Source organism: Blautia aquisgranensis, from assembly GCF_040096615.1.
In the GTDB taxonomy this organism is placed as follows: Bacteria; Bacillota; Clostridia; order Lachnospirales; family Lachnospiraceae; genus Blautia_A; species Blautia_A aquisgranensis.
In genome coordinates, this window is the sequence record NZ_JBBMEJ010000001.1 from 115,343 (window position 1) to 173,013 (window position 57,671).

Consider the following 57,671-nt stretch of genomic DNA (forward strand, 5'->3'; position numbering starts at 1 on the left):
AATTCAAACCAGTTCTGCTGTACTCCAAATACTACAGAACCATCATATTTTTCTACAGCTTTACGAATACTCTTCAATCCAAAACCATGGTTTTTACTATCCTTCTTTGTTGTTGTAATCAGATCCTCTTCATTTTGGGAAATTTCTGCTTCACAATAATTCTCTATCTTGATAAACACAAATCCTTTTTGAGCGGATACTGTCAGATGGATCAGTCTTTTTTCCGGATCTGGAATCAAAATTACATGTTCAATCGCATTATCCAAAGCATTTCCAAATATAGAACATATATCTGTTACATGCATATGATCCAGTAATTTTCCATCTGCCACACAGGTAATCTGTATATGATTTTTCCGGCAATGGAAAATCTTAGCTGCCAAAATCGTATCAAGTACCTGATTCTCCGTTCTGCTTATATTTTCAAAAGCAGCGATTTCCTTTTCCATGGAATCAATCCATTTTTTTCGTTTCTCTTCATCTGATTCCGCACGAAGTCCCGTTATCTGGTGTTTCAGATCATGGTATTTCATTTGTATGAGATCCAGACTGTCCTGATAATTTCGGTATTGATCATACTGGCTTTTCAGCATCACATTCATTACTGAAAGTTCTTTCTCGGCAACATACTCACTGATCCTGCTCTGATAAGCATGCAGAATTGCAATTCCTCCAAAATCGATCAGTGTTCTGATAGAAAAAATATCTGCACGTTCTCTGCTCGCAAATGGTACATTTTCATTTAAAAAGCTCAGATTACTAAAAGCAAAGGTTGCAACAGCCATGATTGTCGCCGCTGCTACTTCCTTTACTGTCATCTGTTCAAGATAATTCTGCTTCAGAAGATCTTTTTCTAAATAAATATCAATAGTAAAGCAGCCTCCAAAAACAACCATCGTAATCAGAATTTCAACCCAGAGGCTCTGATTCCCCCATGCCTGTACAATAGATACCATCTGCCACTGCAGCGAAGCTGCAAACTCAGCAAGAACAAATGCACGGGCACAGCAATAAGCCGCTCCCAGAAGCTTCATATTTCCTCCGACCATAAGAAATCCATACATCATACCTACAGCAATCATCATACAGGGAATCCACAAAATTTCAGTTACGCTGCCTGTCAAAGTCAGAAAGATACTCTGCATTGCCAACATGAAAAGACTGCCTATAAGAAAATGTACAGATTTCATGTTTTCTTTTTTTAGGATGTAAAGATAAACCAAACACGATCCCCACTCTGCTATTGCCGTATAAATTCTTGGAATATCCTGATATAACATAGTATCCTCCATTTCGCATGAAATCATTCCATATTAAGATTTTGCAGAAGCAGATTCATGAATTCTTTTTTTCTGGTTCTGCTGACAGGTATATGTACATTATGGATCACACAATCAGAACCAACAAATCCCTCTACATGATTCATATTTACCAGATATCCCTTTGCACATCGAAAAAAATTATGTACCGCAAGTTTTTCTTCGAGTTCTTTCATCGTAATTCTTGAACAGTAATCTCCTCTCGAAGTATAATAAATTACATTATGTCTCTGCCCCTCAATAAAATAGATATCTGATATATCTATCTTTACAACTCCTTCCCCAATCGGAATCGTAAGAAATTCTTTAACCTCAGAGCGCATACGTCCAACTGCTTTATCCAGTTTCTGCGAAAAAGAAAAGTACTCAACTGGTTTTACTACATAATCCATTGCATCAACTTCATATCCACGTACTGCATATTGAATCATATTTGTAATAAACATAATAATTACTTTCTGATCCATCTGACGGATTTTTTCTGCTGCTGTCATACCGTCCATGAACCGCATCTGAATATCCATCAGAATAATGTCAAAACCGCCACTGTAATTCTCAGTGATATCTTCTCCATCACCAAATACCGTAACCTTTATTGATCTTCCCCTTTCCGTTTGATATTTCCGGATATACTCTGTTAATTGTTTTACGTAAATTTCTTCATCTTCCACAATTGCAATCTGTATCATCCTATACCCTCCACAAGAATTGCATTTTTTGTAACTGTTCAATCACACAATATAGTCCCTGGTTTTTATTGTTATTTTATAAATAACTTTTGTTTCAGTATATCACTGCTTATTTCTTGCGTCAAGTGGATGTAATATTACAAATTATAGCTGTATGATCTGGTGTTCTTTTATCATATATCCACAGTAAATCTCCTTATTTCGTTAAATAGAAAGTAGAAATTCTGTTAAGTTTTCAATAGCATCTGGTTTTTCTGATAGTTCTTTCCCCATCAGTCCCTCTCCCATAATACCAGGATCCGCACTAAGAGATACAGCGACTCGACTTGAATTCCATACAGCTTCATACATCATTTCCTGATTCTCTTTTGTTACTTTATTTAGAACGTAATAAAATGGTTTTCGAATACTTTCCGATAATTCCCCGATTTTTTTGGAAAGCTGCAGGGATTCATAAGATGGATCTATGATTATCAATATCAGATCTACACCGTTATCAATTCCACGTCCAAAGTGTTCAATACCAGCCTCCATATCCATTAGTGCAAATTGGTCTTCTTTAAGCCTGAGATTTTGGATAAATTGAGTCATAACAGTTCCCATAGCACAAGAACACCCTTCATTTGCCTGATGAATTTTTCCACTGCTCATCAGTTTTACGCCGTCCTTCAGACTAAAATAATCTTCCGGTATATCATCTATAGTCCAGGTTTCCTCAAAAAACTGATGAGTAAATTTTGATAACATCATATCATTTAAAACATTTTGCTTACCACCGAAATAGTCTGTAAAATCTCTGGGAAGCTTCATACCTAGCTGTCGATGTAGACCATAATTAGATTCATCGGAATCAATTACCAAAATTTCTTTTCCTCGTCTGGCTAAAGCCTTAGCCAAAAGACTTGTTACTGTACTTTTTCCACATCCACCTTTTCCGCAAACTGCTATTTTCATCTCTACATTTGCTCCTTTTCTTTTTTCTAAATAATATGTATTACATATGGCATGCTTCAAACTGTTTTCGAAAAATAATTAATATAATGTCTATTTTGCCATTACATCAAATATCTCCTTAATTTTTCGAATTTCATCCGTAGCTGTCTTGCTGCATCCATAAGGGGATCTTCCTTCTCTGTCTGCTTCTATAACTTCTGCATTATAATGAACACATCCCCAAAAATCTTGCTTCGGGATTCTAGACCTTACAAACTTTTCATCTTCATCATTTCTGATTTTATTTGCTATGACCTTTACTTCCTTTACACCCAATTCTTCTGCTAAACGTTTTACATTTTTATAAGTCTGAACACTTCTGGCCCCCGGCTCTATCACAATGATAAATTGATCCATTCCTTCCGTTGTTCCCCGTCCTAAATGCTCAAGTCCTGCTTCCATGTCCAAGATTACTATATCATCTCTATGTAAAACCAAATTATTAATAATTCGTTTCAACATTACATTTTCAGGGCATACACATCCGCCTCCCGCAGTTTCCACAGTTCCCAAAACCAGAAGTCGAACACCATTATTTTCTTTTCCGTAAATTTCAGGAATATCATCCACTTTTGGATTGACTTTATAAAAAGTATTACTTTTATCTGCACCTGTTCTCTCCTCGATCAACCTTCTCATTTTACTGATAGGCGTAATACTCTCCAGTTCTTCCTCTGAAAAACCCAGTGCAAGTCCAAGATTTGCATCTGGATCCACATCTACAGCAAATACTTTTTTCCCTTCTTCTGCATACAGCCGTGCTAATATTGCAGATATCGTAGTTTTCCCTACTCCGCCTTTTCCAGTTACAGCAATTTTCATTTGTTATCTCCTTAAATGCTTCTTACTCCAGTTCTGTTCCTTCTGGAAGAATATATCCGCAGTTATCACATACTCCATCCTCTGCAAGTATCCCGTCTTTCACAAAGGCTTCAATGCCTCCCGGTTCATGACAGCGTGGACAATCTAATTCCCGTATCTTTTTTTGATTTCTTACATCCTGGCAATTGGCGAATTCAATTTTACCCATAGTGATTCCTCCATTTTCATTCTATATCAATTTGTCTTCGCAAAAAAGTTCCTACCATACGGGAAAAATTGCTGATATTACGAATATAGGCAAAGTCTTTTCCATAGATTCTCTTTTCCGCGGAGAGCTCTTCTTCATTCCCTACAAAAATACCAATTACGAAAATTCCCTGATTTCTGGCCCGACGCACCTCATATGCAGTATCTTTCACAGCTCCTTCTCCGTCATAGATCTTGGGCTGGCGGGTTCCTGGTCGTTGTATGCTCATATCACAGGGTTTTCCATCACTTAATACGATTAAAATCTTATTTTTTTCCGGTCGCTCCATGAGAGAGGAACAGACTGTTTTCAGTGCAAGCCCATCTCTGTTATTGGCATACGCCCGAAATTGAAAGATTCTTTCATTTGTTTCCCTTGAATCTTCATAATCCCGAAATCTCTGAAGTACTGTATATCCCCAGAAAGCACAGTATCCTGTCACCCGATGAGGAATTCCTGCCTGGCTTAATGCTTCACTGATAATATATCCCTGCGCCGCTACCTGAGCCTGTCTGCCAGCCTGGGAACCACTGGAATCAATCAGGACGTCTATTACAAACTCAGAATCTTCTGATCTCTTTTTTCTATTAAATAACTTGTCATCGTCTGTTCTTCCAATTTTCCATAACCTTTCAGGAACAAGCTGCCCTGCATCAGATCTGCTGACAAAATCATTCTTTCGGATTATAAGTGCCCGTTTCAGTAATTCTGCCAACACAGAAATATTTCTTTTGATGATCCAGTGGTTATTTCCATAATAGGCTTTATTTTTTTCAAACTGCAGCTGAGAAAAACGGTACTGATTATTCTTTATCACAGGGTTCTGTAAAATTCCATCTGTAAGATACAGGATACAGTTTTTGTGGATTCCTGTACAAAATTTCCGGTTGACTCTGGCCTGCTCCGATTCACTTAGATACGATTTTCCGTAATTCAGTTCCACATATTCCCGTATCCGTCGCACTGCCTGTGGATTTATATTCTCCGAGCTTTTCGGAACTTCTTCATTTTCCGGAGAGAAATAAAATCTTTTTTTCTTTTTGTTTCTGATATCCAGACTCATCATCTTTTTTTTGAGATTAGAAAGATATTTTTGAATGATGTCTTCCATCTGTTCATCCGTCATGCATTCCTGCCACGCGTCATTGGCCAATGCCATATCCGGTAAATTCAGAATCTTCTCCAGATTTCCATTCCTTTTTTCAAAAGAAGGATCCAGAACATGATTATAAATCTCATCTATCACGTTTATGACATCTTCCGTATTTTCCGCATCCTTCAGAGAAAGAATCTTGTACAATGCAATCTCTGCCTGTGGATCCACTCCCTCATCGTCTGTGTTCTCCAGAACATGCCTTATATACAGAAGCCTAATCCTGTGAATCAGGTCTGTTCCAGCTTTGTCTGATACCTGCTCTTCCTCGGCCTTTTCCAATTCTCTGAACGCCTGTTCTCTGATTTCCTTTGTTCCCAAACGTTCTCGAATGATAAAACGATTCACTGCAGCATCCATGCATAATCCAGCAAGAGGCAAAAGCATATCTTCGCCAGCAGAAAAATGTAGTTTTTTCATCAAATACATGCCAAGTTTCTTCTGATCAAAATATCGTGCAAAGGCACCCTGCTTCACTGCCTCATATAGAACCGTTTGTTTTGAATAAACATATTTTTCTGTGTCCGGTTCAAATTCCATATCATAATCACCACTGACTGTCCAAAAAAGATTTCTGATACGATTGCTGATCTCCAGACGATGTTCTTCCAGTTGTTCCGCCGGCCATCTGACATCCTCCATACAAGCTTACCCCCATATGTCTTTTCCGGTCCAGGAAGATGGGATTCTGGTAGAAACCACATCTTCTATGATCTCTTTTTCAAATACATCAAAACTTTTATTTATGATCCCCATCTGGATTGTATCAATTGGAGAAAGTCCGCTTTTTGTTGCTTTTACAGCAGAAACCAATCCTCTCAGGTCAAGAGATTTTGTTGAGATTTCTCCATGATAAGCTTTGATCTGCAAATCCAGAAACAGTCCTGCAAAAGCTTTCAGTGCACTTTTTTCCCCATCTGGAAAATGTTGTCTTAATACAAAAAGGACACTATCCTCATCCATTTCAGGCATATCAATTACCATAAACCTTGAAACCAACGCTTCATTTAGCTCTCTGGTACCTGCGTAACCATAATTCATCGTACCGATAAATCGTGTTGCCGGATGAAGTAAAATCCTGTTATATCCTGGAATATCGATTCTGCGCCGATGATCCAGTGTGGCATGCAGTACAGAAACCGCATCATTTTTTGCCATATTGATTTCGTCTAGGATTCCAAATCCTCCAAATTCCGCGCATTGGTAGATGGGGCCTTTCCGAAGGCGAACCTCATTATTTATAAAGGTATCCGTTCCAATCAGATCGGCACTGTCTGTATTTACATGAAAAGAAATGTCGTATTCCGGTCTTCCAAATATCCATGCCAGTGTCTCACATAGTACATTTTTTCCTGTAGCTTTCGCACCGGAAAGTAACAGGTTATCTCCCTGAAGAAGCGCTGCTATTGACATTTCCAGAATCTTTTTCCCATAAAATAGGATATCCGGTTTTTCTACCCGTTCCTTTACCTGATCCTCTACCTCATAACGCATGTGAAAATCTCTCAGTTCTCCAATCAGTTCCTGCGCTATCTTCTGATCTTCTAAATATTTTTCTATTTCTGTCCAATGATTTCTCATGAAGATATTCCTTTCTTTGCAATTGGTTATACCAAATCAGATAATATTTCTGTATACTCAATCTTCAAACTTTCAATCCTCCAACTCACAATCCTAACTTCTTTACAATTTCTCCCAGTGCACTTCTTACAGGAGAATCTTTCGGAAGCCGTATGATCGGCTTTCCTTCACAGTCATACTGATATACCTGGTCATCATGTGGTACAACCCCTAACAGTTCCAGTCCCTGATTTCGGATTTCTTCCAGAGTTCCGGCATCCAGTTTTCCATCTGGAACACGATTCACGATCAATCCTGTTTTCTGTGGTTTAAAGTTTAACTCCTTCATCAGCTTTGCAATACGTCCGGCTGCCTGAACACCTCTTCTGGAACAGTCACTTACAAGAATCGCAACTTCCATCATTGGCAGGATTCCTCTGCTGATATGTTCCATACCTGCTTCGTTATCAACCACAATATATGGATAATGGCTTTGCAGTTTCTGAACCTGGGTCTGCACAAGACCATTTACAAAACAATAGCAGCCCTGTCCCTGGGTTCGCCCCATTACCATCAGATCATAATCATCTTCTTCCACAATCGCATCAGAAAGACGCATTTCCAGATATGCCTGCTTCGTCATACCGGATGGGATCTGATATCGTGGGTCTACGCCTGCCCGCTCAATCTCTTCTCTCAACTCTCCAAGTGTGATTTCCGGCTCCACACCAAGTACTTCATTTAAATTGGCATTCGCATCTGCATCCACGGCCAGAACCGGACATTTCCCACTTTCACACAAATACTGGATCAATAATCCACAAAGAGTTGTTTTTCCTACGCCGCCTTTTCCTGATACTGCAATTACATGTCCCATGTTTTTCCTCCTAAAATTCTGAACAATATGTTGACTTTTTCTTTAAATCTCATTATAGTTGTTACTATATGAATTACAATAATCAATCTGTGAGATTTGTATGGCTACTCAACACATCAGAAAAATTGTTGAGAAATCATATGATACCAAATAATACAGGAGTATATAATGTCAGAAAAAACGAGAAAACAAGATCGCCGTACCCGCTATACCAGGCAAACCATAAAAGATACGTTCTTAGAATTGTTAAAGCAGAAAAGTTTTACGAAAATTACAGTTACAGAGATCTGCAAAAATGCTGAAATCAACCGTGGCACTTTTTATCTTCATTACTACGATGTCCATGATGTATTATCAGATATTTTTAATGATATGACTCAGGATATGTTAACAACTGTAGATCATTTATTCTGTCTAAATCAAAAAAGCTGTTCCTATCCGTTCTGTCAGAAAATACAGATGGAATCACAATACAGGGCACTGTTTCTGGATGATGCAATTGCCCCCATTCTTCTGGAAAAATTGGCAGAAAATACAAAAGAAGGCTATGTGACCTGGCTTATGTCACACAGCCTTCTGACCTTTGAACAGGCAGAATCGGTTTTTTATTTTCAAATGAATGGCTGCCTTTCCATCAACAGACTGATGCTCCGCAATCACTGTAATGACTGGCAACAGATTCAGACAACAATTGACAAATTTATCAAAGCCGGACTGGAAAGTTTTCTGATTCATGATCAGAGGGAAGAAAATGCTTCCGATAATTTTTGCAGCAGGATTTCTCCGACTGTTACTGCATCTTCTACACTCAGATAATGATCGGCATGATCTTGAAGAAATAGTTTTCCAGATGCAGGAAATTCTTCATCCGCAAACCATATCTTTAAAGTTACCGGATATCTTGGCAGAACTGGAAAAACAGCACACAGATCCGCCTTTGTCTCTGTGAATTCTGCACCCAGGCTTTTACATGCTTTTTTTATTTTTTCAGGATCTTTGCCCTGTAAGAGTTTTTCCAGTTTCTGCTCTGCTGTCCGGTCAAACTTGGTTCCCCGAATCAATCCATCTTTCAGGTTACCAAAAGTAATGAGCTTCTGTGAGACCTCTGTGCCATCGGCCATATCCAGATAATGCAACAATGTCAGATAATGCCATTCATCTATGTCTGAGTTAATATAGAATTCAGGAAGTTGAATTTCAATCGTTTCATAAAAACTCATTATCTCAAGTACATTTCGGCTGCTATGAAAAACAGTCCCGCTTTTTGCAGCAATCTCCTCTCCGGAACGATTTTGTAACCGTTTTACTGCTGCCTGCAACATTTCCTGAAATGCACGATTTTCTGTTTGATTTTTGTATTCCATAAGTTCTCCTTTGCCGTAAGTTTCATTACTGTGTTGACTTTTCCTTTAAATTTCATTATAGTTGTAATTATATTATTTACAATCATCAAAATAAAGAATATGTACAAGTTCTCAACACATTGAAAAGAACTGTTGAGAACTTGAGATGTTTTTAACAAGCCAGAAATATTTTGTCTCAAAAATGTGAAAGCAAAATCATTATATCATACTACAAGGAGTTTCTTATCATGAAATATTCAACGAAATTAAGTGATACTGTTCATGTGATGGTTCTGATTGCTATCAACCAGGAAAAATCTCTCTCCAGTGCCTCAATTGCAGAAAGTGTCCATACAAATCCCGGCTTTGTGCGCCAGCTTATGTTAAAACTAAAAAAAGCCGGACTTATGACCAGTGTAGCCGGACATGCCCGTCCTTCTCTTTCAAAACCAGCCGACCAGATTACATTGCTGGATATTTATAAAGCAGTTGAAGGCGAGAAACCGCTGCTTCATTTAGATACTCATACCAACCCTGATTGTGGCGTTGGCATTAATATTCAGTTGTCTTTACAGGAATTCTATAATGAAATTCAAAAGGCTGCCGAAGAAAAAATGAATACGATTACTTTACAGGACATCATAAATACCTATTATCAGCGAACATCCATGCAGATTGATTTACAGAACATTATATGACAGGAGAATGTTCTTATGTACCTTCAGCAGATACGAAATGCCACCATTTTTTTATGTTATAGTGGAAAAAAATTTTTAATTGATCCTGTATTAACGCCAAAAGGAAGCTGGTCTCTTTGTTCTCTGAACCGTTATCTGCTGATGCTTTTTCCAGTAAAAGATTTCTGATTTCATCCGTAAACTGTGGAATTTCAATATCTTCATTTGCAAACAACCCACCATTTACATATGGGAACTGTGCCAGAAATTCTTCCATATATGGATCTCTGTCTTCTGGTTTTGTATCAGGCACCTGGAACAGCTCAATCACAGCTTTTCTCATGTGCCTTGTATCAAACCCTTCCAGATAATCATGGAATATAGATTAGTTTTTAAGTTAATAATTTGATTTTTGAAATTATGGTGATCTGATGAAACCGCTGATAATTTGAGTAACTTCGCTGAAGATTGCAAGTCTTTGCTTTTACTCAGTTTTTCCTTACTCAATACTCAATTTGAGGAGATTCTTGGTGATTTCCAGCGATGCTTGGCGGTATTCAGGACTTTTTTAGAAAAATATAGAAAAAAGCCCCGAAAACCTTATAATCACTGTGAAACGTAGTGTTTATAAGGCTTTCAGAGCCTTTAAATACTTAAATTCAGACTTATTAATATAATGAAAACTTAAGTTAATGGATTATTTACCCATCTGTTTTGCAACTTCCTCAGCGAAGTTCTCTTCTTTCTTCTCAAGACCATCGCCTGTCTCGTAGCGAACGAAGCCTTTGATCTGGATCTTAGCGCCGTTCTCTTTTGCTACCTGCTCTACGTATTTAGCAACAGACTGTTTTCCGTCCTCTGCTTTTACGTATGTCTGGTCAAGAAGGCAGATCTCTTTCAGCTCTTTCTTGATACGGCCTGTGATCATTCCCTCGATAACCTTAGCCGGTTTCTGAGATTCCTTCGGGTCGTTCTGGATCTGAGCCATAAGGATCTCTTTCTCATGCTCAATGTACTCAGCGCTTACTTCTTTGTCGCTTGTGTACTGCGGTTTCAGAGCTGCGATCTGCATAGCTACATTCTTAGCCATCTCTTTAACAGCATCGTTAACAACATCTGTCTCAACGTCTACAAGAACACCGATCTTTCCACCCATATGAGTGTAGGAAGCGATGAATCCGTTCTGCTCCTCAACCTGAGCAAATCTACGGATGTTCATGTTCTCGCCGATTACTGCGATCTGAGCTGCAAGAGCCTCTTTTACAGTCTTAGTTGTATCAAGTGCCCATGCCTCAGCAAGGAAAGCATCGATATCAGCTGCTGTTGTGTTAAGTGCCTGTGCTGCAACATCTGCAACATAGCCCTGGAACTTCTCGTTCTTTGCAACGAAGTCTGTTTCAGCATTAACCTCAACAACGACTGCTTTCTTTCCATCCTCTGTTACCAGAGTTTTGCAAAGACCCTCTGCTGCGATACGGCTTGCTTTCTTCTGTGCTGTAGCAAGACCTTTCTCACGCAGGAACTCAACTGCTTTATCCATATCGCCTTCTGTAGCTGTAAGAGCTTTCTTACAATCCATCATTCCGGCGCCGGTCATCTCTCTTAACTCTTTTACCTGTGCTGCTGTAATAGCCATTGTTTGTTTCCTCCTGAAATATTCTGTTTATACGAATTATTCCTCTGTAGCTGCAAACTCCTCAGACTCAGCCTCGATCTCGCCGTCTGCCTCAGCAGTTCCCTGCTTAGCCTCGATAACAGCGTCAGCCATCTTGGAAACGATGAGTTTTACTGCACGGATAGCATCGTCATTTCCCGGGATCACATAGTCAAGCTCTTCCGGATCACAGTTTGTATCGCAGATACCGATAAGCGGGATTCCAAGTGTATGAGCCTCCTGTACGCAGATTCTCTCTTTCTTAGGATCTACGATAAAGATAGCATCCGGGATTCTCTTCATCTCTTTGATTCCGCCAAGGTTCTTCTGAAGTTTAGCAAGCTCTTTGCGAAGCTCGATTACTTCTTTCTTAGGAAGTACGTCAAATGTTCCGTCAGCTTCCATTGTCTCGATCTCTTTCAGTCTTGCGATACGGCTCTGGATTGTCTTGAAGTTTGTAAGCATACCACCAAGCCATCTCTCATTTACGAAGAACTCTCCACAACGCTCTGCCTCTGTACGGATAGCATCCTGAGCCTGTTTCTTAGTTCCTACGAAAAGGATGTGTCCACCGTTGGCAACGATATCTGCTACTGCATTGTAAGCATCGTCAACCATTCCTACAGACTGCTGAAGATCGATGATATAGATACCATTTCTCTCTGTGTAGATGTACGGAGCCATTTTAGGGTTCCATCTTCTTGTCTGATGTCCGAAATGAACACCTGCCTCTAAAAGCTGCTTCATTGAAATAACGCTCATGTCTTTTCTCCTTTTTGGTTAAATTCTTCCGCACAGGTCGCCTTCTCTCTGGACCCATCCTCACACCGTAGGGCACCATCCTTATAGAATCGCCGTGCGTGCTTATTTTTGCAACTTCTGAATTATAGCATAGGAAATCCCCTTATGTAAAGGGGATTTTTCCAATTTTTTTCTGTTTTTCAGCGGTTCCCGGCAGATTTCAGAAGCTCCAGCTCTTTTTCGGTGAGCAGACGATATTTTCCTGTCGGAAGATCCGCCGGGAGCGCCAGCGGTCCCATGGAAAGCCTTTTGAGATAGGTAACTTTTTTTCCCAGTGCTTCCATCATCCGTTTCACCTGATGAAATTTTCCTTCATGGATGGTAAGGCGGATCTCGGATTCCCATCTCTTACCGTTTTCCTCCGATCCTGTGTCGGATTCCCAGGTGGAAAGGATCTCAAGCCTTGCCGGGCGTGTGAGATCCTTTTCCCCGATATCCACTCCTTCTGCCAGCGCCCTGGCATCTTCTTCTGTCACTTTTCCGGATACCTTTGCATAGTAAGTCTTATCCACGTGTTTCTTCGGAGAAAGAAGCTCATGTGCAAGAGGACCGTCGTCTGTGATCAGAAGGAAACCTTCTGTATCTTTATCCAGACGCCCTACCGGAAAAAGTCCCTTTCTTCTATCTTTCTCTTCAATATAGTCGAGAACCGTTTTATCTCTGGAGTCCTCCGTTGCGCTGACACAGCCTGCCGGCTTGTTAAAAAGATAGTATACATATTCCGGTGCAGCATGAATTTCCTGCCCGTTCATAACCACCTGATCTTCTTTTGTTACTTTCAGTTCCGGTTTCTTCACAGATTTCCCGTTAACCTGCACCTGACCCTTCTGTATGTATTTTTTTACCTCGCTTCGTGTACCTGCGCCGGCATCTGCCAGAAATTTATCCAGCCGGACTGGTTTTTCCATTAATCATTTACCTCCCATTCTGTTACATGGGCTGCCTTTGCATCTGCTCTGATGAAATCCGGGATCTCACCGGCAAATGTCATATAAAGTCCGGAATCTCCGTCGGTGCTCTCCTGTCCTTCCAAAACCACTTCCATTGTGACATCTGCATTCCAGATAGTCCATCCGTTTACCAGCTGTGATGGGCGGATACACTTTTTCAGGGCTTCCAGCTGTTCCTTTTTATCGTAACGGACTTTATAACCGTTCTCTGTTTCTTCAAGATCCGAAACAGGCTCAATGTCGGAAAAAACCTCATCATCTTCGCCGGCAGCTTCGGAGCTGAAGTAATAAACATCAATATACTCAACAGACAGCTCATCCATGGAAAGAGGATATCCTGTTTCTTCCAAAATTGCAAGTGTTCTCTTATATACCGGATACACCAGAACGGAGGTAGACACCCTCTCTCCTTCCTGAACAGCCGGTACATTCATTCCCCATTCATCCATGTATCCTTCTGACGGAATTCCCGCATAATCGAACATCAGCATTGCGCATGGCTGGTCTTTTACTGTCTGACCGCCGTTTTCCAAAATGTCCTTTCTCAGCGCCTCTGCCAGCGCCTGACGCTTCTCTGCATTTTTCTCAAATAATGTTTGAATATCTCCGTCACAGAAAGTACCGGTGACCTCTTTCAGATACTGTTTGTCCAGCTGGAAAAATGAATATCTGTCTTCTTTCCATGTCTGCTCATCATACAGGGCTTCCATAAGATTCTGCGCCTGTGCAGAGGATACACTATAGCTTCTGCATACACTGAATCCCTGTTTATTTATGTAGCGTACATACATTCGTTTTCCTGGTTTTTTTCCTTTTTCATTCTGAATCCTGATATCCTTCAGACTGTTATATAATGCTTTACTTTTCATCACCGGCTGATCCAGCAGACCAGAACTATTGTCTGAGGTGGCAGTATACCGGATCTTATAGATTCCGTCTTCTTTTTTTTCTACATTGCAAAGCTGCTCTGTATATGAGAAATTGCTTACATTTATCACAACTCCCTGAAGATTGTCATAAGCCGGAAAATAACTGTCATATCCCAGAAGATCCATTTTCATGGTCAGTGCACAGATTGCCACGAATCCTCCAAAGATCATAAGCTGCACTTTTCTGAGGAAAAATCTGTGAAAATCCATTTCGTAGATCACTTCCAGAATTCCATGGACCAGGATCGTTCCCAGTATCATTCCGAAGATCCACCATGCTGTTTTGGATGAATCTTCCGGGATCATATAAAAGATCAGACCGATACCCAGACCGGAAGGTATTGTGATCATGGCACTTAAGACCGGTTCCATCCAGGTATATGCCAGTGCTTTTCCGGTATTTTCTGATCTCCGTCTGCAAAACGCCATCCATGATAATACTGCCATCATCAGCAACATAAGAATCAGTATCATTAACTGTTTTCCATAGTTCCCGCTGCTGTATTTATCCATAAAGCTCACAATCACCATAAGGGGAGAACCCAGATCCCGCACTGCTGCCAGAATCCCGTAACTACCTTCGTACCAGGTATCAAAAAATAAAAGTCCGCTTATCTGCAGCATCACTGTAAGAACGATACTGTATGTAAACAGCCCTGCCCATGCAAGTGCTCCCATCAGCATGGTACCGGTGCAGGCGATCACCAGCACTGTGGAAAAATACACCAGAAGATACATCAGGAAATGGATTACCAACAGTATCAGTGCCTTTTTCATGATGGAGAGGCTATAATATCCTCTGGCTGCTCCGATGCATACTGCAGCGAATTCCATGATTATATATGGAATCAGATAATAAAGAACAGCCAGTAATACTCTGTGCAAAAACAGTGCACTTCTCCTTACCGGAAGGCTGTGATAAAAATCCACTTTTCTTGGAGAATACAGATACCAGAATCCGCTTACTGCAGCCAAAAATGCTGTTACTGCAGCAACAATCGCTCCCATTGTAAGAAAATCACTGCTCCACAAGCTTGAATACAGATAGGCAAGCTGACTCTGAGTGTAGCTGCGCTCATTCCATTTTCCCATCAGAATAAGTTCCGCTACCGGAAATGCAAGAAGAAATGCGATCATGGCAAATGCAGGAATCCACCTCTGTCCTTTTGAAGAATTTTTGATATATTCACTAGAATAAATTTTTGACTTCATAGCCTGCCACCTCCGTTTCACTGATAAAAATTTCCTCCAGAGTCAGTGGAAGTATCTCACAGAAAAGAGGATTTTTCGCCTGAACGCGCTCCACGATCTCTGTTCTTGTACCTCTTACCGTAAGAAGTAAAAGGGAACCCTGATGTTCTGTCTTAAGAACGTCCAGTTCTTTTATCAGCATTTCTTCTTTTGACTTGTCTGTAAGTACACACTGTATCTTATGAATATGGAATTTCATATCTTCCAGATCTCTGGAGAGAAGAATTCCGCCCTTATGAAGAAGGCCGATATGATCACAGATATCTTCCAGCTCACGGAGATTATGAGAGGCGATCACAGGTGTAAATTCCCGGTTCATGATCTCCGATGCAAAAAGGCTCTTTACTGCCTGGCGCATTACCGGATCCAGTCCGTCAAAGGTTTCATCGCAGTACAGATATTTCGTTCCTGCACAGATTCCCAGTATTACAAGAAGCTGTTTTTTCATTCCTTTGGAAAAAGTACTGATCTTTCTTTTTTTATCCAGATGAAACTGTTTTATCAGCTTCTCAAACTGTTCCTGACGAAATCCCGGGTAAAAACATCTGTAATACTCTGTCATATCAGAAGCTGTATAGTTAGCCGGGATGTAGGCATCATCCGGTATGTAAAAAAACTGCTCCTTTATCTTCTCATTTTCAAAAACCGGCTGTTCATCGAGCAGTACCTCTCCGCTGTCCTGACAGATGATTCCTGCCATGATACGTAATAGGGTGCTCTTTCCTGCTCCATTGGAACCGATAAGTCCGAACACTTCATGTTCTCCGATATCCATGCTTACCTGATTTACTGCCTGCACTTTACCGAATGCCTTGCTGCAGTTTCTGATCTCAATCATTGTCTCCCTCCTTGTAGCATTCTCTGATCACTTGTATAATTTCCTCTTCTTCTATGCCGAAAGTTCTGCACTTCTCTGTCGTTTCTCTCAGCTCACGCAAAATTTCTTCCATTCCGATCCGCCGTATCTCGCTGCTGCCTGTAACAAAACTGCCTCTTCCTTTCACCGGATAGATCAGTCCCTGCTGCTCCAGTTCCATATAGGCACGCTGGATGGTATTGGGATTGATTGACAATTCCATGGCCAGCTGGCGGACTGACGGCATTCTGGAATCTGGTTCCATTGCCCCCGACAGGATCAGCAGCCGGAATTTTTCCAAAATCTGTTCATAGATCGGCCGCCTGTCCTGATAATCCAAGAATAGCATATGACACTCCTTTCTCTGTAATATGTGTATTAAGTGTATTAATCTTTTTAATACACTTATATTAGCATGTATGAGTTTAAACTACAATATGCCTGGTCTTAAATAAATATAAAAAATATATAAACTACCATAACAGTTCCATTTTCCCTACCCGCTGTTTATTATTTTTCGTAATTAAAACATTGAAATCATCTGATTCATAAAAAAAGAATCTGCCGCCAGATAAGTATACATAAATGTACCTGAATTTCCAGGTACTTATCCTTCTGATGCAGATTCTTTTTTTTATGTTAATTTTCAGTTATCTTTTCACGGATCACACAGCCCGGTAGCCACGCTTCTCGCCTTTGCGTGCAAAACACTGATATGCACCGATCATCGCCGCTGCCAGGATACCATAACTCATCAGCAGCATTCCTGCCCCGAATTTCTTTACCAGTATCTCAGCATATTCTCCAAATATAAGAATCCATGTATTCGCACCTATATGCAGGAAAACGCTGACCCATTTATTACCTCCCATTTCCAGGAACCATGCAAAGAGAGCCCCCAGAATAAACGCATAAACAGCCTGTGGTATGTTTCCGTGATAGATCCCAAAAAATGCTGCCGAGATAACTGCTGAAACCAGAACCGAAAAATGATCCCGCAGCCGCAGATAAACCAGCCAGCGAAAAATCATTTCTTCCGCAATGGGAGCTACGATTCCCATCCAGAAGATCATCATAAGAAGACCTTTTCCGGAGGTGATCTTCGTCATGGTATCACTGTAGGTCGTGGACTGGATCCAGTTCTGCAGAATCGCCACCAGAACATTGGCATACTGGGCAAAACCGGCTCCTGCTGCCAGAAGAAGCAGCATTTCCGGGATTGTCAGCTTCTGCTCTTCTATTGATGTCAGTCCTCCGATCAGTCTTCCCACACGGTCTCTTCTGTAAAAATACACGGCTGGAAACATTACCAGCACTCCCGTAAGTCCTGTGATCACGATCGTATAGCTGTAATAGGAATCTTTCGCATCCTGCACATGATTCATCAGCCAGAGCAGAACTGCACTTCCAAGGATCTGTCCGATCAGGTAATGAAGCCCTACCGGATAGAGCTCCCTCCACACCATTCGAAAAATATTCTGCCTGTGCAGAGGGGTCAGTCGAAAAAATTCAAAAGTTCAGCTGCAGAATCTACGATCTGAAGCGGCTGTGCTTTTTCCAGCTCTTCTCTGCTTCCGTATCCATAAGTAACTGCCACACACTGGACATCACATTTTCTGGCACCCAGAATATCATGTTCTCTGTCTCCTACCATGATCACCTGATCCCTGTGATCTGAAAGATTCATTTTTTCCAGGGCTTCCTCGATGACCTGGGATTTCGTGATCTTCGGACCGTTAAGGTCTGTTCCTGCGATCACCTCAAAATACTGACTGAGATTAAAATGATCCATGATCTGCGTCACATAGAAGGCCGGCTTTGCGGATGCCACAGCAAGACGGTAGCCTCTCCGTTTCAGCTCAGAAAGTGTCTCTTCCACGCCCGGATATACTGTATTCTCAAACATACCTTTTTCTGTATAACGTTCCCGGTAAAATTCGATCGCTTTCTCTGCTGTTTTCTTATCAAAGCCTGCATATTTCATAAACTGTTCCAGAAGCGGCGGGCCTACAAAAACCTCCAGATCTTTCAGATCCGGTGCTTCTACTCCAAGTTTCTCCAGTGCATACTGTACCGATTTCGTGATTCCCTCTCCAGATTCCGTCAAAGTTCCGTCCAGATCAAAAAAGATTGCTTTATACATAAATTTTCCTCCTGTGCAAAATCAATAAGTACGCCTATTGTATCACTGTTTTTCTTTTATCGCAATCTCAGAATCTTGTGATACAGTTTACCGGAACGAACATATACAAGAAGCTCTGCTTTCAGATCTTTGCCGGTTCCTTTCGGTACCTCTGCCTGGAATACCTTTCCCTGCCAGCACCAGTTACATTCTTTCCCGTTGAGCCGAAAAGAAAGGATCTGCACAGGATCATCCTGCCCAATTTTGATACAAATCTTATCCCCCTGCAATCCTGCCTGAAAAGAAGGACATTTTTCTCTATCCTTCTCTTTATCTGATGATGAAGCGTTTTTTTCACCTGTCTGATAATAGGATAATGCCATGTTTTGTTTATCTGTTTCATGATCTTTTATTTTAGGGGAAATCTTCGGAATTGTACTTACCTTCTTCGCCGGTTCTGGTGAAAGCGTCGGTTTCGGCATAAAAGAAATTGGAGGTTTTGGTGTCTCAGGTATTGTCAGCATTATACTGTTATCAGATTCCTGACTGCTATTCCTACCCATTTCATTGCTACTCCATATTTCATCTGCTTCTTCCGTTTGTATATTATCGTTCCCGTTTTCGATTACAGCATTTCCATTTACACTATCACTTTCCTGGTATTCATAACTTTCGGCAGCCTCCATTCCAGAATCACCCGGTGTATTATCCTCCTGCCCGTTGTTTTCAGAAAAATTATTCCCATCTCCGTTTTCCACTTCTGAAGTACTAACATCTTCTGTTATATCTGCTTCGTTTTCTGCACCCACACTGCTGTCGACATCTGTTGTATCTCTATCGGCTTCTGTAGGATTTTCCTCTGCGTCAGGACTCTGATCTTCCATAGTATCCATCGTATCCCAGTTTCCCGGAAGCTCTCCGGTTCCTTCTCCGATATCCATGTCAAATCCTCCGGTATCGTAGCTTACAACTGCATCAAATCCATAAGCAGGCATCGCACATTCCCGCATGAATCCCAGAAATGTCACATTCAGAAAAATTCCATATAATACTTTTTTCCAGTCAGGATTTCTTTTCTTCCTTATCCTTTTCATTTATTTCCTCCCATAAAAGCAAATTTCTTCCCTTTTCACCTTCCAGAACATCCTTTTTTTCCATTGACTGATAATTTCTCCACAATTTTCTGCTTGCATCTTTCTGACTCTTTCGAATCAGAAACATTCCATACTCACCATAAGCATCCCGAAATTTTTCATCATACAAAAGAAGATTTTCATAATATAGTGCCGCTCGTTCCGGTTCTCCTTTGAGCTCTGCATTCCAAGCCAGCAGAAGCTCGATCCGACGCTGCTTCATTTTTTCACGACAGACTTCTCTTAACTTTTGCAGTTTTTTCTCTGCTATCTGGCAGGAAGTCTTACGGACTTCTGAATCTTTTGGATAGTTTTCTGTTTCGTAATACAGATCTGTCACTTCTGAAACTGCTGACTCAAAATCCTCCTGTCTCAGGACAATCGCTGCCAAAGCAATCACACAGATCAGAAATCCTGTTCCAAAAGCTTCAAGAAAACGTTTTCGCCAGGTAACCGCACGATAACGAATTTCCAGTTTTTGAAGAATTTTTTTGACTGTGCCCATATCCCTGTATCTGTATTTTTCCTGTTTTCCGGTACACCGGAACAGGAACCAGGCAAATTCCGGATAAATAAGAAGAAGCCGCTTTTTTCTTCTGGCAAGTACCCGGAGAGTTTTTCCCAAAGCATAAATATCACTTGCAGGGCTGATCCGTCCCTGATACTGTTCCGGTGCCGCATAGCCTCTCGTACCTTCCAAGCTTTGCCCTGTATTTCCGTAATCAGACATAGCACTTCCAAAATCCACAAGATATAGATGCCCGGTTTCACAGAGCATCAAATTATCCGGCTTCAAGTCTCCATAACAAACCGCAGGCTTCCGGCCGTGAAGATATTCCATCACCTGTGCAGCTTCTATTCCCAAATGCAATATTTCTCTCATGGAAAAAATTTTTCCGCTGCGAAGCATCTCACCCAAAGACTGTCCCTGTATATATTCCATGATCAGATAGCAGAATTCTCTATCCTCTGCATAATCAACGATCCTTGGTATAGCAGGATGCTCCAGCAGTCGCATCAGCTTTGCCTCTCTTTTTCCTGCAGCAGGTATTTCTTTTACTGCGCGGTACACCCCCAACTCCATGTCTCTGACCAGGTACAGACTGCCACCGCCTCCCCGCCCAATTCGTTCCATTACGCAGTAACGCCCTTTCAGAACTGTTCCAATCAGACAGATCACCTTCCTCTCATATTCTATTTTCATATGATGCTTCATTTATCATTTTGATTTCTATTGTCACAGACAATATTTTGTTGGAAAATATTTATATTTTGATAGTGTTTCAATAAATGGATAAATTCCGGTGAATCCCGGATTCAGATAACTCAGATATGTATATATAATACCCAGGGTGTGTCTGACAGGAATCTGTTCCTGCCAGACAATATCCCTGTGGGCTTCAAAAAATTGTTTTCTCTTACATACGATCCGGTGCAGAGAATCCAAGAAGATCAATACTTGTCTCAAGCACTCTTCTTGTAAGCTGAAGAAGCTGAATGAAAGATTCCTTCTGTGCCTGATTCTCCTCGCTTAAGATCTTCGTTTCATGATAAAAACTGTTGAATGCGTTGGATACCTCATAAATGTATGCACAGATCTTGTGCGGTGCTTTTTCCTCAAAAGCATTCTCAACCATTGCCGCAAAAGCGGAAAGCTGAAGCATCAGGTTCTTCTCGCTTGCATTTACAGCCGGAAGGATCTTACCTGTACTTAAATCTCCGCCTTCCTGTACGTAACGGTTCAGGATGGATTTAATACGAACGATCGTATAAAGGATATAGGGACCTGTATTTCCCTCAAAGGAGGTGAAACGGTCAACATCAAAGATATAATCCTTGGTAGCCTGGTTGGAAAGATCTCCGTATTTGATTGCGGAAAGACCTACGATCTTGGCTGTTTCCTTGGCGTCTTTGTCTTTGACACTGCGGTTCTCCACGATCTTGCGGTACATCTCCTCATCGATGTCTGCGATCAGGTTCTCCAGACGCATAACGCCGCCCTCTCTTGTCTTAAACGGCTTGCCGTCTTTTCCGTTCATGGTACCGAAACCAAGGAAGGAAAGCTTCGTCTCCGGCTTCACAAGACCTGTTTTTCTTGCACAGCGGAATACCTGGATAAAATGCAGCTCCTGACGTTTATCAACAACGTAAAGGATCTCATCCGGCTGGAAAAGCTTCATACGCTCCACGATCGTCGCAAGATCTGTGGTTGTATAAAGGGATGCTCCGTCAGATTTCAGAAGCATACATGGCGGGATTTCCTTGGTGTCACTCTCTTCTTTTACATCTACAACGAGGGCACCCTGATCCTCATATGCAAAGCCACGTTTCTTCATATCCTCTACCATATCCGGGATATATGGCTGTGCATCGGACTCTTTTTTCCAGAGGTCAAAATCCACATTCAGGTTCGCGTAGTTTCTCTTCAGGTCTGTTACGGACACATTCATGATGTGGTTCCACAACGCCATATAACCTCTCTTACCCTGCTGAAGAAGGTGAGTAGCCTCAAGCGCCTCATTACGGTATGCCTCATCCTCTTTGGACTTGCCGCTGGCACATGGATAGATCTCCTCCAGCTCGCTGATGGTAAACGGCGCTTCTGCCGGATACTCACCGGTAAAACTGTCATCAAAATATACAAGCTCCGGTTTTCTGTGTTTCAGCTCTGTGATGATCAGTCCCATCTGAAGACCCCAGTCTCCAAGATGCACATCACCGATCACCTTATGTCCTACAAAACGTCCGATACGCTTAATACTCTCTCCGATGATCGCAGAACGAAGATGTCCTACGTGAAGCGGCTTGGCAACGTTTGGTCCGCCGTAATCAATGATAATGGTCTTCGGATTCTTGGCTGTCTCAACAGAAAGCTTCTCATCCTCTGCCATCTTATTCATATATTCTGCAACAAACTCCGGCTTCACATCCAGATTGATAAATCCAGGCTTTACAACCTCTGCCCTGGAAAATATCTCACTGTCTTTAAGCTGTGCTACCACATCATCCGCGATCATAAACGGTGCCTTGTGGTATGTCTTGGCACCGGCCATTGCACCATTGCACTGATACTCACATAAGTCCGGTCTGTTGGAAACAGTAACCTTACCGTATGCCGGATCATAGCCAGCTTTTTCAAATGCTGCGGAAAGCTCTTCCGCCATCTGTTCCATAATCTTCTTCATGTTCCAAAACTCCTCGAATCTTCATTTCTCTGTTATGATTTATAATGTGACCTTTCTTGCACAGGCAACGGCAAGAGCACCGTGACCAATGTGGCAGGCAACACTTAAGGAAAGAGGATCCATATGGATCTCCTGTCCCGGGAATACTTCCTGGATCTCTTTCTTAAATTCCTCTGCTTCTTCCGGGTTTCCTGCATAAGCAGCCTCAAGGCACATCTCGCCCTTCGCTACGAACTCCGGAAAACGTGTCTCCCAGTCCTTCTTCATGGCTTTAAGCATGGCACGCTTCGCCTGCTTCTTGCCACGGACCTTGGCATAAGCATCCAGCTTCTCTCCCTGGATTTGCAATACCGGCTTCAGGTTCAGAACTGTTCCGATCGCTGCTGCCGCCGGTGTGATTCTTCCGCCTTTCTTAAGGTATTTCAGAGTATCCAGTGTAATATAGATACTGGAATCAAATTTCTGATCAGTAAGGATTTTCTTGATCTCTGCTGCGCTCTTTCCAGCTTCCGCCAGCATCTTCGCATCCAGAACAGACTGTCTCTGTGTCACGGAAATTCTCTGGTTATCCACTACCAGAACACGTCCATCATAGTCTGTAGCCAGTCCCATTGCTGTAGAACAGGACGCACTGAGCCCGCTCGACATCGGGATATGTACGATCTCCTCATAATCTCTCAGAAGCTTATCCCAGAGATCACAGAGTTCTGCCGGACTTGGCTGAGATGTTGATATCGGTTCATCCTGTTTTAGTTTCTCATAAAACTCTTCCTGTGTAAGAGTGACACCTTCCAGATACATTTTTTCGTTAATAAAAAACGGCATTGGGATCACATAAACGCCCAGCTCTTCTGCCTGAGCCTGCGTGATGCCGCTGTTACTGTCAGTCACAATGGCGATCTTGCCCATTTTCTCATCCTCCTATAAAAAGCCATAACGATAGTGTATCATATTTTTTTCTGTACCACAATTGGAAATTTTCCATGAAAAACAGCTGCCATATATTTCATACAGCAGCTGTTTCATTATTATTTATAAAAATATCTGAATCTGACCTGGCTATTACTCCATCTCTCTTATAATTTTTCTTACAGGAAGTACGAAAGTCGGTGAAACAGAAAGCTCGTCCAGTCCCATCTCCACGAATCTCTCTGTGAGTGTGGTGTCCGCTCCAAGCTCACCACAGATTCCTGCCCAGATGCCCTCCTTGTGTGCGTTATCCACAACCATCTGGATCATGCGGAGAACTGCCTCATGATGAGAATCGTAAATGTTATCCAGTTTTGCGTTCTGACGGTCGATCGCCAGTGTGTACTGTGTCAGGTCATTCGTTCCGATACTGAAGAAGTCAACCTCTTTTGCAAGAAGGTCACTGATCATTACAGCAGCCGGAGTCTCGATCATAATACCCTGCTCCACATCATCACGGAACGGGATTCCCTGCTCCTTCAGCTCTGCCTTGACCTCGGCTACGATTGCCTTGATCTGCTTCACTTCTGTTACGGAAATGATCATCGGATACATAATGGAAATATTTCCAAACATGCTTGCGCGGAAAAGTGCTCTAAGCTGTGTCTTAAATACCTCCGGGCGGTCCAGACAGATACGGATCGCACGATATCCCATAGCCGGGTTATCCTCATGCGCCATATTGAAATAATCGATCTGCTTGTCCGCTCCAATATCAAGAGTACGGATGATAACCTTCTTTCCGGCCATATTCTGTGCAACGGTTTTGTAAACCTGGAACTGCTCTTCCTCTGTCGGATAATCTTCTTTCTCAAGATATACGAACTCACTTCTGAAAAGTCCGATACCCTCTGCATCATTAGCCAGTACATTTGCTACATCGCCTGTGCTTCCGATATTCGCATAAAGATGAAGCTTACGCCCGCTCTTGGTTACGGTTTCTTTTCCCTTGAGTTCTTTGAGCATTGCACGCTGCGCGATCTCATCTGCACGCATATTCTCATATTTCTTAAGTGTTTCTTCGTCCGGCTCAACGATCAGGTTTCCGCTCTTTCCGTCTACGATGGCCGTTTTTCCGTCCATAGACTCATCGTATTCGATATTGATCAGTGCCGGAATGTTCATGGTTCTTGCAAGAATCGCTGTATGTGAATTAGAAGAACCTTTTCTTGTGACAAAAGCAAGCACCTTGCTCTTATCCATCTGTACAGTCTCACTTGGTGCAAGATCCTCTGCTACTACGATCACCGGCTCAGACGCCTCAAGGTTTCCGTCACCGTGACCGGAAAGTACACGTACAAGACGATCTGAGATATCTTTTACATCGGCAGCTCTTGCCTTCATGTAATCATCGTCCATCTGTGCAAACATGGATGAGAAGTTATCGCCAGTTGTTGCAACAGCATACTCTGCGTTTACAGACTCTGTGCGGATAATGTTATGAATGGAATCCAGATAATCATCATCGTCTAACATCATCTGATGAACCTCAAAGATTGCCGCTCCGGACTCTCCAACCTCCTGAAGAGCCTTGTCATAAAGCTTCTGAAGCTGTGCTACGGCCTGCTCTTTCGCTGCCTCCACACGCTTTACCTCTTCTTCCGGATCCTCCACGTGAACACGTTTTACGCTGGTGTCAACCTTCTGGAGGATTGAGATCTTGCCAATGGCAATACCGGAAAATACAGATTTACCTTCCAAAACCTTCATGAAATTATCTCCTTCTGATATATATATTTGCCCACTTGCGATGTATTATAGCACACACCCCCATACTTCTGCCATGATTTTTTTGCGTTCCTGTAAAAAACAGTAAAAAGAAAGACATGCATGTCTCTTTCTGAAATTTCAGAAAAAAACCTGCATGTCTAACAGATCACTATTCGCTGCGAAGTGCATCGATCGGGTTTAAGTTGGCTGCTTTTACAGACGGAAGCAGACCGAAAATCAGACCGATCAGCATGGAAAATACCACCGAACCTATGATAGCCGGAACACTGATGGCCGTTGGCGCCCCGGAAACCTGAGCCACCACCCTGGACAGTATGATTCCCAGTATGACACCTATGATTCCTCCAATACTGGTCAGCACCGAAGCCTCTGTGAGAAACTGACCAAGAATGATATTTTTTCTCGCCCCAATGGCTTTTTTAAGGCCAATCTCGCTGGTACGCTCTGTAACAGATACCAGCATAATATTCATAACACCGATGCCACCTACAAGAAGAGAAATACTTGCGATCCAGATCAGCTGCTGATTGGTGCTCTCGCTGAGCTTCTGCAGGTTCTTGACCTTTTCCATGATATCCTCTGCCTTGTATTTAAAATTTGTCTTGTTTTTCTCATTCTGAATTCCGTTGTTCAGCACATCCTCTGCTGCCTTACCTACGGCACTCATGGTATCTGTGCTGTCCGCACGAACGATCACGTTCTGCGGCTGATCGAATTTAAATGCGATCGGCCAGGTAGCATCCGGGATCATCACACTTCCCATGATCGTCTGGGAATACTCCTCATACTCGGAAAGCGTGTTGATCTTCGGCATGTTATCTTCACTCTGCGTGATCACACCTACGATCGTATATGGCTCTGAACCGATCTCGATCGTTTTCCCCACCGGATTCTCACTTCCGAAAATATTCTGTGCAGCATTGGAATCTACAAGCGCAACCTTGCGATAGCTGTCATAATCCTTCTGCACAAAACCTCTTCCTGACTGAACCAGATATCCCATGGTTTTCAGATAATTCGCATCGATTCCATATACGGTTCCTCCCTGAAAGCTTGTGTTCTTATAATAAACACTGGCAGACTGGCTGCTGTAATAAAATGTAGAGCTGATTACATGATCCAGGTCAGCAAGTGCAGCCTTCTGCGAATCAGAAACAACCGGAGGCGTTGCCGTACTTCCATAGGAACCATAGTCCATGTCATAAGCACTGTCTCCATCATAAAGCAGAACCTGAACCGTGTTATTTCCGGAACCGATGAGATCCTCCTTGATCTGTTCACTGGTTCCCTTGATCGTAGATACAATTGCAATAATTGATGCAATACCAATAATAATACCCAGCATGGTCAGAAAGGATCTCATCTTATGTGACCATATTCCCTGAAAAGCCAGGCGTATATTTTCAAGCATGAAATTTCTCCTTCCTGTTATTGATTATACATGTCATCCAATGTAACTTCTTTTGTTTTGGCACCTTCCTGTACGGTATCCCCATAAGGGAATGCCAGAAGATCATCCGATTTCAGACCAGATGTTACGACTGCATAGTAGCCACTGTTTACAATACTTCCAACTGTAACCTGCTGTTTCTTTAAAGTTCCGTTATTGTCTTTATAAACATAGCTGTTTCCATGTTCTGTCCGGATAAAAGCTTTCATCACAACGAGACTTCCTTTTGCAAGTTTATTAGACTGCAGAGTTATGGTCACATAATCCTGATCTGTGAACTGCAGGGACTGATCTGTGATCTCCGCATTAAATGTATAGTAAGATACATTAGGATTGGAATCTCCTCCATAAGAAAAATTGTTGGAGGAATCCACCGGATAGTCCGATACATTCAAAACTCTGGCCTCGAAGCTTCCGGAATCATAACTGGTGCACTGAAGAAGCGCGCCCTCCTGCATCTGATCCCTCATCAGCTCACTGACTGTACCGGTTACATAGAATCCATCCTTACTCTTTACTTTAAGAAAAGCATCTCCATTGTAAGAACCGGTTGCCTCATCGCCAATATATGCAACTGTTCCATCCAGCTTACTTGTCACAAGTTTGTTCTTTACCTTATTTTCAAGTTTGGTGATATTCAGATTATTTTCTTCAATATCAAGCTTCAGACTTGATATCTTATTCTTCTGGATCTTGATGGCATCCTCTCTTGACATGGCACTACCATCTGTACTGTCATCTCCGTCTCCTCCATCACCCGGAATATCATCATCACCGGAATTGTTATCATACTTTGATGCTCCATCCAATGTAAATTCTGTCTCTGCATACATATAAACAGGTTTTTCCAGAAGGCTTCCATCAATAAGATAATATCCTGTACAGGATAATTTCCTGTCATTGAAATCTGCAATGGTGTCATTCTCATGGAATTCCAGCTGGAACCAGCTTCCGCCTTCCTGTACTACCTTTGTTCCATCGTCACTGTAGCCGGCCATACGGTTAAAGAAAGATCCCATAACTGTAACTTTGCCTTTGGCACTGCTTACCAGAAAAACATATGGATCTTCCTCTGTACCAGTACCTGTAAAAGGCTCAGATTTATAATCCAGTTTCTGATAAAATTGTGGCTCACCGTCTGTAATTCCCGGAATTCCCGGTTCTGTATAATCCGGATTTTGAAGTTCATCAGGTCCTAACGTTGGCGTTGGAGTCGGAGATACTGTCGGTGCATCATCTGTTCCTGAATTCCAGTCTGCTCCTCCATCTGTAAAATCACTGGCTGAAGGATCCTGAAAAGATGGTCCGGCAGTGGCATCATCGGAATCATCTGTAACATTATCGGATGACTGATTACTGTCGCTACTAAAATCTCCGGAAGATGTATCCTGTGAAAGATCCTCCGCACCCTGGGAAGCATTATCTGTAGTTTCTGTTTCGTCTGACTGCACAGTTTCCGCTGCCTGTACAGCTGTGTCGGATGACGCTTCCGTAAAAGCACTGAGAAGCAGCGGATGAGATGCAGATGCCAGATAATTTCCATCTGCCACAGATGCAGCTGATCCGGTTATTGACTGCATGGAATCATCTCCGTTTCCATCAGATCCTGCATCAGATGAACTCATTTCATCATCACTTCCTGTTTCATTGCCTACTGAATCCAGCCCTGTATCATCTGTACCGTCTGTATCATCCTCAACAGGGCCTCCGTTCTGAAGACTTACAAGACGTTTCTGTGCCTTGGCAAGATCCTGTTCCTGTTTCTGCAGTTTCAGTTTTGCAATATTCAGTTCCATCTCTACAAGAGTCATGTCAAAAGAGATCAGATTGTCTCCTTTTTTTACATCGTCACCCTGTGAAACATATATCTTATCAATGATCATATCCTTATCCATGTTTACATTCTGGGTAACATTGGTAGTAATGGTTCCGTCCAAAGTTGTTTCAGAATACCAGTCCGTCTGCAGATTGCTGACACTTGTTACCGGTACTTCTGTTACCTTGGATTCTTTTACATGTCGCAGGCCTGTGTAGATTCCTCCCACAGCAAGTACCACGATCAGCACACCTGCAATGACTCTCTTCACAATTTTCATGTTATCACCTCTTTTCCTGCAGCTCACCATCACGGATGGTAACAACTCTCTTGGCATGTGCTGCAATCTCAGGGTCATGGGTGATCATCAGTACAGAAACTCCTTCATCATTCAGTTTTTGAAAAAGTTCCATAACCTGTGCTCCGGACTTCGTATCCAGCGCACCGGTAGGCTCGTCGGCCAGCAGGAGTTTCGGATTGTTCACAATAGCTCTTGCAATGGCAACCCTCTGCATCTGTCCTCCTGATAACTGGTTCGGCTTGAAATTCACTCGTTCTGCAAGTCCAACTCGTTCCAGTGCCTTCAATGCTCGTTCCCTGCGTTCTTTTTTGGGAACTTTCGCGTAATTCAGAGGCAATTCCACATTGGTAAGTGCACTCTGCCTTGGAAGAAGATGAAAACTCTGAAATACAAAACCGATCGTCTTAAGGCGGAGATCTGACATCTCATTCTCAGAGCATTTGGCGATATCTTCCCCATTCAGGAGGAATGTACCTTTGGTCGGCTTATCCAGACATCCGATAATATTCATCAGTGTGGTCTTTCCGGAACCGGACGGCCCCATGATTGCAACATATTCTCCCTCCTCCATAGAAAAATTCACGTCCTTCAGTACAGGAACTGTCATTTTACCCTGCTGGTAATCCTTATATATTCCTTTTAAATCCAAAATCATTCTGTCGGTGCTCCTTCCATCGGAACAAGATCATCTCCAGAAGAAATATCATCGGTAACATCCGTCATATCACTGTCTGATGTTCCATCTTCGATCATCTCCGGTTCTTCTCCATCACTTTCCAGATCTCCATAATCTGCATCAGAACTATCTCCATAATCCTCTTCGCTGTCCCCGGTATCGTACATAGCCGCAGTAGTCTGGCTGGTAGTTCCTTCTACCACAGAAATTCCTTCTTTCAACTCATCTGTCGGAAATGCGATCTTATCTTTCTCAGTAAGGCCATCTGCAATCTCATATTCTGCAAGATTCTCATCATACTGCCCCAGTACAACGCTTCTCTTCTCCAGTTTATTATTGTCTCCTGAAACCCATACATAAGGGTTATCTGTATCTGCATCAACAATAAAATAGTCATTCAGCCAGATACCGATCTTTTCTTCATCCTGACCTTCATCTGCTTCAATATAAACATGCTGTCCAAGCATCAGGCCGTCAGAAGAATCCAGATTCACATAAAAAGGATATGTACTGGAGGATGTCTGATCATCGCTTGAACCGGACATTCCATACATAGCCATGTCTGAGCTCTTATTCTCAGTAGAATTATCCATGTCCACAGCCCCCATGGTTCCTTTCCATGTCTTTGATGAATCTACTCTGGACCGGATGATCACAGGTGTTCCCTCAATAATGGAATCTCTGTTTATCTCATTTACTGTTCCCTTTACACGATAAGCACCTGTACTCAGGATCGTGATAAAAGCATTGCTGGAACTGTCCCCGGAACCGGAATCTGAAGAATCTCCCTCTGTAAGTGTATCATTCACTCCCTCAGATTCATCTCCGCCCATCTTGGAAGTATCGATCTTCTGGATCACTCCATCAATCTCGCTGCGGACCTCCGTGTTCTGAGTTGCCTGAGAAAGTTTCTCAATCTCTGCCTGTTTGCTCTTCTGATCGTACTCGTTCTTCTTGAGATTCATTTTCTGTGTTTCGATTTCTATTGTATAGGAAAGCTGATTGTCTGCTGTAGCCTTCTTTTTCTCAGTTTCCAGTGTAGTGATCTGATCAGAGATACTTAATGCCTCATTCTTCAGACGATCCAGTGCCAGCTGTGCTTCCTGGAGACTCTGTTGAATGCTTCCAAGATCATACTGGAAAAGAAGCTGTCCCTTCTTCACTTCCTCACCTGTTTTTACCTGCACTTCTTTTACCTTCCGTCCACTCTCAATCTTTACCTGTACAGTCTCCTGCGGTTCCACCACACCGGCATACCGGTTTTCCACACCCGAGTCTGTCTCTGAAAGCTTACTGATTTTTGTTACGTATACAGTATTATCACTGCTTCCGGATTCTGTACGATGTGTATAATAATACCAGCCACCAGCTCCAATGCCCGCTGCCAGTATAAGAATTCCGAGAGCAATTAAAATGCGTTTTTTCATATCTGTCCTCTTTTCTCAGCAAAATGACAAAATTACCTGCTGCCTAATCATCATAGCAGATAAAGTCCAAAAAGAAAAGTCTTTGCCAAAAACGATGCAGTTTTCACAATTTTTTCACCGTTTTTTCATAAAAATCGTATAGTTTTAATACATTTTTGACTTTTCAGTCAACATCTGATAAAATGGATAGTGATTTTTTTGAAAGGAAAGAACGATATGAAGACAGTGAAACATCTGCTGGCTTTCTTTTTTGTTTTTCTGGCCGTTTTTGTATGCGGCTGCTCCCACTCAGCAAAAACATCTGCAGAGAAAGCAATCGAAAAAGATCTGAATCTTCTGAAAAATCTGGATTCAGAAACAACTATGAAATATATATCGTACCAGGAACTTTTCCCGGATTCCGATGACAGCACCGAACTCTCCGATGATATAAAAGAAGTTTTTTCACTTTTTTTCCGAAACTTCGACTATAAGATTAAGGATATCTCTGTTGATCGGAACCAGGAAACTGCTTCTGCCCATGTGCAGCTTACAACTTTAAATGCAGAAGCTCTTGCTAAAGATTTTATCTCCACGAGCCTCAAAGATGAAATACTGAAGACCGCTTCCGGTGAAGAAGCTTCTGATGAAAATATGAGCTCACTGGAACAGCGCTATCTGCTTTTGCACAAACTTCTGAAAGCCAACACCTACAAGACTATTGAGCATACCACTTCCATTCAGCTGACCAACCATGGTTCTTCCACTGAGCCTGATTGGGAGATCACACACAGCTCATCACTTGAAAACGACCTGGTCGGCGGTCTTATTACCTATCTGTCCGATCCCGACCTTGTTCCACCTGATGAAACGCTTACCATCTATCTGAAAACTCTTCAGGAAATGGACGTACAGCAGATGGCGGCTTATCTCGGGCTGGATTCTATCCTGAACACCTCAGATCCCGCCAAAAACGCTATTGCTTCTGCTCTTATGAAACAATTTCATTCCTGCTTTAATTATAAAGTAACAAAATCTTCTGTTTCCGGATATCTTGCAGAGGTTGATGCGGAACTGACTACTTTTGACAGCGATTCCATTCTCACACAGTATGAAAATGAGCTGAATACATATCTGGCTTCTGCAGACGCAGTGATCGATGGTTCACAGAAACGCTATGATAAATCCCACGAGCTGCTTCTTGACAGCATCGAGAACAATCAGGCAACAGTCACAGCTACTGCTGCTTTTCATCTGACAAACGATGGAGCTTCCTGGAAGCTGGAGGATGCAGGCACAGAGCTTGGGAATGCGATCTTCGGAACTCTCACTGCTTCGCCGGTTCCGGAAGCTGCTTCAGAAGCCACTGAGACAGATATCGATGCTTCTGACACTGACAGTGCAGATAACGAATGATTTTTTTAATTGAATTATTTCTTTTTAAAAAAACTCCCGCGGAAATCCTGACTTTTCCGGATCACAACGATCCTGAGGCCAGGTTTCCACGGGAGTTTTTTCGGTATTTTTAATCATACTCCTGATATCAGTTTTATAAACAAAAGTGCCAGCACTATCAGAATGATCGGACGGATGATCCTGCTTCCGTTCTTCATGACCATTCCGGCTCCTGTATAATGACCGGCAATGGAAAATACAGATGCTGCAATTCCCAGCGTGATCACGATCTTTCCGCTGAGCAGAAATACCACAAGCGCGGCCACATTTGACGAAAGATTGGTAAGCTTCATGGTTCCGGAAGCTTTTGCCACACTCATCTTCGCCGCACCGGTATACAGCAGCAGAAGAAAGGTTCCTGTTCCGGGACCGTAAAATCCGTCATAGCATCCCACCACAAGGGAGCAGAGTGCACAGATCAGTATCTGTTTTTTTCTGACAATGTCACCGCCCTGCTCATCCATGTTTTTCTTTCGAAGTACATAGAAAGCAACAATGGGAAGTACCGGAATCAGCATGTATCTCAGAAGCTTATCACTGGCAATAAGTGCCAGATGTGCTCCTATTGTTGATCCCAGAAGTGCCATGGGAATACACGGCAGTACAAGGATCCAGTCCACAAAATTGTTTTTGCACAGACGGATGGTTGAGATCAGCGTTCCTGTTGCTGAGGAAAGCTTATTCGTAGCTACCGCATTATGTACCGGAACTCCGGCTAAAAGATAAGCAGGCAGGGAGATCAATCCTCCGCCGCCTGCTACAGCATCTACAAATCCGGCAAGAAATACAAGTGGACAAACGATCAGAAATGTATAGATTGTCGGCTGCATATCTATTTACTCTTCCTCTTTTTCCTCCTTCTCCGGCTCAAGGTCAAGTCCCAGCTCATGAAGCTGTGCCTCGCTTACCTGGCTCGGTGACTGAGTCATCAGGCAGGACGCATCCTTAACCTTCGGGAATGCGATAACATCACGGATGGTATCTGCTTTTGCCATGAGCATAACAAGTCTGTCAAGGCCGTATGCCAGTCCTGCGTGAGGCGGAACTCCATATTTGAAAGCATCCAGAAGGAATCCGAACTGCTCATGTGCGGCTTCTTTTGTGAAGCCAAGTGCCTCAAACATTCTCTCCTGAATATCATCCTGATGGATACGGACACTACCGCCACCAATCTCATTTCCGTTGAGAACGATATCGTATGCTTTTGCACGAACCTTACCCGGATCTGTGTCGAGAAGCGGCAGATCCTCTTCCATAAGCATGGTGAACGGATGATGCATAGCTGTGAAACGGTTCTCCTCCTCGCTCCATTCAAGAAGCGGGAATTCTGTTACCCATACGAAACGGTATTCGTTCTTGTCAAGAAGGTTCATCTGTTTTGCAAGCTCAAGACGAAGTGCTCCAAGTACATCATATACAAGCTTTGTCTTGTCAGCAGCAAAAAGAAGAAGATCTCCCGGCTTACCATCCATTGCTTTTACAAGAGCATCCATCTCTTCGTCCTTCATAAATTTGGCAAAAGAAGATTTTCTGGTTCCGTCTTCTGCAATGGCAATGTATGCAAGACCTTTTGCGCCGTAGCCCTTTACGAACTCAACAAGCTTGTCGATCTTCTTTCTCGGCATTGCACCCTGGCCTTCTGCGTTGATACCACGAACACTTCCACCATTCTCCAGAGCACCTGTGAACACACCGAAACCACAGTCTTTAACAATATCGCTGACATCATGAAGTTCCATACCGAAACGCATGTCCGGCTTATCAGAACCGAAACGGTCCATAGCTTCCTGCCATGTGATTCTCTGGATTGGAAGCTTCACATCGATATCAAGAACTTCTTTGAACAGGAATGCAAGATATCTCTCATTTACATCAATAACATCGTCAACATCTACAAAAGAAAGCTCCATATCGATCTGTGTGAACTCCGGCTGACGGTCAGCACGAAGATCCTCATCACGGAAACATCTTGCGATCTGGATGTAACGGTCAAAGCCGGAGCACATCAGAAGCTGTTTATACAGCTGCGGAGACTGCGGAAGTCCGTAGAAGCTTCCCGGATGAACACGGGACGGTACCAGATAGTCTCTGGCTCCCTCCGGAGTACTCTTTCCAAGCATTGGTGTCTCGATCTCAAGAAATCCCTCTTTTGCGAAGAACTGTCTTGTGAGCATGGCAACCTTGCTCTTCATCATGATATTTCTCTGAAGATCCGGTCTTCTTAAATCAAGATAACGGTATTTCAAACGGATCTCATCCTTTGTCTTGCTGTTCTCCTCGATTGGGAACGGCGGTACATCTGCCTCTGCAAGAACGCGGAGATCTTTTACACGGAGCTCGATCTCACCTGTTGCGAGATTCTCATTTACAGCTCCTCCTCTTTTCTCTACAGTACCGGTTACAGCAATTACAAACTCGCTGCGGAGTTTACCTGCTTTTGCAAAGCCTTCCTCATCAATGCTTCCATTCTCAAAAATCAGCTGCATGATTCCGGAACGGTCACGAAGGTCAACAAATACAAGACCTCCTTTGTTTCTGGCTTTCGCCACCCATCCCATTAATGTTACTTCTTTTCCGACCATCTCTGTGGTCACTTCTGCACATCGGCAGGTTCTGTGCAGTCCCTGCATGCTTTCAGCCATCTCTTTATCCTCCTCAGACTGTGATAGTCTTTTTTATAAAAATTAATCCCTGTTAAAGAACTCTACAAATTCTGTATAACCATCTGCCGCCAGCTGGTCCTTCTGGAATTTTTTGTTCTTTTTCATGATAGAGATATTGATCTGTGTACCGGCACTTCTCTCCTCTGTAGCCTGTTTCAGAATGTTCAGAAGCTTGTCAGCCGGCATGTTCTTCTCGATCAGATATGCCTTCTTGCCATTCTTTGTGGGAATCTCATATCCTCTCTCAAGAAGAAGCATGACAATTCTCTCAAATCCAATGGAAAATCCGCAGGCACAGGTATTGTTTCCGGTGAATTTACCGATCATCTCATCATAACGTCCGCCGCCGCCAACGCTGCCGCCGAACTCATCCATGGAAATCTCGAAGATCGGACCTGTATAATAGGACATTCCACGTACCAGTGTCGGGTCAAAGGACATCTTGAAATCTGCAGTTTTCACAGATTCCACTGTGTTGATGATCGTCTCAAGATCATCTGCAATACCTGCATCCAGAACATCTGCAAGCTTCTCTTTAATATAGAGGACACCCTCAATATCATTGGTGATCTCACGGAAAAGTCCAAGATAAGTATCAATGCTTTCTTTTGCAAAGCCCTCTTTCTCAAGCTCCTCCGCAACTCCCTCAATGCCGATCTTGTCCATCTTATCAAGAATGATAAATACTGTGTCAAAGCTCTCTGTCGGGAATCCGCTGTACTGTGCCATTGCTTTCAGGATTCTTCTGTCATTGATACGGATCGTAAAGTTATGGAAATCCAGTTTTCCAAGAAGAGTTGTTGTTGCAAGTACAAGCTCGATCTCTGCAAGATATGTCGGCTCACCCAAAATATCAATATCACACTGCATAAACTGGCGGAAACGGCCTCTCTGCGGACGGTCAGCTCTCCATACATTTCCCATCTGAAGTGCCTTAAACGGAGCCGGCAGCTCATTTGCATTGTTGGAATAATATCTGGAAAGCGGTACTGTCAGGTCGTAACGAAGTCCTGAATCTGTGAGATCGTTTTCACATGTAGCTGTATCCAGTTTCAGCTTCTCGCCTCTCTTCATAATCTTGAAGATCAGCTTCTCATTCTCTCCACCCTGCTTGCTGCAAAGGTTCTCAATATGTTCAACACAAGGAGTTTCAATTGCGGAAAATCCAAATGTTCCGTATGTCTCCCTGATCATATTCATCACATAGTTACGGATTGCCATTTCCTTCGGTAAAATATCCTTCATTCCTGTAACCGGTTTTTTCTTTAATGCCATTTTTTCCTCCTTTATGAATAGCCCTCTGAAATGCAAGAAATACCTGCATATCGAAGTTTTTAATCTCTTCAATCATAAGCCTTAAGACTTCCTCATTCTCAAGAGCCTTCCTGTATGGTCTGTCTGAGCTTAACGCTGCATATACGTCACATACTCTTAAGATCCTTGCGCCCATGGGAATCTCTCTGCCTCTTTTATTGCTGGGATAGCCACTGCCGTCAAAGTTCTCATGATGATAAAGAATACTCTCCAGCACATACTCCGAATAGCCCTGATCTTTCAAGATCTCATAGCTTAACGTCGAATGCATACGGACATATTTCAGCTCCTCGATCACCATCGGATTCTGTTCCTGTCCGTTAATATATCCCTCCAGCTTCAGTTTTCCGATATCATGCAGCATTCCGGCAATCGCCAGCTGATAACATTCTTCCTCGGGAAGTCCAAGCTCCGTGGCCACATCATATGCAAGATTACTGACTACAGCTCCATGCTTAAGCTCCGCAAAAAGGTCCACCTCAAGGATCCTCTCCTGCGAGTTTTCCTGTATCTTCTGTACACCTTCCAAGGATCGTCTCTCCTTTCAGTCTACAGCCATTTCTCAATACCTGCGCGTTTTCTCTCGATCATCTCATCAATACGGGCAATATAATTCGTAACATCCTTCACATTCTCTACCCGCTCGATTCTCTGTCCATGATCAAACACAAGCTTGGAGGAACCACCTGCACCCAGTGCAATGATCGGCTGCTTTTCCTCCATAATCAGTATATTGTAAATTCCCGCTTTGTCAACCTCGGAATAACCTACGTTCTCGAAATTTCCTTTCATATTCTTCTGCCTGTACAGATAATACGGACCCATTCCCATCTCGTAGGCTGTTTTCATCGTCAGGTTCATGATCTCCTGATTATTCTCAAAAGTCATTTCCTGATATTTGTCGCGGAAGATATTCAGTCTGGCCGCCCGCTTGACAGCCAGGGAATGTACAGTCAGACTGTCCGGTCCGAGAGCTTTTACCTCATCCAGCGTGTGCTGTACCTTTGTAATATCTTCTCCCGGAAGACCAACGATCAGATCCATATTGATGTTGCCAAAGCCGGCCTGTCTCGCCAGATGAAACGCATTCTTTGTCTGCTCTACTGTATGACGTCTTCCAATAATATCCAGCGTTTCCTGATTCATTGTCTGCGGATTGACAGAAATCCTGGTAACCGGAAATTCCCGGATAGCCTGAAGTTTCTCCAGAGTGATGCTGTCCGGTCTTCCTGCCTCAACTGTAAATTCCTCCAGATTCTCACATGGAAAATATTTGGTGACAGCACCAAGGAGCTTACGAAGCTGCTCCGGTTCCAGCGTAGTCGGTGTTCCGCCGCCGATATAAACCGTATCCAGCTTTCTGTCTGTCATCATCTTGGAAACAGCCTGGATTTCTTTCACCACTGCGTCCAGATAATCATCTACATATTTGCGCCATCTCTCCAGTGGATAAGAACTGAATGAACAGTACAGACAGATACTCGGGCAGAACGGAATACCTATATAAAGGCTGTAACCGTTTTCGTAATCAATATTTTTAAGGATATCCCTTTCTCTGTTCGCGATCGTCACTGCAAGAGCAGTTTTTTCCGGGCTTACCAGATACTGTTCCCGCATATATCTGGCGATCTCCGGATTTTTCATTCCGGATTCCAGCATTCCCATTGCCATCTTCACAGGACGGATACCTGTAAGGTTTCCCCAGGGAAGGGTTTTTCCGGTGACTCTGGAAAGCATCTTATAAAGCGCATATTTGATCGCATCTTTATATTTTCTTCGAAGATCATGGGAAGCTTCGCAAGAAATAAGGGCATCCGAAGCTTCTCCACTGGATTGCCCTTCTGTCACAGCCCCATGAGCTGTTTCTTTCTCTATTCCATTACTATAACTGACAGCATAGCCTTCCTCATCCCGTGAAACCCGGAAACGGATATCATAATCCGCTCCATCCTCCTCATAAAGAGAAGTGATCTCACTTCCGGGATAAAACGCTTTGATCAGCTCATACACATCATGCTCAAAATCTCTGTTCTGAAATAAAATGCCAATCTTATACAAATGGATTATACCTCTTTTCATAACCGATCGTTGTGGATGTATCATGCCCCGGAAAAACCTCTGTATCCTCAGGCAGTGTATCCACAAGTCTGTGAAGGCTCTTCACGATTTCAGCGGAACTTCCTCCCGGAAAATCTGTCCGGCCCACAGAGCCATGAAACAGTGTATCTCCGCTGAAAAGTACGCCTTCGTCTTTTATATAATAGCAACAGCTTCCCTTGGTATGGCCCGGTGTATGAAGCACCTGAATGGAAAAGCCCGCTGTCTCAAAGATCTGTCCGTCGTCCAGAAGCACATCCGGTTTCACAGAACAGGCCTTCCGGTAGATCGTCATATTGATCGACGGATCCTGAAGCATTTCTTCCTCCTGACGGCACGCATAAACAGGAATCTGATATTTCGTCTTCACATCTTCCACAGCCATAATATGATCGAAATGGCCATGCGTCAGAAGGATTCCCACCGGTTTGCCCTGCATGTCATTTACTTTCTGAAAAACTTTCTGTGCATAATCACCCGGATCCACAATAAGCAGCTCTCCGGTTTCTTTATTCTTCAGGAAATAACAGTTCGTAAATACCTGTCCCAGCACACACTGCTGCATTTCAAGCTTGCTCATAAAATCTCCTCCGTTTGTCGGGTCAGCCCGTTGTTCTCTCCACGTCGATAACACTTTCCACCTGACGGATCTTCTCGATCAGGGAATTCAGCTCCTGCTTGCTACACACATTAAAGGACATGGAGATCGTCGCACGTTCCTGCTTGTTGGTACGGCTGTTGATGGATCGAAGATCGATCTTTCTCTCTGTAAAGATCTTGGAAATATCAACCAAAAGTCCGGTACGGTTGTTCGCATAAACCTGGATCTCTGCCTCATATTTTTCATTATCCGGCTTATCCGGCATCTGCCACTCTGCTTCAATCAATCGTTTCCGATCGATCTCCGGCATGTTCAGAACATTCACACAGTCCGTACGATGAATGGTGATTCCTCTTCCTCTTGTCACAAAACCTACGATCTCGTCTCCAGGGATCGGGCTGCAACACTTGGAAAAGCGGACTGCCACATCGTGGATGCCTTTTACAACGATACCACTCTTGCTCTTGGCAATATGCAGCTTCTCCTGAGATTCGGAAGCAGCTTCCAGAACCTGTTCATCTGTAAGGTTCTTCTTGTGTTCCCGCTCATAGGCTTCTACAAGCTTATTAAACACCTGGCCCTCTTTCAGTCCGCCGTGTCCGATAGCAGCCAGAACAGAATCCCAGTCACGGAAACCGTATTTATGCATAACGGATTCCATGTACTGCGACTTCGTATAAAGTCCTGGCTTAAAGCCCTTGGTCTTGGCATACTGATTCAGCATGTCCTTACCTTTCAGGATGTTATCTTCCTTGAGCTCTTTTTTGAACCACTGGTTGATCTTGTTCTTGGCCTGTGTACTCTTTACGATCTTCAGCCAGTCACGACTTGGTCCCTGTGAGTTCTGGGATGTGATGATCTCAATACGGTCTCCGTTCTTGATCTTGTACTCGATCGGTACCAGTTTTCCGTTAACTCTGGCTCCCACCATCTTATTTCCGACTGCACTGTGCACGCTATATGCAAAATCGATCGGTGTGGAACCGTTAGGCAGAGTTTTTACATCGCCCTGCGGAGTAAAGCAGTATACACTGTCTGCAAAAAGATCCAGGTCATTCTTCAGAAGGCTCATGAATTCCCGGTTATCAGACATATCACGCTGCCATTCCAGGATCTGACGCAGCCAGTTCAGCTTCTCCTCCTCGCTCTTACCCGGTTTCTTACCATCGGAGGTTTCCTTATATTTCCAGTGAGCTGCAATACCGTATTCTGCGGTTTTGTGCATCTCGAAAGTACGGATCTGAATCTCAAAAGGCTGTCCGTTGGGGCCGATCAGCGTTGTATGCAGAGACTGATACATGTTGGCCTTCGGCATTGCGATATAATCCTTGAATCTTCCCGGAATCGGCTTGTACATCTCATGAATGACACCAAGTGCTGCATAACAGTCCTTTACTGTGTCTACGATGATTCGCACTGCAAAAAGGTCATAAATCTGGTCAATGGTCTTATCCTGGTTGACCATCTTCTTATAAATACTGAAGAAATGCTTCACTCGGCCGTCAACCTGTGCCTTGATATTGGCATCCTCCATATGTTTCTTCACCTGCTGCACAATGGCATTGACAAATTCTTCACGTGCACTCTTACGAAGAGCAACTTTTTCTACCAGATCATAATAGACATCCGGCTTCAGATATTTGAGGGAAAGGTCATCCAGCTCAACCTTGATCTTGGAAATACCAAGACGCATAGCGATCGGTGCATAAATATCCATGGTTTCCCTTGCCTTCTCCTGCTGTTTCTCCGGTCTCATATACTGCAGTGTACGCATGTTATGAAGACGGTCTGCAAGCTTGATCAGAATAACTCTGATATCCTTGGCCATTGCCAGGAACATTTTTCTTAAGTTTTCAGCCTGAACTTCCACCTTATCCTTGGAGTATGACAGCTGGCCCAGCTTGGTTACGCCGTCTACAAGGAGCGCCACCTCTGAACCAAATTCCTTCTCCACTTCTTCATAAGTCATCCAGGTATCTTCCACTGCATCATGAAGAAGGCCTGCCACAATGGTCTCCTTATCCAGCTCAAGATCCGCCAGGATGATCGCTACACAGAGAGGATGAATGATGTAAGGCTCACCGGATTTACGCTTCTGATCCTTGTGTGCTTCACTGGCTACCTTATAAGCCTTCTCTATCATGGAAATGTCTGTGGACGGATGATATTTCTTCACACTCTTTATAAGCTCCTGGTAAAGCACCTCCGGGCTTGTAAAATCATGCATGGATTTCACCGCCGCATCTGCCTTCCTGACAGACTCCAGTTTTTCTTTTTCTTCTTCCTTCTGTACTTCAATGTTCTGTTTTTCCGTATTCTTTGTCTCCGCCATTAAATCCCACCTGCCTGTGCACAATTTCGTACTGCCGTAAGCTACAGCAGCTCACATCCCCTTCCACCTGACAGAAAAAATATTACTTTCCGTCGTAACAGATCACAGATGCTACATCATAACCTTTCAGACGGTCCCGTCCTTTCAGTCCTGCCAGTTCCATAAGAAAAACAACCTTCACAACAACACCGCCAAGCTCCTCCACAAGCTTGATGGCTGCTTCCACACTTCCGCCTGTTGCAATCAAATCATCTACGATCACTACTTTCTGACCCGGTTTAATGGAATCCCTGTGCATTTCGATCGTTGCACTTCCATATTCCAGATCATAGGTTGCGGAAACTGTCTCACATGGAAGCTTGCCCGCCTTACGAACCAGGACAAACGGTTTATGAAGATTGTAGGCAAGCGGCATACCAAAAATAAATCCTCTGGACTCCAATCCTGCCATCACGTCAAAATCCACATCTTTCAGACAGTTCTGCATGGAATCGATTGCAAGCTGTAAACCGTCTGCATCCTGAATAATGCTGGTAACATCACGGAAAATAACCCCTGGCTCCGGAAAGTCCGGGATACTTCTTACATATTCTTCTATTTTTTTCATAATAACCTCCAATGGCGTAATTTGTCAATCAGATGATAAATAGTATATCACTTTTTCTATATGGAATCAATGTGCAACCCGACAGAACTCGCATAAATGCGACAGCATATTGACTGCAAATTGTCCAGTATACAAACTTTTTCTTCCAGATTTTCTATTCCATGAGATAATTCCGGATCACGATCTGCAGTGTTTCTCTTCCCTGATACCGGTTGATCTCCGGATAATAGGTCACCGCAATGCTTCCGCAGTTTTTCACATCATTCACAAACTCGTCCGCCTCTCCGAAATATACCGCTTCGATCACACAGCCTGTACTGTCCGACAGCTGAAGCTTTGCCACATTTCTATTTTTGCCAAGAACACGGCTGCTTAAAACATGCAGTCCTTTCTGGGCAAAAAGCGGCTTCGTATTTCCTTTTCCGAATGGTTCCAGCAGGGATATCTCTTCCACAAGCTCTTTTTTTATGTAGGAAACCGGCATCGGCACATCAATAAGGATCTTTGGCATCAGATCTTTTTCTGTTAATGTACAGTTTTCATTTAAGCGTCTGCGGAACTCTTCCACATTTTCTTCTTTTATGGAAAGACCTGCCGCCATCGGATGGCCGCCGTATTGTTCCATAAGATCATCGCATTTTACCAGTTCATCAAACATGGAGTAGCTTTCTATGGAGCGTCCGCTTCCCTTTACCGCAGTCTCGCCTTTTGTCAGAACAAAGACCGGTTTATTGTACTTTTCCCGGATACGTCCGGCAATAATTCCTGCAAGACTCTCGTGGCAGTCCGGCAGAAAAATCACAAGAACCCGATCCTTTCCGATTTCTGTCTCTTCCACGATACGGATCGCTTCTTCTTTTCCCTCTTCTGTAAGTGCCTTACGGCTCTGATTTAACGCTGTCAGATCTCCCGCCAGCTTCGCCGCCTCATCCTCCGTCTCCGCGCAGAGAAGTTTCAGGGAACGGGCAGCTGTATCCAGCCGTCCGCTGGCATTGATACACGGTCCCAGTATAAATCCCACATGATAAGCTGTAATCTCTCCATCTTCAAGTCCGTTGGCACGGATCAGCTCACGAAGACCTTTGTTAGAGGTATGTGCAAGCCTTCGCAGTCCCTCTTTTACCAGAATACGGTTTTCTCCCTGCAGATCCATTACATCTCCTACCGTAGCGATTGCTCCCAGCTCCAGAAAATCTTCCAGCTCCTTTTCCGGAATTCCACAGGCTTCATAAAGCACACTCACAAGTTTTAACGCAACTACGGCTCCGCACAATCTTTTTTCCGGGTAGCTGCAATCCGGCTGTTTGGGATTGACGATCGCGTCTGCAGGCGGAAGAATTAGTTCACGCCCTTTCTCCGTTTCTTTATAGGGAATCTCATGGTGATCCGTTACAATAACAGTCATTCCCTTATCTTTCGCCATTTTGATCTCATTGTACGCTGCAATTCCATTATCGCAGGTAACGATCACATCTATTCCGTCTTCCACAGCTCTTTCGATCAGATGCTCATGGATTCCATATCCATCTGCTACCCTGTCCGGAATATAGGTGTCTGCCAGTGCACCCACGCGTTTAAGTCCCTTGAGTAGAATAAATGTAGAAACTACGCCATCAATATCGTAATCACCAATGATCCGGATCCGTTTTTTTTCTTTTATTTTATTTCGCAGAATTTCTACCGCCTTATCCACATCCTTCATAAGATGTGGGGAAGCCAGTTCATCCTGTGTTCCATAAAGGTATTTCCGAATCTCGTCTTTATCCTGTACATCCCTGTTCCGGATCAGCCTGGCAATTACCGGATCAATTCCAAATTCATTTCCGATTGCAGCAAAATCTGCTCGTTTTGCTGCGACTACCCATCTTTCCATGTTATTTCCTCCTCAGCAGATTATACTGCTTTTTCTCTGCAAAGTGACGCAATAGCGCTATTGTAACTCATAAGGCAGTTTTTCCGCAAGTTTTTCCTGATATCCATTACCATATCTTTTTAATACAAAAAACGTTCCGCCGGGAAAGAAGATTCTCCCGATGCGGAACGCTTTTCAATAAATTTTATTCTGTTTTATCCTCACCGTTCTGCTGCTTTTCTGCTTCCTGCGCTGCAAGACGCTCTGCAACTCTTTTACGGTTTTTCTTTTTTGGCTGCTGTGGAGCAGCTGGCTGTCCGGATGGCTGTTTCACTTTTTTATCAGTAGAAGCCTGTGCGGATGTTGCCGCTGCAGCCGGAGCTGCAAAAGTTTTTCTGCCAAAAGTCTTCATTGTATACCACAGTGCGCCTGTAATGCATACAGAAGAATATGCTCCGCCGATGATACCTACCATCAGAGGTGCGGCAAACTCTTTAATGGAAGAAACTCCCATAACGTAAAGGATCGCAACCATAACGAAGGTTGTCAGAGATGTGTAAATGCTTCGTGTCAAAGTTTCTGTGATACTTGTATTTACGATCTCTTTCAGTTTCTCATCTGCAACTTTCTTTCTGCCCTTCATATTCTCACGGATACGGTCGAAAATAACGATAGTCGCATTGATAGAATAACCGACGATCGTCAGCATACACGCGATAAATGTATTTCCCACAGAAGTTCTGGAAATAACATAGAATGCAAGTACTACCAGAACATCATGCAAAAGTGCAAGTACCGCGCTGCTTGCAAACCGGATATCCTTGAAGCGGAACCAGATATAGAGAAGCATAAAGATCGCTGCAACGATAACTGCAACAATCGCATCTCTTCTCATCTCGTTGCTGACTGTCGCTGAAATATTCTCAGATGTGATCAGGCTTGTATCCACATCAAAATTCTCTTCCAGTGCCTTGTTCAGTGCTTCACGCTCACTGAGATCCAGAGAACGTGTCTTAATAACCACCTGGTTAGTTCCCTGTACCTTTGTAGGCTGTACATTCTTATCTCCTGTTACTGCCTCAACAACCGGTGTTACCTCAGAGTCGATCTCTTTGATATCCATCTCTTTGTTGAAGGTTACATTCGTGGAAGTACCGCCTGAGAACTCTAGGCTGTAATTCATTGCCTTATCACCGATCACGTTGCTGTGTACCAGCATTCCTACAGGTCCACAGAGGATCAGGATAATGGAAAGTGCAAAGAACAGTTTTCTCTTTCCAAGGAAATCAATAACCTTACGTTCTTTGGCTACACCATAGAATTTCGGATCACGGACACCGATCGCATACACTGCGTTGATCACAAATCTGGATACTACCAGTGCTGTGAACATGGAGATCACAATACCCATAGCCAGTGTGTAGGCAAATCCTTTAACAGAACCGGAGCCAAGCCACATCAGTACGCAGGCTGCAATAAGTGTTGTAATATTTCCATCAAAAATAGCACTAAATGCTTTGCTGAATCCGCTCTTGATTGCTGCATGAACAGAAAGTCCTGCTCCGATCTCCTCACGGATTCTGGCATAAATGATAACGTTGGCATCCACCGCCATACCAATGCCGAGAATGATACCTGCAATACCCGGAAGCGTAAGGGTGATATCAAAGGCATTCAGTGTGATCAGCATTAACGTGGTATAAAGGATCAGTGCAACAGATGCTACAAGACCAGGGATACGATATGCAATGATCATGATCAGCATAACGATCACAAGACCGATAGCTCCTGCTTTTACACTTGTTGCAATAGCCTCCTCACCAAGCTGTGCAGCTACTACGCTGGAACGAAGCTCAGTAAGCTCAAGGCTTAAGGAACCGATTCGTATGTAGGATGCAAGGTTCTGCGCTTCCTCTGTGCTGGCCATTCCGGTGATCTGAGCTTTTCCACCAGATATCTCCTCGTTTACATTCGGAGCACTTAACACCTGATTGTCATATACGATCGCGATCTGCTTACCAACATTAGCCTTGGTTGCTTCCGCGAATTTTGTTTTTCCATCTTTTGTAAGAGTCAGGCTGACTGCATATTTCTGGGAGCTTGTGGATGAATCCTGATAAGCTCCTCCCTCAGCATCTGCAACGTCTGTACCTTCCAGTACAACAGAGCCTGCCTTCTGAATATCTTCAATGCTTCTTGCAAGAACATATCCGCTTTCGCTGTTTCCTGTTGTAAAGTTCTGGTTTCCGTCTGCATCTGTCTGATCGATAAAATACAGAGAACCTGGCTTTCCAAGCTCTTCCAGGATCGCATTCGCGTCTGATACTCCCGGAATCTCAATAGTAATACGGTTGGAGCCTTCCTGATATGCCTGTGCCTCAGTACTGTACTGAGAAACACGCTGCTGCATCTTATATACAGTATCGGACATATCTTCCTTGCTCGGATTGCTGTCCTTCGCCTGGTATGTGATGCTGACACCGCCGGCAAGATCAAGTCCGGTATTGATATTCTTAGCCGAACCTGTACCTGTAGGGCCAATGCCCACTGCAGCCACATAGCAGAAGAATACTGTGACGATTGCCGTCAGAAGCAGCACTGCAATTCCTCTACTTTTCTTCATTTTCTTTTTCCTCTCTTATTCCGCCAAAGCAGCTTTTATCATGATAGCGCACTCCACACGCTTCCTCTGGAGTTCGCATCCGATCTTATAATTCCCCCGGATATCTCCGCCGAAATGGTAGCCGTTCGCTGCACAGCCACCGCTGCAATAGAATCTGGCAAAGCAGTCCTTGCAGTCCGGTTTCGTATAGACGTTGCATCTGCCGAAATCTTTTACGATCTCAGGCTTTGTGATTCCCTCGTCTACATTACCCATAAGGTACTGTTCCTCACCGACAAACTGATGACATGGATAAAAATCTCCCCATGGTGTTACAGCCAGATATTCTGTTCCTGAGCCACACCCGGAAAGACGTTTATATACACATGGGCCGCCGGTAAGGTCGATCATAAAGTGGAAGAAATTAAACCCTTTACCTTCTTTTTCCCTTTTAATCATTTCTTTTGCAAGAATGTCATACTGTTCCAGAATCTGAGGAATATCCTCCTCACGGATCGCATAATCCTCTGTATCTGCAGCTACAACCGGCTCCACAGAAATCTGTTTAAAGCCAAGGTCTGCCAGATGCAGGACATCCTTGGAAAAATCAAGATTATGATGTGTAAAAGTTCCTCTTACATAATACTTGTCCTGATTTCTGGACTCTGCAAATTTCTCGAATTTCGGCATGACCAGATCATAGCTTCCTGCTCCTTTACGGAACGGGCGCATGTAATCATGAACCTCTTTTCTTCCATCCACGCTCAGAACTACGTTACCCATCTCTTTGTTACAGAATTCCATAACCTCATCATTGAGAAGGACTCCATTGGTTGTCAGGGTAAAACGGAACTTCTTATTATGAAGCTTCTCCTGCTCTCTTCCGTATTTCACAAGATCTTTAACAACCTGCCAGTTCATAAGAGGCTCGCCGCCAAAGAAATCCACCTCCAGGTTCTTTCTGGAGCCGGAGTTCGCGATCAGGAAATCCAGTGCTTTCTTTCCTACTTCAAAGGACATCAGTGCACGTCTTCCGTGATACTCTCCTTCCTCGGCAAAGCAATATCTGCATGCCAGGTTACAGTCATGAGCAATATGAAGACAAAGGGCTTTCACAACAGTCTGACGATTCTTTGTAAACTCATCAATGATGTTCTCATAAATATCTTTTGTAAAAAGCATTCCCTGTTCCTGGAGCTTTTTGCATTCAGTTACAGATGTTTCCACATCTTCTTTCTTAAAGCGGTCACCAAGTTTCTCTGCTATCGCATCCGCTTCCATGCCTTCCTCAAGATACGGCAGCACCTCATAGGTTACTTCATCTACAAGATGGATGCAGCCGCTGTTGATATCCAGCACAATATTATATCCATTACTCTGATAACGGTGAATCAGACTCATCTTCCCGCAATCCTTTCTAAAAATCTTTTCATAACCCGACAAAACGCGCCCTCCGGCGCGTTTTGCTGGATACCTGTTACTTCAGATAAGACAAGTGAAGCAGCGGAAGATCCGCTGCTTTCCACTCATTCAACGGCTGCTTCTTATTTATGCTCGCAGCTCTGGTTTCCTACTGTACAGGAAGTCTTGCAAGCAGACTGGCAGGATGTCTGACATTCGCCACATCCACCCTTCTTAACCGTGTTCTGAAGGTTCTTTGTATTTAATGTCTTGATATGTTCCATGATATATCCTCCTTTATGTATTCTATCTCCGCCTAGTATAGCATAAAATTACTGATTTTCAAAGTATTTTTTTGCAAGCTTTTACGACAGCATTCCACCAAGTGCTCCGCCACCCAGACACATGAAAAAAGTCGTCACTGCATGCGAAAAAGTCATATCCCATTTTCCCTGTGCCAGAAAGGAAACCAGAAGCAGTAACAGATAATAGGAAAGCCCCGTAACGATTCCCCACAAACATCTGTCTTTTCTCATAAATCTGCCGACAGCCAAACCTCCGATCAGGCAGGAAACTACATAAATAAAGATAATTCCCGCTGCTGCTATCCCTTCTCCCGGTTCAAGGCGAAACAGAATAAAAGCAAGAACAAGCAGCAGACAACCTGTAATTCCATAGGCCAGAAGTAACGACCACAATACTGCTTTTACTTTCATAAAAAAGCCCTCCCATGGTCATTATATGGGAAGGCTTTTGTCGTTATTCTCTGTTTATCTTATTTCTTTCTTCTTTTAAGGAATACTGCAACTCCTGCCACAACAGCTGCTGCTACAAACAGAATCACAAATGGAAGAATCTGTGTGGTATCTCCTGTATTTACCTGTTTTTTAGATGTCGTCTGTGAAGATGCTTCCTCCGACCCTTCATCAGAAGTGCTGCTGTCCTGTGAAGAAGAGGCTTCCGGATCCGCACTGCCAGATGAAAGATTATCAGATGTATCCAAATCTGTATCTGCACTTTCCGCTACATCTGTGTCTGCCGTACTTGCAGACTGTGAGGTATCAATGGAAGCTGTATCAGCCGCCGGTGTCACTGTAGTACTGCTGTCACTTCCGGCATCAGGGCCTACCAGTGATTTACTTCCGGCGATTCCAAATGGACTGAAAGAATGTGTGCTGAATGTCATAGTATCTCCGTCAACGCTCGGAATAATTGTTTCCATAGCTCCATTATCCAGAAGATGCTCGATGGAATATGTATAACCGGCCTTAACAGGAACTGTCACACTGATATATTCGCCATCCGGAATCTTATACTCTGTATTCTTCTGGGTATCCCACAGCTCAAATTCATAAGACTTAAAGATCGTTGCATCCTCTTCATTGGTAAACTCATAATCATCACCACCGGAAACACGAAACTGAACATACCATGGAAGGTCAATACCGGAAACCGTAATTCCGTCACAGGTATGATTCTGTACTGCGGTCTGCTCTTTCTCGGTGTCTGTCAGATCTGTCGCTGCATTTTGTGGACGTTTATCCTCTTCTTCGTCTTTCCTGTCAAAAATATTGTTATTATCTTCCGGAATCTCTGTTATTTCAGGAATCTCTGTTATTTCAGGAATTTCTGTTATCTCAGAAGCTTTATCCTCTTTATCTGGCTCTGTCCTATTATCTTTATCCTCGGATATACTATCATCTACTGATGGCATTGTTGTTATTTCAGGAGCTTCTGTTATTTCCGGTTCTTCAACGCTGTCCTTATCCTGTTCTGAATCATCAGTTGTCTCAGAATCCGCTACCTGTGATGGCGTTACAGTTATTTCAGGAGTTTCTGTTGTGTCCGGAATCTCTGTTACTTCAGGAGTTTCTGCAACTTCACCTTTCTGATTTCCGTCTTCTTTATCAAAAATATCTTTATTATTGATATTTCCTACATTCTCATCATCTACCTTCTGATCAGCCGGATCCTCTATCACATCCGAATCTGCCTTCCCACCATTCTGTTCGGAGTCTGCATCGCTGTCTTCAGATATTCCACTCTTATCTGCGTAATCATTTCCGGCTTTCTCATCGGAAGTATTCTCATTGTCTGTACTACTTTCATCAGAAGCTTCCGCGTTATTATTTTCATCCTTATCATAGACTTCTTTATAATCTGTACCGCTACTATTACTTTCAGATTCTTTAAAATCATCAATACTACTGACCACCACAGTCACATAGCCTGTAAGCGTCCCTGAACTGCTATCCCAGCCCGGAAGCCCGGAAAATTCTGTATCTGTTGACGGTTTAAACACAACTGCACAGGACTGTACTCTCTTCTCCGGTACATAAGAACCATCCACCCATGAAAGTGTTCCATAAGAGTTAGATGGAAGTGCCACATTAGACAAAGCCGTCGGGCTGTCAATCGTGATATTGTCCGGAATTACCGCGCCAGCTTCAATACCGGATGTACTTCCCGCGTAAGTCGGAAATGTCTGTCCACCAATAAGTGTCATAGATAAAGCTGCTACTGCCAATATTGAAAAACTTTTGCTGAAAGTAGTCTTTGTGTTCTTTTTCATAATAATCTGCACCTCTATATTCAAAATCTTTGCTTTATATCTCTCATATGTCTGAAAATTCTTTTATATAAAATATCGAACGCATTTATCACGCGCCCGAACTAATATTTCTCCAAAAATTAATATCTTGTTAATCTTTCGTAACAAATATTTCGTTTTTTCGTCAAAAGCATTATAACACAATTCCTTTTTTTACGACACCCCCAAATTAATTTTTTTTAAGCATCAGCGAAAATTGTTTGATTATTCGTGTTATTTCCCCCATTACCTCATCAATTCCCTCATTTGTCTCTCTCCATGTATCCTTATCTATTGAATCCACACAACATGAGCTCACAAAAAATTCTGTATCCGGATAAAGCAATTTATAATACATTAGAGCACGTCTTGCATGACAGGTTTTGCAACAGAGAATCGCCTTTTGAATGTCCAGGTGCTCTCTGTCAGTAACCTGCCTGGAATAGATCGCGTTTTCATAAGTAAAGGTTGCCTGTTCTTCTTTAAGGATTGCAGATTCCGGCACTCCGTTTTTTATAAGAACATCTTTCAAAAATCCCCATTCCGTTTCATAATTCCCATTATAACCATCTCTTTTATCCAGAACACCCGCAAATTTTCCTAATGTAACGCTGTATTTTCCACTAGGAAGAACCTTTGGGGCCAGGCCCTGCCGGTAAAGCTGCGCCGCCCGCTCTGCCATCTGCGGATAACCATTTCCCGGAATAAAGATCACATCTGCCTTTTCAGGCTTATCTTCTATAAAAATAAAATCCTCTATCTGTTTCAGAAATTCCCCGTACATTTTCCCTGTATCCTTTCTTCTGTATTTCAGAATATTTTTATCTTTTCATGTTCATTTTATCTATAATAATAACATGCTTCCCTGACATGAGCATTGACAAATTTATTTTTTCATTTTCTCCCATCCGCATATTTCTATTTTGTCACGATCACTGTACTGTATCCCTCATCTCTCAGCCGCTGTTCCATGTTCACCGCATTTCCAAGCTGAAGATACGCACCTGTCTGCACCTTATAAAGATCATTTTCTTTCAGTATAAAAGCCGGAAAGCCCTGATCCGTCAACTGATACAGCATTCGATCCGCATTTTCTCTTTTTCGGAAAGCGCCTGTCTGAACTCTGTAATACAACGGTGTCTCAACCGTTTCTTCGTCCAGTGTGCCAAGGATCGCATCTGCAATACTTCTGGCAACTTCATGAAACTTTTCATCAAAAAGCTGATTATCTTTTTCCGAATTGATAAATCCTGTTTCTATAAGAAGTGCAGGCATCTTTGTTCTTCGAAGCACTACCAGTCCGGGACGTTCTTTCACTCCCAGTTCCTTGAACCCCAATTCACCCAACGCTCCTACGATATTTTCAGCCATCTGATATTTAATACCTTTTTTATCATAAACCAACACTTCCACTCCATTGTATTTTCCAGGTTCCTCTCCGCTGTTTCTGTGAAAAGAAATAAAATAATCGGCTCCTGCCTCATTGGCAAAACGTGCCTTCTCAAAAGGAGTCTGGTAGACATCCGTAGTTCTTGTATAAACCACATCCACTCCATTCTCTTCCAGAAGTTTTCCGACTGCAAGCGCCAGCTTCAGATTATCGTCTTTTTCTTTTCTTTCTTTATAAACAGCACCCGGATCTTCTCCACCATGGCCTGCATCAAGAACGATTTTATATGCCATATTTCTTCTCCTAAAATGCATGTGTGTTCATAATAGGATATGTATTTCTTCTTTTCCTGTGAACATTAATGAGTTTTTTATGGTTTGTGCAGGTCATTACATTTCCGCGTTAATTCTTCTTGACTTTTAAGCGCTAAAGTGCTATATTAATACAATCAGTGTTGCATTTTTACAGATGCAGCCATATCGTGAGGAGGAAAAACAATATGAAAAAGCGTGTTTTAACAGCTGTACTTGCAACTGCTCTTGTAACAGGAACCTGTGCAGCTACCGTAAGTGCGAAAGAAGAAAAGACTTATACCATCGGTATCTGCCAGCTGGTTCAGCATAATGCTCTGGACGCAGCAACCAAAGGTTTCGAGGATGCCATCACCGAAAAAATGGGTGATTCTGTAAAATTTGACGAGCAGAACGCACAGGGTGATTCCAATACCTGTTCTACGATCATCAACAGCTTTGTCTCTGAGGGAACTGACCTGATCCTTGCCAATGCAACTGCATCTCTTCAGGCTGCTGCTGCCGGAACTTCCGATATTCCGATCCTTGGCACAGCTGTTACCGAGTATGGTGTTGCTCTCGGAATTGATGATTTCGACGGAACAGTCGGCGGAAACATTTCCGGAACTTCTGACCTTGCTCCACTTGATGAGCAGGCTGATATGCTCCACGAACTTTTCCCGGATGCCAAGAATGTAGGACTTCTCTACTGCTCCGCAGAACCGAACTCCCAGTATCAGGTTGATACAGTTAAAGATGCTCTTGAGAAGCTTGGATACACATGCGAATATTACGCATTCTCTGATTCCAATGACCTTTCATCTGTTGTTACCACAGCTGCCAATGACAGCGACGTGATCTACGTACCGACAGATAATACTGTAGCTTCCAACACAGAGATCATCAACAACATCTGCCTTCCGGCAAAAGTTCCGGTAATCGCAGGTGAAGAAGGTATCTGCCAGAGCTGTGGTGTTGCAACACTTTCCATCAGCTACTATGATCTTGGATACAAGACCGGTGAAATGGCAGTCAGCATCCTTCAGGATGGCAAAGATATTTCCAAGATGGCTATCGAATATGCTCCGAAATTCACAAAAGAATACAACAAAGATATCTGTGATGAGCTGGGCATCAAAATTCCAGACGGATACGAAGCAATCGCAACAGAAGAAACAGCTGAATAATCAGTAAAAAACCCGTTATGTACTGATACAGCGAGAAGGGAAATCTCCTTCTCGCTGTTCGTGCATAAAAAAGAGGAGGAAATTTTATATGCAGATCATGAGTTTATTCACTGCACTCCCGGGAGCTGCCGCACAGGGGCTTATCTGGGGAATCATGGCAATCGGTGTATACATAACATTCCGTATTCTTGATATCGCCGATCTTACCGTAGACGGAACCTTATGTACAGGCGGCGCCGTATGCATCATGATGATGCTCAGTGGACACAATGTATGGGTGTCCATGCTGGCCGCAACAGGTGCCGGACTTCTTGCAGGTCTTGCAACCGGTATCTTCCACACCTTTATGGGAATCCCGGCGATTCTTGCCGGAATCCTGACACAGCTTTCCCTCTATTCTGTAAACCTTAAGATCATGGGAAAAGCAAACCAGGCGATCAATGTTGACAAATATAACCTGCTTGTCTCCCTTCGCCGTGTTAAAGGTGTTGCTCTCACGCAGAACACACTTTTCATCGTTGCTATAATGATCGTTATTCTGATCGCGATCCTTTACTGGTTCTTCGGAACAGAGCTCGGCTGTTCTTTACGTGCAACCGGCTGCAACCCAAGCATGTCACGTGCACAGGGTATCAATACAGACCGCAATAAGGTTCTTGGCCTGATGCTTTCCAACGGACTGGTAGCACTTTCCGGTGCACTCCTTACACAGTACCAGGGATTTGCGGACATTAACATGGGACGTGGTTCCATCGTTATCGGACTTGCTGCAGTTATTATCGGAGAAGCTATTTTCAGCCGCATTTTCCGCAACTTTGCACTGAAGCTGTTAAGCGTTGTTTTCGGTTCCATTCTCTATTATCTGGTACTCCAGGTAGTCATCTGGATGGGAATCGATACCGACCTTCTGAAAATGCTTTCTGCTCTTGTTGTTGCACTGTTCCTTGCTTTCCCATACTGGAAGGGCAAATATTTCACAAAAGCCAAACAGGGAGGTAAATAATCATGCTGGAACTTATCGATATTCATAAAACCTTTAACCCGGGCACCATAAACCAGAAGGTAGCATTAAACGGCGTGGATCTTCACCTCAATGAAGGCGATTTTGTTACAGTTATCGGTGGAAACGGTGCAGGTAAATCCACCATGCTGAACGCAGTTGCCGGTGTCTGGCCGGTAGATTCCGGAAAGATCATTATCGGCGGAACTGATGTTACAAAGCTTTCCGAATATAAAAGAGCAGCATATCTTGGCCGTGTATTCCAGGATCCTATGACAGGAACTGCTGCAACCATGGGAATTGAAGAAAATCTCGCCCTTGCTAAACGCCGCGGTAAGCCTCGTCTTCTCCGCACAGGTATTACCCGTCAGGAACGGGAAGAATATCATGAACTTCTTAAAATCCTGGGACTTGGACTGGAAGACCGTCTCACCTCAAAGGTTGGTCTTCTCTCAGGTGGTCAGCGTCAGGCTCTGACGCTTCTGATGGCTACCCTCAAAAAGCCTCAGCTGCTTCTTCTCGATGAGCACACTGCTGCCCTCGATCCTAAGACAGCTGCCAAGGTTCTTGAAATTACCGATATGATCGTAAACCGCGATCACCTTACAACCATGATGATCACCCACAACATGCGAGATGCTATCGCTCACGGAAACCGTCTGATCATGATGTGGGAAGGAAAGATCATCCTGGATATCCAGGGAGAAGAAAAGAAAAAGCTCACAGTCAAAGATCTTCTTGACAAATTCGAGGAAGCCAGCGGAGAAGAATTCTCCAATGATTCTGCTCTTCTCAGCTGAAAAATACTAAAGAATCTATCTTAATATATAGAAGAAAAACGGGACAGGATCTTATGATGCTGACCCGTTTTTTCTTTGTATTCTATTTTATATTCTATTGAACTTCCACCGAAAATTCTCCGGTTCTTCTGCTGTATCGATAAATAGAAGAGGTCAGATAATCATCCTCTGGTGTAGCTTTTTCGACGGTATCCAACAGAACTCCTTTCAGATCTTCCGGATAAACTGCCGCTGCACTGTGCACCATCACCTCATGCACGCTGGTAAACACAAGAAACAAATCCGACTCCAGAAGCTCCGCAAGACGTCTGGCTACTCCAGGAAGAAAAATCGCCGCAGCTCCGTTTGTCCGTTTCTCTGTGCTGAGACAGTTTCCGGCTATCCCTTTGCTGGGCTTATAAGTTCCCATAAGATCCATGAAATTGTCTCCCGAATACTCTTTATCAAGCAGCATTTTTTCCCAGTGATAGATTCTCGGTGGGCTGATAAAATAAGTATTTACCAAAGCTGCCTCAAATACCGTATCTCTGTCCTTTCCCCATTTTTCCAGAAAGCGTTTCTTGATCTTCGTACTTAGAATATAACCTTCTTTTTCACCTGCAAGATAATAAAGAGCAAGTGCAATGTCTCCGATCTGATGATAAACCGCATCCTCCAGTGCCACTTTGTTTCTGTCTGCATTGAGAAGCCGGATAAATAATTTTCCTTTTATTTTTTCGTAATCCTCCATACCCTCTACATCACATATCACACATGCTTCACTGGTTTTCTTTATTTCACGCACACAATCATGAACAATATTTTCCAGTTTGCGCTCCTGACAGTATCTCTCATAAAGCTCTTCCGTATGCAGACCGCAGATCTGCTTTGCCTTTTCAATATGCCCGCACTCCACGAAAAGCCGATCTCCCGTGCAGCCATACTTCTCTCCCTCTTTTGCAAAATAAATCTCTTCTTCCCCAAGCCCCATAGCAGCAAGAAGAAGCTTTCTCAGATCTGTAACAAAAGTTTCATATCCTTTTTCCATATTCTGTTTTCCTTTCTGCGAAAAAATGCGGACGACTGTCCTGATAACTGTGTATCGACACAGTTCATGATTTGATTGAATCTGATAGATTGTAAATCAGATATTAATTATCATTCCCCGTATTCACACGGGTGTTCTTTCTGATTCACTTAAAATGAATTGTGTAAAAGATTTCACCGGCAGATAATAGAATTTTCATCTGCCTGATCTGAGTTGTCTGCTGTATGGAACAGTATAAAAGAAATTACTCCGTTTGTAAAGAAGTTTTCATCGACAGAAACAGCAGCCGTAAACTGCTGTTTCCTGTCTTATTTGTTCTGTTATCTAGGGTTTGTGTCTTATTTCCGGATCTTTAACGGTGGATTTCTCCATGTTCCTCCAGATATTTCAAATATCCGTCACATCCCTCCACCACATCTCTGTATGTAGCATCAAAATCTCCCGTATACCACGGATCCGCAATATCCCTTCCTGAGCCTGCAAAGGTAAGAAATTTATATACTTTGCCATCAGGATCTCCTTTTAGCATCCGGTTGAGGTTGCGTATATTCGCGCTATCCATGCCTATAATATAATCCGCATTAACATAATCCGCCCATGTGATCTGCTTTGCTCTGTGCGGCACTAATGGGATTCCTACCTCCCGCAGTTTATTTACCGTTCCCCTGTGAGGCGGATTTCCGATTTCTTCTGTGCTTGTTGCAAAGCTGTCTATGGTGAACTGGTCTGATATGCCTAATGTTTTTACTTTGTGGGTGAAGACGCTCTCACTTAAAGTTGATCGGCAGATGTTGCCGTGGCAGACAAATAACACTCTTATCATTGCTTAAAACTCCTTGAAATGCTGTATTTACGCTGTTTACAGGCATTTTCCGATAATCTTCAATCCTGTCATTTTCCTGTATATCACAGCATAAATTCGTATATTTTCTTATCCAAATTTAGTAACTTCTTAGTAATAACCAGCCTGGAAAACAGGCTCTCTAAGAACCTTATAATCAGATTATTTTTAATTCTTTTTTCTATTATTTTATCATACTATGCCAGTTTTGCAATCCTATTCATCTCTTCTTTTGCATCAATTAATCCCAGATGCGTATATACATTTAACGTAACCCCTATATCAGAATGTCCCATTAAATATTGGAGTGCTTTCGGATTCATTCCAGCTTTCGCCATATTGGAACAATATGTATGCCTACATACATGAGGCGTGATCTTTGGCATTTGTTCCTCATGAGTACGATTATACTTTCCTAACGCCCACTGAAAATGTTTTTCCCAATGGAGTGCTACCTCAGGCATATCTTTTTTATCCAGGAATAAAAATCGACTATATCCATCTATAATCGGCTCAACCCTTACTTTTTTACGGTTTTTCACAATCTGTTCAAAACATTCATAAACTTCATCTGTCATCGGCAACATTCGTGTTCCACTTGAAGTTTTGGTATCTTCAATGACGTACTGCATTCCTCTGGTTCTCTGAAGCTGATGATTCACATTGATTTTTCTCTCCTGAAGATCAATATCTTTCACTGTCAATCCACAAA

Annotated in this window: 52 protein-coding genes (2 of these 52 running past the window's edge); 6 read left to right on the plus strand and 46 right to left on the minus strand. The window is 43.0% G+C overall.

Going from position 1 to position 57,671, the window contains the following annotated elements; all coding sequences use genetic code 11:
* The 8 genes from WMO28_RS00575 to WMO28_RS00610 all read right to left on the minus strand — a co-directional run.
* Positions 1 to 1,085, minus strand: the 5' portion of a protein-coding gene (locus WMO28_RS00575) for an ATP-binding protein (RefSeq protein WP_349055767.1). The gene continues 28 nt to the left of window position 1, outside the view; 1,085 of the gene's 1,113 nt are visible here — the first part of the coding sequence; its start codon is at positions 1,083 to 1,085; its stop codon lies off the left edge, out of view.
* A gap of 218 nt (positions 1,086 to 1,303) precedes the next feature.
* On the minus strand, positions 1,304 to 2,008 hold the full coding sequence (locus WMO28_RS00580) for a LytR/AlgR family response regulator transcription factor (protein WP_349055768.1): 705 nt from the start codon (positions 2,006 to 2,008) through the stop codon (positions 1,304 to 1,306).
* Positions 2,009 to 2,212: 204 nt separating this feature from the next.
* Positions 2,213 to 2,962: an ATP-binding protein gene (locus tag WMO28_RS00585; protein WP_349055769.1), complete on the minus strand. Its 750-nt coding sequence runs from the start codon at positions 2,960 to 2,962 to the stop codon at positions 2,213 to 2,215.
* 90 nt (positions 2,963 to 3,052) lie between these two features.
* Positions 3,053 to 3,823: an ATP-binding protein gene (locus WMO28_RS00590; protein WP_349055770.1), complete on the minus strand. Its 771-nt coding sequence runs from the start codon at positions 3,821 to 3,823 to the stop codon at positions 3,053 to 3,055.
* 22 nt (positions 3,824 to 3,845) lie between these two features.
* Entirely contained in the window at positions 3,846 to 4,031 is a 186-nt protein-coding gene (locus tag WMO28_RS00595; protein WP_349055771.1) for a hypothetical protein, read from the minus strand.
* 16 nt (positions 4,032 to 4,047) lie between these two features.
* Positions 4,048 to 5,865: a cobaltochelatase CobT-related protein gene (locus WMO28_RS00600; protein WP_349055772.1), complete on the minus strand. Its 1,818-nt coding sequence runs from the start codon at positions 5,863 to 5,865 to the stop codon at positions 4,048 to 4,050.
* A 6-nt stretch (positions 5,866 to 5,871) separates the two neighbouring features.
* A complete protein-coding gene (locus WMO28_RS00605; protein ID WP_349055773.1) occupies positions 5,872 to 6,804 on the minus strand; it encodes an AAA family ATPase in 933 nt (310 codons plus the stop codon).
* A gap of 85 nt (positions 6,805 to 6,889) precedes the next feature.
* Positions 6,890 to 7,660, minus strand: a complete 771-nt coding sequence (locus WMO28_RS00610; protein ID WP_349055774.1) for an ATP-binding protein — start codon at positions 7,658 to 7,660, stop codon at positions 6,890 to 6,892.
* Positions 7,661 to 7,828: 168 nt separating this feature from the next.
* Between WMO28_RS00610 and WMO28_RS00615 the strand changes: the two genes are divergently transcribed.
* A complete protein-coding gene (locus WMO28_RS00615) occupies positions 7,829 to 8,476 on the plus strand; it encodes a TetR/AcrR family transcriptional regulator (RefSeq protein ID WP_119241028.1) in 648 nt (215 codons plus the stop codon).
* Here WMO28_RS00615 and WMO28_RS00620 read toward each other — a convergent pair.
* Positions 8,398 to 9,024 carry a DUF3786 domain-containing protein gene (locus WMO28_RS00620; protein WP_349055775.1) on the minus strand — a complete coding sequence of 209 codons (627 nt, stop codon included), beginning with the start codon at positions 9,022 to 9,024 and terminating at the stop codon, positions 8,398 to 8,400. The two genes, WMO28_RS00615 and WMO28_RS00620, sit on opposite strands and share 79 nt — an antisense overlap.
* 227 nt (positions 9,025 to 9,251) lie before the next feature.
* On the opposite strand from WMO28_RS00620, the gene WMO28_RS00625 reads away from it, so the two are divergent.
* Positions 9,252 to 9,701: an Rrf2 family transcriptional regulator gene (locus WMO28_RS00625; RefSeq protein ID WP_173757337.1), complete on the plus strand. Its 450-nt coding sequence runs from the start codon at positions 9,252 to 9,254 to the stop codon at positions 9,699 to 9,701.
* Positions 9,702 to 9,714: 13 nt separating this feature from the next.
* Here the strand turns inward: WMO28_RS00625 and WMO28_RS00630 are convergent, their stop codons facing one another.
* The 18 genes from WMO28_RS00630 to WMO28_RS00715 all read right to left on the minus strand — a co-directional run bounded on the left by WMO28_RS00630 (position 9,715) and on the right by WMO28_RS00715 (position 30,931).
* Positions 9,715 to 10,062: a type IIL restriction-modification enzyme MmeI gene (locus WMO28_RS00630; RefSeq protein WP_349055906.1), complete on the minus strand. Its 348-nt coding sequence runs from the start codon at positions 10,060 to 10,062 to the stop codon at positions 9,715 to 9,717.
* Positions 10,063 to 10,377: 315 nt separating this feature from the next.
* Complete coding sequence (tsf, locus tag WMO28_RS00635; protein WP_349055776.1) at positions 10,378 to 11,316, minus strand: translation elongation factor Ts; 939 nt, start codon at positions 11,314 to 11,316, stop codon at positions 10,378 to 10,380.
* A 36-nt stretch (positions 11,317 to 11,352) separates the two neighbouring features.
* The gene (rpsB, locus tag WMO28_RS00640; protein ID WP_021977311.1) at positions 11,353 to 12,096 is read right to left on the minus strand and encodes a 30S ribosomal protein S2; all 744 of its coding nucleotides are present in this window, start codon (positions 12,094 to 12,096) and stop codon (positions 11,353 to 11,355) included.
* 179 nt (positions 12,097 to 12,275) lie between these two features.
* Entirely contained in the window at positions 12,276 to 13,043 is a 768-nt protein-coding gene (locus tag WMO28_RS00645) for a pseudouridine synthase (protein ID WP_021977310.1), read from the minus strand.
* Positions 13,043 to 15,226 (minus strand): DUF6449 domain-containing protein, encoded by a 2,184-nt coding sequence (locus WMO28_RS00650; RefSeq protein WP_349055777.1) that lies wholly within the window; start codon positions 15,224 to 15,226, stop codon positions 13,043 to 13,045. Before WMO28_RS00650 ends, WMO28_RS00645 begins: the two co-directional genes overlap by 1 nt.
* Positions 15,204 to 16,103 (minus strand): ABC transporter ATP-binding protein, encoded by a 900-nt coding sequence (locus WMO28_RS00655; RefSeq protein WP_349055778.1) that lies wholly within the window; start codon positions 16,101 to 16,103, stop codon positions 15,204 to 15,206. Before WMO28_RS00655 ends, WMO28_RS00650 begins: the two co-directional genes overlap by 23 nt.
* On the minus strand, positions 16,096 to 16,470 hold the full coding sequence (locus WMO28_RS00660; protein WP_349055779.1) for a GntR family transcriptional regulator: 375 nt from the start codon (positions 16,468 to 16,470) through the stop codon (positions 16,096 to 16,098). Before WMO28_RS00660 ends, WMO28_RS00655 begins: the two co-directional genes overlap by 8 nt.
* Before the next feature lie 316 nt (positions 16,471 to 16,786).
* On the minus strand, positions 16,787 to 17,587 hold the full coding sequence (locus tag WMO28_RS00665) for a CPBP family intramembrane glutamic endopeptidase (RefSeq protein WP_349055780.1): 801 nt from the start codon (positions 17,585 to 17,587) through the stop codon (positions 16,787 to 16,789).
* A gap of 29 nt (positions 17,588 to 17,616) precedes the next feature.
* Entirely contained in the window at positions 17,617 to 18,264 is a 648-nt protein-coding gene (locus tag WMO28_RS00670) for an HAD family hydrolase (RefSeq protein WP_349055781.1), read from the minus strand.
* Between the two features lie 56 nt (positions 18,265 to 18,320).
* Positions 18,321 to 19,337 carry a hypothetical protein gene (locus tag WMO28_RS00675; RefSeq protein ID WP_178643478.1) on the minus strand — a complete coding sequence of 339 codons (1,017 nt, stop codon included), beginning with the start codon at positions 19,335 to 19,337 and terminating at the stop codon, positions 18,321 to 18,323.
* Positions 19,306 to 20,580: a serine/threonine protein kinase gene (locus tag WMO28_RS00680; RefSeq protein ID WP_349055782.1), complete on the minus strand. Its 1,275-nt coding sequence runs from the start codon at positions 20,578 to 20,580 to the stop codon at positions 19,306 to 19,308. The genes WMO28_RS00675 and WMO28_RS00680 overlap by 32 nt, the downstream gene beginning before the upstream one ends.
* A 214-nt stretch (positions 20,581 to 20,794) precedes the next feature.
* On the minus strand, positions 20,795 to 22,561 hold the full coding sequence (gene argS / locus WMO28_RS00685) for an arginine--tRNA ligase (RefSeq protein ID WP_349055783.1): 1,767 nt from the start codon (positions 22,559 to 22,561) through the stop codon (positions 20,795 to 20,797).
* Between the two features lie 39 nt (positions 22,562 to 22,600).
* Positions 22,601 to 23,470: a DegV family protein gene (locus WMO28_RS00690; protein ID WP_178643484.1), complete on the minus strand. Its 870-nt coding sequence runs from the start codon at positions 23,468 to 23,470 to the stop codon at positions 22,601 to 22,603.
* 153 nt (positions 23,471 to 23,623) lie between these two features.
* Entirely contained in the window at positions 23,624 to 25,240 is a 1,617-nt protein-coding gene (gene ptsP / locus WMO28_RS00695; RefSeq protein WP_349055784.1) for a phosphoenolpyruvate--protein phosphotransferase, read from the minus strand.
* A 169-nt stretch (positions 25,241 to 25,409) separates the two neighbouring features.
* A complete protein-coding gene (locus WMO28_RS00700) occupies positions 25,410 to 26,672 on the minus strand; it encodes an ABC transporter permease (RefSeq protein ID WP_349055785.1) in 1,263 nt (420 codons plus the stop codon).
* 17 nt (positions 26,673 to 26,689) lie between these two features.
* On the minus strand, positions 26,690 to 28,807 hold the full coding sequence (locus WMO28_RS00705; protein WP_349055786.1) for an efflux RND transporter periplasmic adaptor subunit: 2,118 nt from the start codon (positions 28,805 to 28,807) through the stop codon (positions 26,690 to 26,692).
* 4 nt (positions 28,808 to 28,811) lie between these two features.
* Complete coding sequence (locus WMO28_RS00710; protein ID WP_119240375.1) at positions 28,812 to 29,483, minus strand: ABC transporter ATP-binding protein; 672 nt, start codon at positions 29,481 to 29,483, stop codon at positions 28,812 to 28,814.
* Positions 29,480 to 30,931, minus strand: a complete 1,452-nt coding sequence (locus WMO28_RS00715) for an efflux RND transporter periplasmic adaptor subunit (RefSeq protein ID WP_349055787.1) — start codon at positions 30,929 to 30,931, stop codon at positions 29,480 to 29,482. The genes WMO28_RS00710 and WMO28_RS00715 overlap by 4 nt, the downstream gene beginning before the upstream one ends.
* Positions 30,932 to 31,147: 216 nt before the next feature.
* Between WMO28_RS00715 and WMO28_RS00720 the strand changes: the two genes are divergently transcribed.
* Entirely contained in the window at positions 31,148 to 32,326 is a 1,179-nt protein-coding gene (locus tag WMO28_RS00720) for a hypothetical protein (RefSeq protein ID WP_349055788.1), read from the plus strand.
* Positions 32,327 to 32,439: 113 nt separating this feature from the next.
* Here the strand turns inward: WMO28_RS00720 and WMO28_RS00725 are convergent, their stop codons facing one another.
* The 16 genes from WMO28_RS00725 to WMO28_RS00800 all read right to left on the minus strand — a co-directional run bounded on the left by WMO28_RS00725 (position 32,440) and on the right by WMO28_RS00800 (position 52,107).
* The gene (locus tag WMO28_RS00725) at positions 32,440 to 33,195 is read right to left on the minus strand and encodes a TSUP family transporter (protein WP_349055789.1); all 756 of its coding nucleotides are present in this window, start codon (positions 33,193 to 33,195) and stop codon (positions 32,440 to 32,442) included.
* A 6-nt stretch (positions 33,196 to 33,201) separates the two neighbouring features.
* Positions 33,202 to 35,007 (minus strand): aspartate--tRNA ligase, encoded by a 1,806-nt coding sequence (gene aspS, locus WMO28_RS00730; RefSeq protein WP_178645329.1) that lies wholly within the window; start codon positions 35,005 to 35,007, stop codon positions 33,202 to 33,204.
* A gap of 42 nt (positions 35,008 to 35,049) precedes the next feature.
* Positions 35,050 to 36,303 carry a histidine--tRNA ligase gene (gene hisS / locus WMO28_RS00735; protein WP_349055790.1) on the minus strand — a complete coding sequence of 418 codons (1,254 nt, stop codon included), beginning with the start codon at positions 36,301 to 36,303 and terminating at the stop codon, positions 35,050 to 35,052.
* A complete protein-coding gene (locus WMO28_RS00740) occupies positions 36,236 to 36,871 on the minus strand; it encodes an HD domain-containing phosphohydrolase (protein WP_178645331.1) in 636 nt (211 codons plus the stop codon). Before WMO28_RS00740 ends, hisS begins: the two co-directional genes overlap by 68 nt.
* A 20-nt stretch (positions 36,872 to 36,891) precedes the next feature.
* On the minus strand, positions 36,892 to 38,421 hold the full coding sequence (gene hemZ, locus WMO28_RS00745) for a coproporphyrinogen dehydrogenase HemZ (protein ID WP_178645332.1): 1,530 nt from the start codon (positions 38,419 to 38,421) through the stop codon (positions 36,892 to 36,894).
* Complete coding sequence (locus WMO28_RS00750; protein WP_178645333.1) at positions 38,393 to 39,019, minus strand: MBL fold metallo-hydrolase; 627 nt, start codon at positions 39,017 to 39,019, stop codon at positions 38,393 to 38,395. The genes hemZ and WMO28_RS00750 overlap by 29 nt, the downstream gene beginning before the upstream one ends.
* A gap of 22 nt (positions 39,020 to 39,041) precedes the next feature.
* On the minus strand, positions 39,042 to 41,372 hold the full coding sequence (locus WMO28_RS00755; RefSeq protein WP_349055791.1) for a RelA/SpoT family protein: 2,331 nt from the start codon (positions 41,370 to 41,372) through the stop codon (positions 39,042 to 39,044).
* An 82-nt stretch (positions 41,373 to 41,454) separates the two neighbouring features.
* Positions 41,455 to 41,979, minus strand: a complete 525-nt coding sequence (locus tag WMO28_RS00760) for an adenine phosphoribosyltransferase (protein WP_178644686.1) — start codon at positions 41,977 to 41,979, stop codon at positions 41,455 to 41,457.
* Between the two features lie 154 nt (positions 41,980 to 42,133).
* On the minus strand, positions 42,134 to 43,852 hold the full coding sequence (recJ, locus tag WMO28_RS00765; protein ID WP_349055792.1) for a single-stranded-DNA-specific exonuclease RecJ: 1,719 nt from the start codon (positions 43,850 to 43,852) through the stop codon (positions 42,134 to 42,136).
* 184 nt (positions 43,853 to 44,036) lie between these two features.
* The gene (gene secD / locus WMO28_RS00770) at positions 44,037 to 46,454 is read right to left on the minus strand and encodes a protein translocase subunit SecD (protein WP_349055793.1); all 2,418 of its coding nucleotides are present in this window, start codon (positions 46,452 to 46,454) and stop codon (positions 44,037 to 44,039) included.
* Positions 46,455 to 46,469: 15 nt separating this feature from the next.
* Positions 46,470 to 47,834 carry a thioether cross-link-forming SCIFF peptide maturase gene (gene scfB, locus WMO28_RS00775; RefSeq protein WP_349055794.1) on the minus strand — a complete coding sequence of 455 codons (1,365 nt, stop codon included), beginning with the start codon at positions 47,832 to 47,834 and terminating at the stop codon, positions 46,470 to 46,472.
* 143 nt (positions 47,835 to 47,977) lie between these two features.
* Entirely contained in the window at positions 47,978 to 48,118 is a 141-nt protein-coding gene (gene scfA / locus WMO28_RS00780) for a six-cysteine ranthipeptide SCIFF (RefSeq protein ID WP_015524633.1), read from the minus strand.
* Positions 48,119 to 48,199: 81 nt separating this feature from the next.
* Entirely contained in the window at positions 48,200 to 48,550 is a 351-nt protein-coding gene (locus WMO28_RS00785; RefSeq protein WP_349055795.1) for a TIGR04086 family membrane protein, read from the minus strand.
* A 59-nt stretch (positions 48,551 to 48,609) separates the two neighbouring features.
* Positions 48,610 to 50,406, minus strand: a complete 1,797-nt coding sequence (locus tag WMO28_RS00790) for a hypothetical protein (RefSeq protein ID WP_349055796.1) — start codon at positions 50,404 to 50,406, stop codon at positions 48,610 to 48,612.
* 208 nt (positions 50,407 to 50,614) lie between these two features.
* Complete coding sequence (locus tag WMO28_RS00795) at positions 50,615 to 51,208, minus strand: YdcF family protein (protein WP_349055797.1); 594 nt, start codon at positions 51,206 to 51,208, stop codon at positions 50,615 to 50,617.
* A gap of 134 nt (positions 51,209 to 51,342) precedes the next feature.
* Positions 51,343 to 52,107 (minus strand): N-acetylmuramoyl-L-alanine amidase, encoded by a 765-nt coding sequence (locus WMO28_RS00800; protein WP_349055798.1) that lies wholly within the window; start codon positions 52,105 to 52,107, stop codon positions 51,343 to 51,345.
* 206 nt (positions 52,108 to 52,313) lie between these two features.
* On the opposite strand from WMO28_RS00800, the gene WMO28_RS00805 reads away from it, so the two are divergent.
* The 3 genes from WMO28_RS00805 (at position 52,314) to WMO28_RS00815 (ending at position 55,091) form a co-directional block, all read left to right on the plus strand.
* Positions 52,314 to 53,291, plus strand: a complete 978-nt coding sequence (locus WMO28_RS00805) for an ABC transporter substrate-binding protein (protein ID WP_349055799.1) — start codon at positions 52,314 to 52,316, stop codon at positions 53,289 to 53,291.
* An 88-nt stretch (positions 53,292 to 53,379) separates the two neighbouring features.
* Positions 53,380 to 54,294 carry an ABC transporter permease gene (locus tag WMO28_RS00810; protein ID WP_349055800.1) on the plus strand — a complete coding sequence of 305 codons (915 nt, stop codon included), beginning with the start codon at positions 53,380 to 53,382 and terminating at the stop codon, positions 54,292 to 54,294.
* A 2-nt stretch (positions 54,295 to 54,296) separates the two neighbouring features.
* Positions 54,297 to 55,091, plus strand: a complete 795-nt coding sequence (locus WMO28_RS00815; protein WP_349055801.1) for an ABC transporter ATP-binding protein — start codon at positions 54,297 to 54,299, stop codon at positions 55,089 to 55,091.
* Positions 55,092 to 55,185: 94 nt separating this feature from the next.
* Here the strand turns inward: WMO28_RS00815 and WMO28_RS00820 are convergent, their stop codons facing one another.
* From WMO28_RS00820 to WMO28_RS00830, 3 genes are all read right to left on the minus strand, one after another.
* Entirely contained in the window at positions 55,186 to 56,118 is a 933-nt protein-coding gene (locus WMO28_RS00820; protein WP_349055802.1) for a DUF5688 family protein, read from the minus strand.
* Between the two features lie 352 nt (positions 56,119 to 56,470).
* Positions 56,471 to 56,941 carry a low molecular weight protein-tyrosine-phosphatase gene (locus WMO28_RS00825; protein WP_349055803.1) on the minus strand — a complete coding sequence of 157 codons (471 nt, stop codon included), beginning with the start codon at positions 56,939 to 56,941 and terminating at the stop codon, positions 56,471 to 56,473.
* 215 nt (positions 56,942 to 57,156) lie between these two features.
* Positions 57,157 to 57,671, minus strand: the final stretch of a protein-coding gene (locus WMO28_RS00830; RefSeq protein WP_044960653.1) for a site-specific integrase. It continues 700 nt past the right edge of the window; only the last 515 of its 1,215 coding nucleotides appear in the window; its start codon lies beyond the right edge, outside the window; the stop codon is at positions 57,157 to 57,159.

What these genes read in the sequence shown, in the direction of transcription:
- ptsP (WP_349055784.1), bottom strand. Translation starts at nt 25,240, where the DNA reads ATGAAGGTTTTGGAAGGTAAATCTGTATTTTCCGGTATTGCCATTGGC.
- aspS (WP_178645329.1), bottom strand. Translation starts at nt 35,007, where the DNA reads ATGGCTGAAAGCATGCAGGGACTGCACAGAACCTGCCGATGTGCAGAA.
- WMO28_RS00605 (WP_349055773.1), bottom strand. Translation starts at nt 6,804, where the DNA reads ATGAGAAATCATTGGACAGAAATAGAAAAATATTTAGAAGATCAGAAG.
- WMO28_RS00825 (WP_349055803.1), bottom strand. Translation starts at nt 56,941, where the DNA reads ATGATAAGAGTGTTATTTGTCTGCCACGGCAACATCTGCCGATCAACT.
- WMO28_RS00760 (WP_178644686.1), bottom strand. Translation starts at nt 41,979, where the DNA reads ATGAAAAAAATAGAAGAATATGTAAGAAGTATCCCGGACTTTCCGGAG.
- WMO28_RS00585 (WP_349055769.1), bottom strand. Translation starts at nt 2,962, where the DNA reads ATGAAAATAGCAGTTTGCGGAAAAGGTGGATGTGGAAAAAGTACAGTA.
- tsf (WP_349055776.1), bottom strand. Translation starts at nt 11,316, where the DNA reads ATGGCTATTACAGCAGCACAGGTAAAAGAGTTAAGAGAGATGACCGGC.
- hemZ (WP_178645332.1), bottom strand. Translation starts at nt 38,421, where the DNA reads ATGAAAAGAGGTATAATCCATTTGTATAAGATTGGCATTTTATTTCAG.
- WMO28_RS00795 (WP_349055797.1), bottom strand. Translation starts at nt 51,208, where the DNA reads ATGTACGGGGAATTTCTGAAACAGATAGAGGATTTTATTTTTATAGAA.
- WMO28_RS00820 (WP_349055802.1), bottom strand. Translation starts at nt 56,118, where the DNA reads ATGGAAAAAGGATATGAAACTTTTGTTACAGATCTGAGAAAGCTTCTT.
- WMO28_RS00590 (WP_349055770.1), bottom strand. Translation starts at nt 3,823, where the DNA reads ATGAAAATTGCTGTAACTGGAAAAGGCGGAGTAGGGAAAACTACGATA.
- scfB (WP_349055794.1), bottom strand. Translation starts at nt 47,834, where the DNA reads ATGAGTCTGATTCACCGTTATCAGAGTAATGGATATAATATTGTGCTG.
- WMO28_RS00645 (WP_021977310.1), bottom strand. Translation starts at nt 13,043, where the DNA reads ATGGAAAAACCAGTCCGGCTGGATAAATTTCTGGCAGATGCCGGCGCA.
- argS (WP_349055783.1), bottom strand. Translation starts at nt 22,561, where the DNA reads ATGAAGAAGATTATGGAACAGATGGCGGAAGAGCTTTCCGCAGCATTT.
- WMO28_RS00670 (WP_349055781.1), bottom strand. Translation starts at nt 18,264, where the DNA reads ATGTATAAAGCAATCTTTTTTGATCTGGACGGAACTTTGACGGAATCT.
- WMO28_RS00800 (WP_349055798.1), bottom strand. Translation starts at nt 52,107, where the DNA reads ATGGCATATAAAATCGTTCTTGATGCAGGCCATGGTGGAGAAGATCCG.
- recJ (WP_349055792.1), bottom strand. Translation starts at nt 43,852, where the DNA reads ATGGAAAGATGGGTAGTCGCAGCAAAACGAGCAGATTTTGCTGCAATC.
- WMO28_RS00625 (WP_173757337.1), top strand. Translation starts at nt 9,252, where the DNA reads ATGAAATATTCAACGAAATTAAGTGATACTGTTCATGTGATGGTTCTG.
- WMO28_RS00815 (WP_349055801.1), top strand. Translation starts at nt 54,297, where the DNA reads ATGCTGGAACTTATCGATATTCATAAAACCTTTAACCCGGGCACCATA.
- WMO28_RS00665 (WP_349055780.1), bottom strand. Translation starts at nt 17,587, where the DNA reads ATGGTGTGGAGGGAGCTCTATCCGGTAGGGCTTCATTACCTGATCGGA.
- WMO28_RS00620 (WP_349055775.1), bottom strand. Translation starts at nt 9,024, where the DNA reads ATGGAATACAAAAATCAAACAGAAAATCGTGCATTTCAGGAAATGTTG.
- WMO28_RS00660 (WP_349055779.1), bottom strand. Translation starts at nt 16,470, where the DNA reads ATGCTATTCTTGGATTATCAGGACAGGCGGCCGATCTATGAACAGATT.
- WMO28_RS00705 (WP_349055786.1), bottom strand. Translation starts at nt 28,807, where the DNA reads ATGAAAATTGTGAAGAGAGTCATTGCAGGTGTGCTGATCGTGGTACTT.
- WMO28_RS00790 (WP_349055796.1), bottom strand. Translation starts at nt 50,406, where the DNA reads ATGAAAAAGAACACAAAGACTACTTTCAGCAAAAGTTTTTCAATATTG.
- WMO28_RS00805 (WP_349055799.1), top strand. Translation starts at nt 52,314, where the DNA reads ATGAAAAAGCGTGTTTTAACAGCTGTACTTGCAACTGCTCTTGTAACA.
- WMO28_RS00655 (WP_349055778.1), bottom strand. Translation starts at nt 16,103, where the DNA reads ATGATTGAGATCAGAAACTGCAGCAAGGCATTCGGTAAAGTGCAGGCA.
- WMO28_RS00600 (WP_349055772.1), bottom strand. Translation starts at nt 5,865, where the DNA reads ATGGAGGATGTCAGATGGCCGGCGGAACAACTGGAAGAACATCGTCTG.
- rpsB (WP_021977311.1), bottom strand. Translation starts at nt 12,096, where the DNA reads ATGAGCGTTATTTCAATGAAGCAGCTTTTAGAGGCAGGTGTTCATTTC.
- WMO28_RS00750 (WP_178645333.1), bottom strand. Translation starts at nt 39,019, where the DNA reads ATGAGCAAGCTTGAAATGCAGCAGTGTGTGCTGGGACAGGTATTTACG.
- WMO28_RS00580 (WP_349055768.1), bottom strand. Translation starts at nt 2,008, where the DNA reads ATGATACAGATTGCAATTGTGGAAGATGAAGAAATTTACGTAAAACAA.
- WMO28_RS00720 (WP_349055788.1), top strand. Translation starts at nt 31,148, where the DNA reads ATGAAGACAGTGAAACATCTGCTGGCTTTCTTTTTTGTTTTTCTGGCC.
- WMO28_RS00700 (WP_349055785.1), bottom strand. Translation starts at nt 26,672, where the DNA reads ATGCTTGAAAATATACGCCTGGCTTTTCAGGGAATATGGTCACATAAG.
- WMO28_RS00610 (WP_349055774.1), bottom strand. Translation starts at nt 7,660, where the DNA reads ATGGGACATGTAATTGCAGTATCAGGAAAAGGCGGCGTAGGAAAAACA.
- WMO28_RS00615 (WP_119241028.1), top strand. Translation starts at nt 7,829, where the DNA reads ATGTCAGAAAAAACGAGAAAACAAGATCGCCGTACCCGCTATACCAGG.
- WMO28_RS00680 (WP_349055782.1), bottom strand. Translation starts at nt 20,580, where the DNA reads ATGAAAATAGAATATGAGAGGAAGGTGATCTGTCTGATTGGAACAGTT.
- WMO28_RS00725 (WP_349055789.1), bottom strand. Translation starts at nt 33,195, where the DNA reads ATGCAGCCGACAATCTATACATTTCTGATCGTTTGTCCACTTGTATTT.
- WMO28_RS00715 (WP_349055787.1), bottom strand. Translation starts at nt 30,931, where the DNA reads ATGAAAAAACGCATTTTAATTGCTCTCGGAATTCTTATACTGGCAGCG.
- secD (WP_349055793.1), bottom strand. Translation starts at nt 46,454, where the DNA reads ATGAAGAAAAGTAGAGGAATTGCAGTGCTGCTTCTGACGGCAATCGTC.
- WMO28_RS00675 (WP_178643478.1), bottom strand. Translation starts at nt 19,337, where the DNA reads ATGAAAAGGATAAGGAAGAAAAGAAATCCTGACTGGAAAAAAGTATTA.
- hisS (WP_349055790.1), bottom strand. Translation starts at nt 36,303, where the DNA reads ATGGCATTAAAGAAAAAACCGGTTACAGGAATGAAGGATATTTTACCG.
- WMO28_RS00710 (WP_119240375.1), bottom strand. Translation starts at nt 29,483, where the DNA reads ATGATTTTGGATTTAAAAGGAATATATAAGGATTACCAGCAGGGTAAA.
- WMO28_RS00690 (WP_178643484.1), bottom strand. Translation starts at nt 23,470, where the DNA reads ATGGGCAAGATCGCCATTGTGACTGACAGTAACAGCGGCATCACGCAG.
- WMO28_RS00810 (WP_349055800.1), top strand. Translation starts at nt 53,380, where the DNA reads ATGCAGATCATGAGTTTATTCACTGCACTCCCGGGAGCTGCCGCACAG.
- WMO28_RS00650 (WP_349055777.1), bottom strand. Translation starts at nt 15,226, where the DNA reads ATGAAGTCAAAAATTTATTCTAGTGAATATATCAAAAATTCTTCAAAA.
- WMO28_RS00755 (WP_349055791.1), bottom strand. Translation starts at nt 41,372, where the DNA reads ATGGCGGAGACAAAGAATACGGAAAAACAGAACATTGAAGTACAGAAG.
- WMO28_RS00595 (WP_349055771.1), bottom strand. Translation starts at nt 4,031, where the DNA reads ATGGGTAAAATTGAATTCGCCAATTGCCAGGATGTAAGAAATCAAAAA.
- scfA (WP_015524633.1), bottom strand. Translation starts at nt 48,118, where the DNA reads ATGGAACATATCAAGACATTAAATACAAAGAACCTTCAGAACACGGTT.
- WMO28_RS00785 (WP_349055795.1), bottom strand. Translation starts at nt 48,550, where the DNA reads ATGAAAGTAAAAGCAGTATTGTGGTCGTTACTTCTGGCCTATGGAATT.